General features: G+C 42.1%; 36 protein-coding genes and 1 pseudogene (1 of these 37 only partly in view). 1 reads left to right on the forward strand and 36 read right to left on the reverse strand.

Annotation, left to right across the window (positions count from 1 at the left end; translation table 11 throughout):
- The 22 genes from phnM to cdaA form a co-directional block, all read right to left on the reverse strand.
- On the reverse strand, positions 1 to 174 hold the start of the coding sequence (gene phnM, locus F9B85_RS06005) for a phosphonate metabolism protein PhnM (protein WP_151619475.1). Its footprint begins 1,017 nt before the window's first position; the window shows 174 of its 1,191 coding nt (coding positions 1–174); its start codon is at positions 172 to 174; its stop codon lies beyond the left edge, outside the window.
- Positions 175 to 195: 21 nt separating this feature from the next.
- The gene (locus F9B85_RS06010; RefSeq protein WP_151619476.1) at positions 196 to 1,041 is read right to left on the reverse strand and encodes an ATP-binding cassette domain-containing protein; all 846 of its coding nucleotides are present in this window, start codon (positions 1,039 to 1,041) and stop codon (positions 196 to 198) included.
- A 15-nt stretch (positions 1,042 to 1,056) separates the two neighbouring features.
- Positions 1,057 to 1,896 carry an alpha-D-ribose 1-methylphosphonate 5-phosphate C-P-lyase PhnJ gene (locus tag F9B85_RS06015; RefSeq protein WP_151619477.1) on the reverse strand — a complete coding sequence of 280 codons (840 nt, stop codon included), beginning with the start codon at positions 1,894 to 1,896 and terminating at the stop codon, positions 1,057 to 1,059.
- The gene (locus F9B85_RS06020) at positions 1,883 to 3,037 is read right to left on the reverse strand and encodes a carbon-phosphorus lyase complex subunit PhnI (RefSeq protein ID WP_151619478.1); all 1,155 of its coding nucleotides are present in this window, start codon (positions 3,035 to 3,037) and stop codon (positions 1,883 to 1,885) included. Before F9B85_RS06020 ends, F9B85_RS06015 begins: the two co-directional genes overlap by 14 nt.
- 26 nt (positions 3,038 to 3,063) lie before the next feature.
- Positions 3,064 to 3,654 carry a phosphonate C-P lyase system protein PhnH gene (phnH, locus tag F9B85_RS06025; protein WP_151619479.1) on the reverse strand — a complete coding sequence of 197 codons (591 nt, stop codon included), beginning with the start codon at positions 3,652 to 3,654 and terminating at the stop codon, positions 3,064 to 3,066.
- Positions 3,655 to 3,668: 14 nt separating this feature from the next.
- Positions 3,669 to 4,091: a phosphonate C-P lyase system protein PhnG gene (gene phnG, locus F9B85_RS06030; protein ID WP_151619480.1), complete on the reverse strand. Its 423-nt coding sequence runs from the start codon at positions 4,089 to 4,091 to the stop codon at positions 3,669 to 3,671.
- Positions 4,092 to 4,107: 16 nt separating this feature from the next.
- Positions 4,108 to 4,314, reverse strand: a complete 207-nt coding sequence (locus tag F9B85_RS14570) for a hypothetical protein (protein WP_207707051.1) — start codon at positions 4,312 to 4,314, stop codon at positions 4,108 to 4,110.
- A gap of 23 nt (positions 4,315 to 4,337) precedes the next feature.
- A complete protein-coding gene (locus F9B85_RS06035; protein ID WP_207707052.1) occupies positions 4,338 to 4,904 on the reverse strand; it encodes a PhnE/PtxC family ABC transporter permease in 567 nt (188 codons plus the stop codon).
- The gene (gene phnC / locus F9B85_RS06040) at positions 4,894 to 5,679 is read right to left on the reverse strand and encodes a phosphonate ABC transporter ATP-binding protein (protein ID WP_151619481.1); all 786 of its coding nucleotides are present in this window, start codon (positions 5,677 to 5,679) and stop codon (positions 4,894 to 4,896) included. The genes F9B85_RS06035 and phnC overlap by 11 nt, the downstream gene beginning before the upstream one ends.
- Before the next feature lie 23 nt (positions 5,680 to 5,702).
- Positions 5,703 to 6,740 carry a PhnD/SsuA/transferrin family substrate-binding protein gene (locus tag F9B85_RS06045; protein WP_151619482.1) on the reverse strand — a complete coding sequence of 346 codons (1,038 nt, stop codon included), beginning with the start codon at positions 6,738 to 6,740 and terminating at the stop codon, positions 5,703 to 5,705.
- A gap of 434 nt (positions 6,741 to 7,174) precedes the next feature.
- Positions 7,175 to 8,845, reverse strand: coding sequence for a DUF262 domain-containing protein (locus F9B85_RS06050; RefSeq protein WP_151619483.1), 1,671 nt, complete (start codon positions 8,843 to 8,845; stop codon positions 7,175 to 7,177).
- A 104-nt stretch (positions 8,846 to 8,949) separates the two neighbouring features.
- On the reverse strand, positions 8,950 to 9,255 hold the full coding sequence (locus F9B85_RS06055) for a nucleotidyltransferase domain-containing protein (protein WP_151619484.1): 306 nt from the start codon (positions 9,253 to 9,255) through the stop codon (positions 8,950 to 8,952).
- A gap of 135 nt (positions 9,256 to 9,390) precedes the next feature.
- Positions 9,391 to 12,456 carry a restriction endonuclease gene (locus tag F9B85_RS06060; protein WP_151619485.1) on the reverse strand — a complete coding sequence of 1,022 codons (3,066 nt, stop codon included), beginning with the start codon at positions 12,454 to 12,456 and terminating at the stop codon, positions 9,391 to 9,393.
- An 11-nt stretch (positions 12,457 to 12,467) separates the two neighbouring features.
- Positions 12,468 to 14,453, reverse strand: a complete 1,986-nt coding sequence (locus F9B85_RS06065) for a site-specific DNA-methyltransferase (protein WP_151619486.1) — start codon at positions 14,451 to 14,453, stop codon at positions 12,468 to 12,470.
- A gap of 439 nt (positions 14,454 to 14,892) precedes the next feature.
- The gene (locus F9B85_RS06070) at positions 14,893 to 15,513 is read right to left on the reverse strand and encodes a class I SAM-dependent methyltransferase (RefSeq protein ID WP_207707053.1); all 621 of its coding nucleotides are present in this window, start codon (positions 15,511 to 15,513) and stop codon (positions 14,893 to 14,895) included.
- Positions 15,514 to 15,748: 235 nt separating this feature from the next.
- Positions 15,749 to 16,594 (reverse strand): methyl-accepting chemotaxis protein, encoded by an 846-nt coding sequence (locus F9B85_RS06075; RefSeq protein ID WP_151619487.1) that lies wholly within the window; start codon positions 16,592 to 16,594, stop codon positions 15,749 to 15,751.
- A 266-nt stretch (positions 16,595 to 16,860) separates the two neighbouring features.
- Positions 16,861 to 19,095 (reverse strand): hybrid sensor histidine kinase/response regulator, encoded by a 2,235-nt coding sequence (locus tag F9B85_RS06080; protein ID WP_151619488.1) that lies wholly within the window; start codon positions 19,093 to 19,095, stop codon positions 16,861 to 16,863.
- A gap of 379 nt (positions 19,096 to 19,474) precedes the next feature.
- Complete coding sequence (glmS, locus tag F9B85_RS06085; protein WP_151619489.1) at positions 19,475 to 21,298, reverse strand: glutamine--fructose-6-phosphate transaminase (isomerizing); 1,824 nt, start codon at positions 21,296 to 21,298, stop codon at positions 19,475 to 19,477.
- 657 nt (positions 21,299 to 21,955) lie between these two features.
- Entirely contained in the window at positions 21,956 to 23,284 is a 1,329-nt protein-coding gene (glmM, locus tag F9B85_RS06090; RefSeq protein WP_151619490.1) for a phosphoglucosamine mutase, read from the reverse strand.
- Between the two features lie 20 nt (positions 23,285 to 23,304).
- Positions 23,305 to 24,960 (reverse strand): NAD(P)/FAD-dependent oxidoreductase, encoded by a 1,656-nt coding sequence (locus tag F9B85_RS06095; RefSeq protein WP_151619491.1) that lies wholly within the window; start codon positions 24,958 to 24,960, stop codon positions 23,305 to 23,307.
- 66 nt (positions 24,961 to 25,026) lie between these two features.
- On the reverse strand, positions 25,027 to 26,085 hold the full coding sequence (locus F9B85_RS06100) for a CdaR family protein (RefSeq protein ID WP_151619492.1): 1,059 nt from the start codon (positions 26,083 to 26,085) through the stop codon (positions 25,027 to 25,029).
- Entirely contained in the window at positions 26,086 to 26,898 is an 813-nt protein-coding gene (gene cdaA, locus F9B85_RS06105) for a diadenylate cyclase CdaA (protein ID WP_151619493.1), read from the reverse strand.
- 146 nt (positions 26,899 to 27,044) lie between these two features.
- Between cdaA and F9B85_RS06110 the strand changes: the two genes are divergently transcribed.
- The gene (locus F9B85_RS06110) at positions 27,045 to 27,404 is read left to right on the forward strand and encodes a small basic family protein (RefSeq protein WP_151619494.1); all 360 of its coding nucleotides are present in this window, start codon (positions 27,045 to 27,047) and stop codon (positions 27,402 to 27,404) included.
- Between the two features lie 110 nt (positions 27,405 to 27,514).
- Here the strand turns inward: F9B85_RS06110 and cimA are convergent, their stop codons facing one another.
- The 14 genes and pseudogenes from cimA to F9B85_RS06175 all read right to left on the reverse strand — a co-directional run.
- Positions 27,515 to 29,134, reverse strand: coding sequence for a citramalate synthase (gene cimA, locus F9B85_RS06115; RefSeq protein WP_151619495.1), 1,620 nt, complete (start codon positions 29,132 to 29,134; stop codon positions 27,515 to 27,517).
- 52 nt (positions 29,135 to 29,186) lie between these two features.
- On the reverse strand, positions 29,187 to 30,257 hold the full coding sequence (gene leuB / locus F9B85_RS06120; RefSeq protein ID WP_151619496.1) for a 3-isopropylmalate dehydrogenase: 1,071 nt from the start codon (positions 30,255 to 30,257) through the stop codon (positions 29,187 to 29,189).
- A gap of 24 nt (positions 30,258 to 30,281) precedes the next feature.
- The gene (leuD, locus tag F9B85_RS06125) at positions 30,282 to 30,782 is read right to left on the reverse strand and encodes a 3-isopropylmalate dehydratase small subunit (protein ID WP_151619497.1); all 501 of its coding nucleotides are present in this window, start codon (positions 30,780 to 30,782) and stop codon (positions 30,282 to 30,284) included.
- 1 nt (position 30,783) lies between these two features.
- Positions 30,784 to 32,046: a 3-isopropylmalate dehydratase large subunit gene (gene leuC / locus F9B85_RS06130; protein WP_151619498.1), complete on the reverse strand. Its 1,263-nt coding sequence runs from the start codon at positions 32,044 to 32,046 to the stop codon at positions 30,784 to 30,786.
- Positions 32,047 to 32,105: 59 nt separating this feature from the next.
- Positions 32,106 to 33,656, reverse strand: coding sequence for a 2-isopropylmalate synthase (locus F9B85_RS06135; RefSeq protein WP_151619499.1), 1,551 nt, complete (start codon positions 33,654 to 33,656; stop codon positions 32,106 to 32,108).
- 15 nt (positions 33,657 to 33,671) lie between these two features.
- The gene (ilvB, locus tag F9B85_RS06140) at positions 33,672 to 35,339 is read right to left on the reverse strand and encodes a biosynthetic-type acetolactate synthase large subunit (protein ID WP_151619500.1); all 1,668 of its coding nucleotides are present in this window, start codon (positions 35,337 to 35,339) and stop codon (positions 33,672 to 33,674) included.
- Positions 35,340 to 35,421: 82 nt separating this feature from the next.
- Positions 35,422 to 36,417, reverse strand: a complete 996-nt coding sequence (ilvC, locus tag F9B85_RS06145; RefSeq protein ID WP_151619501.1) for a ketol-acid reductoisomerase — start codon at positions 36,415 to 36,417, stop codon at positions 35,422 to 35,424.
- 60 nt (positions 36,418 to 36,477) lie between these two features.
- Positions 36,478 to 36,957, reverse strand: coding sequence for an acetolactate synthase small subunit (ilvN, locus tag F9B85_RS06150; RefSeq protein WP_151619502.1), 480 nt, complete (start codon positions 36,955 to 36,957; stop codon positions 36,478 to 36,480).
- 23 nt (positions 36,958 to 36,980) lie between these two features.
- Complete coding sequence (gene ilvD / locus F9B85_RS06155; protein ID WP_151619503.1) at positions 36,981 to 38,654, reverse strand: dihydroxy-acid dehydratase; 1,674 nt, start codon at positions 38,652 to 38,654, stop codon at positions 36,981 to 36,983.
- Between the two features lie 103 nt (positions 38,655 to 38,757).
- On the reverse strand, positions 38,758 to 39,639 hold the full coding sequence (ilvE, locus tag F9B85_RS06160; RefSeq protein WP_151619504.1) for a branched-chain-amino-acid transaminase: 882 nt from the start codon (positions 39,637 to 39,639) through the stop codon (positions 38,758 to 38,760).
- Between the two features lie 457 nt (positions 39,640 to 40,096).
- Complete coding sequence (locus F9B85_RS06165) at positions 40,097 to 40,912, reverse strand: flagellar motor protein MotB (RefSeq protein WP_151619505.1); 816 nt, start codon at positions 40,910 to 40,912, stop codon at positions 40,097 to 40,099.
- Positions 40,912 to 41,694 carry a flagellar motor stator protein MotA gene (motA, locus tag F9B85_RS06170; RefSeq protein WP_151619506.1) on the reverse strand — a complete coding sequence of 261 codons (783 nt, stop codon included), beginning with the start codon at positions 41,692 to 41,694 and terminating at the stop codon, positions 40,912 to 40,914. The genes F9B85_RS06165 and motA overlap by 1 nt, the downstream gene beginning before the upstream one ends.
- Before the next feature lie 214 nt (positions 41,695 to 41,908).
- Entirely contained in the window at positions 41,909 to 42,040 is a 132-nt protein-coding gene (locus tag F9B85_RS14880; RefSeq protein ID WP_279237731.1) for a hypothetical protein, read from the reverse strand.
- Positions 42,041 to 42,106: 66 nt separating this feature from the next.
- A pseudogene (locus F9B85_RS06175) lies at positions 42,107 to 42,325 on the reverse strand (acetyl-CoA hydrolase/transferase C-terminal domain-containing protein); the annotation flags it as partial.
- Positions 42,326 to 42,399: the final 74 nt, after the last annotated feature.

Consider the following 42,399-nt stretch of genomic DNA (forward strand, 5'->3'; position numbering starts at 1 on the left):
ATCTATAAAGCCTGGAGCAATGTATCCACCTTTTACGTCAATGATTTCTAAACCTTCCCTTGCTATTTTCCCGGTTTCTTCAATTCTAGCAATTCTATCACTTTCGATGAGAAGTTCCTGATTATCTAAAACCTTATCTTCAAGGATAATCTTTCCGTTAGTAAGTAGATACATGACTTTCGCCTTCCTTTTGGATCATAGTAAAGAGTGAACCAACTGTTGGGTATAAGGATGTTGTGGATCTTCTAAGATCTGATCGGTCAGTCCTTGCTCAATTATTTTTCCATTAAGCATTACAATAGTTCTGTCAGCTAGCATGCGAATGACTGCTAGATCGTGAGAAACTATAATCATACTGATTTTTAACTCTCGTTGTATTCTCTTTATTAAGTCAAGGACATTGGCTTGAACAGATAAGTCAAGCCCTGTTGTAACTTCGTCAAGCAATAAGATAGGTGGATTATTGGACAAAGCTTTGGCGATTTGCACTCTTTGTTGCATACCGCCTGAAAAATTTTGTGGTGCTTCTCTGATTCGGTAAGAGGGTATTTTTACTTTATTGAGTAATTCTGAAGCTCTTGAAGTCATATATGATACTTCTCTGTTGCCTGAGGCTATAAGCTTCTCCGCTACATTGCCAATGGAAGAAAAGTTCATTCGTAAGCCCAAGTAGGGGTTTTGATATACCATAGCCATTATCTGATTTCTAATATATCTTTTCTGTTGAGAATTCTGTTCAAATATGTTGGCTTGCCCTTTTTTATAAGCTCGAATATAGGCTGAACCTTTAGTCACTTCTTGATCAAAGTAAAGACAGCGCATGAAAGTTGATTTGCCAGAGCCTGATTCACCAACAATACCTAAGATTTCACCTTCATAAAGTTCTAAAGATAGGCCTTGACAAGCGTAGACGGTTTGACAGCAGGGGCAATAGTTTTTCTCTAGCCTTTCTTCTTCTAAATTGAAGCAATTAGAACACCCCGTTCCAAATTGCTTTACCATGTTATTAACTTTTAAGATGGGTTCTTCTGTACAGTACATTTGTTACACCTCTAGCTATAGAAGCTCTTGATTTAATCTTTGCAAACAGTAACTGCTGTCATTACATTGGTAATATTTGTGTCCACTCTCTTCATCAATCAATTCATCAAAATAGACAGCTGATGCTCCACAAAGATGACATGTTCGTCCTGAAAAATCTTCTGTCTGGAAGGGATAATCATTAAAAGCCAAAGATTGAACTGTCGTGTAAGGCGGTATGGCATATATTTTCTTTTCTCTACCTGCACCTAGTAAGATAAGCGCTTTAGAGTTATGTAGTTTGCAGTTGTCATAGCGTGGAATGGGACTTGGTGACATAACATAACGCTGGTGTACAAGCACAGGATGATCTGCTCCTGTAGTCATCTTGTTATGTTTCATAATTTGTTCAAAAAGCATGAGCCATATGGCACTGTACTCCTGATCGGCATGAAGTCTTTGCGTTATGTATTCGCTTGGTTCTACTTCTCGTAATGGTTCTGGTATGGGTACTTGCAATACCAAGATTTGATCGGCTCTTAATTCTACTTCCGGAATTCTGTGTCTGCTTTGAATAATTGTCGCTGTTGCTGTTTGTTCTGTTTCTCTAATTCCGGTCATTTTATTAATAAATTTCTTTATATTTACAGCATTTACTGACTCATCACAACCTTGATCGATTACTTTGACTATATCATCTTGGCCTAGGAGCGATAAAGTCAGTTGCAATCCACCTGTTCCCCAACCTCTAGCGATAGGCATTTCTCGTGAGGCAAAGGGGACTTGATAGCCTGGTATAGAAATTGCTTTTACAGTTGCTCTTCTTATTTCTCTTTTGGAACCTTCGTCAAAGAAGGCAAAGTTATATGCTTTCATGGTTCTCTTCCTTTTTCTTCGTCTTCCTGAGGCTGTCTAGTTCTGATTGGAAGGTGACGTAGTGAGGAAGCTTCAAGTGTGAGATAAAACCGCTTGCTTCTACGGCATCAATGTGTAGTAAGACGAATTCTTCATCATGGACTGCTGTGGGAGATAGGAGATCTTTCTTTGCTAGACAACTATCTAGGATACTCATGGCAATAGCTTTGGTTTCGTTTTGACCGTAACAGAGGCCATAACCAACTGTAAACTCAATTTCCTTTCTTCCTTTTTCTTTTTCTATAACTTGTGGTATTAAGGATTCTACTTCTGTTACTTCTATTTCACCAATGTAGACAGCGTCTTCCTCATTTCCTTCTTGAAGTGGATAATCAATATGAATAGGCAGATAACCAACTCTCAACTCACCGACTGTAGGATGAACCATTCCGTATCCTCGAATAGCGGCGTAACCTAGTGCAGTTACCGCACCTGCTTCTCCTCTTGTTAAAGTCTGTAGTCTGGCACTGCGTCTTGTCGGAAATTCAATGCTTTTTCTGGTTATATCATCAGGTTCACTGTCGTCAATTTTTACGGGAGGAAGAAGTCCTTCTGCTCGTAAAAAGGAGATAACTTTGGGAACTTTTGTGTAACTATGCTCTGAGGTCTTTTGCTTAGCACCAGATGCTTCTTCTTCAGAATTTGACCATCCTTCTGCTTCAAATTCTTGCAGAAGTTTTTCTAGATCTTCTATCTTTTCCTCATAGAGTTCAAAGTCTAACAGGCGATGCCTATAATCATAACTTGCGCCTAAGATCTGTCCGCCTGGAATGTCTTTCAGAGCGGCTGATATTCTTCTCTCTATTCTCATGTCTTCTGTATCAACGACTTGGGAGTAATATTTTCTTGGCAAGGTAGAGCGATAGGCTCTTAATATAAAGGTAGCTTCTTCTGGATTGCCTTCTGCTTGTTTGATAGCCAAAGCGGCTAATTCTCTGGCATATAAACTGCTTTCTGACATGATTTTATCGATAAGACCACGAAGAGTTCCTTGTATAACTTCTACATCAATCTTTTTTTTGGCTTTAATGCGCTGATATTGTAACCTTTTGATGGATTCTTCTATGGCAGATGAACCGCCTTTTACTGCTACATAACCCATGTTGTGTACCTCTTTATTTAGGATTGCTAAGTAAGACCATCTATTATTGTTGTTCTTGGAAGAGCCAGTAGTCTTGCTTCAGGATCTAGAAAATAGATGTCAATTCCTATAGGATAGTTGATGTTTTTTTGTGCTCTTGCTTCTATCCAATTGTCCTTTTCATAAATGTTCATGAATTGAACTGTTTCGATACCAGGTCCTTTTAATTGATACTTTTCTTCCTTAGAGATTTTTTCTACTTCCACGATCAATGTTGCTGATTGGTGGGGATTAATCAGCTCTCCTGACTTGCATTGCTCAATGGCATTTACTAGTTGCCCTGCTTCTCGATTTTGTAATAAGAAAATGAAATCAGCCTCATGAAGAGGTGCTGACTTAGCATAAGTAATTTGACTAACATACTTGCTGATGGTTTCACTATTTTGGCCGAGAATGTGAAAAGTAACTTCTGTATCTAAGAGCATTTGCATGAATAAATATGTGGAATCGTTACAAGGTATCTTTATGTCCTTAGAATCTCTAAACTCATCTAGTATATTGATCGTTCCTGGTTTTGAGAGGCTATCTATTAGCTTACGATATGCTTTTTGTACAGCATGAGGATCATAAATAGTCATTTTTCGCTACGCTCCTATAGACTCATGGTGGTAAAGTCTACTTTTGTTTTCAAGATTTGTAATCTTTCTTGCTCTTCTAGCTCTTGATTTTTCTTTTCTTCTCTTATAAGTAGTTCTTCCCATGCTTTTGTTTCGAAAAGATTGGCATTATAAGCTGAATCTATAATCGCCAAATAGTAGGCTTTCTGAGGATTTTGTTCTTGTATTATGCCTAGGCCGATTGTGTCTTCAATTTGCACTTTACATTCCGTTATTAGCACTTCACCTATGTAAAATAGTGTATGCTGGCTTTGATCACGCATTTTTACCATAACTAATCCTTGTTGAGGTTCTTGAATTATCTGTACTTGATAGCGTTCTAAGATCTCTTCTGCTAAAGTTCTCGCTAGCTCCATAGAACCTTTTACAAGTATGGTCGTTCGTCTTTTCCTTTGCACAAACTTTCCTCCCCAACTATGCGTTGCTTTGTAGTCTTCTTTTAAAGCGCGTTGAGATGGCTTCAAGTATGATAGCTACGGCCAAAACTAGGTAGGTAATGACACCTACTTCACGTAAATCGTAATAATGACCGCTGGCCATATAAAGTTCAAAGCCAATTCCACCAGCACCGGCGGCGGCTCCCATGGCTACGGCGACTGCAAAGTTAATTTCAAACCGCATAAAAGTCCACGATAAAAGATAAGTCATAGAGGAAGGTAAGCGTGCGCTATGATATGTGTATAGCTAGCTCCAGTAGCTCGCAGTGCTTCTACTGAAGAATCACCTACTTCATCGATAGTTTCGATGAATGTACGAGTTAAAAAGCCAAAGGTAGCAAAAAACAAGGCAAAATAGCCGGTCAAGGCACTTTGACCAAAAGAAAAAAGTAAAATCAAAGCCCAAACTGCATCAGGAATATTTCTGGAGAAGGAAGCAACGCCTCGACTTAAAGTGCTCAGTATAGAATTTACTTTTGTTGTTTTTGAACCAAAGATGGAAAAGAAAAAGGCACATAAGGCCGCTACTGTTGTTGCTGCAATCGATATGAGCACTGTTTCTTGTAGCTTAATCATAATATCGGGAAGTCTCGTCATGGCATTGGCATCAGGATAGAAGTTGCTCAAAGACCAGGTAATTGCTTTGTATATACTTGTAAAGCCTTTAGCAATGTCATATTCTGTCACGATAATAGAGCTAACGGTGATGGCTGTTAAAGCTAAAAAAAAGAATATTCGGTTATTTCTTCGTACCGTAAATATATCAGGCCCCACGATTTCCTCCTATATCGAGAATCAGTTCACCTGATTCTGTGCCATATATATCTTGAATGATTTCTTTTGTTACATATTGCGGTAAACCGTCATAGACGATTTTGCCTTGCTTTACACCGATAATGCGGTCTGAATAGGTGAGAGCAACGTTAACCTGGTGCAAATTCACCAGACAAGTGATACCCATCTCATTTGTTACTTTACGCAAATAGTCCATAATAATTTTAGATGCGTTAGGATCTAAAGAAGCGATAGGCTCGTCGCATAAAAGCATTTTCGGTTTTTGGATAAGAGCTCTAGCAATGCCAACACGTTGTTTTTGTCCTCCACTTAATTGGTCACAGCGCTTGTAGATTTGCTCTTCTAGGCCCAGAAGCTCAATAATTTCCAAAGCTCCTTTTTTCTCTTCTTCACTATAAATCCCCAATAGGCCCTTCATGGTAGACTTGTAACCTAATCGACCGTGAAGTACATTTTCTATGACGCTCAAAGGATTCACTAAATTATAATGTTGAAAAATCATTCCAATCTTAGAACGAAGATTCCTGAGTTCTTTTTTGTTCAGTTGTAATACTTTCATACCATCAAATGTTATCTCACCGCTACTTGCCTCAATCATGCGATTTAGACAGCGGAGGAGAGTTGATTTCCCCGCTCCAGATGGACCGATGATAGAAATAAACTCTCCTTCTTTTACTGAGAAGTTAACATTTGATAACGCTACTGTTCCTGTTCCGTACTGTTTGTTGAGATTTTTTACATCTAATAACGTCATTTTTGTTAACTCCTTTCTGAATATTAATTGGACAATTCTCTTACAGGATTAAACCATTCGTCTTTTACATCTAAGAAACGCTCATTCCCTGAAGATTTCTGGAAAAGTCCCTTAAAGCTTGAGTCCTTAGGAACGAAAATTCTTTCGTTATTTTTTACTTCATCACTCGTAAAAGCGGCTATTAGCGCTTTTTGCGTTTCTTCATCGAGAACATCTGTATTTGTAACAAAGGGTGGGTTAAGAACTGGAGTTACAGAGATTAATACAAACTCTTCGCCTTTTAAGTTAGTAAAGGGGGCGTCTGCGTCTTGACGTATACGATAGACAGCGCCTGGTCGATTCGGGGTGCCAGAAGCATGTTCAATGTAGTTGGCTACACAGGTATCACAGAAGGAAGCTATATCAGCTTTATCTGTAAGAAGGTTCACAGTTGTGCCCTGGTGAGAGCCACCATAGAGTACTTCGCTAAGTAATTTATTGCGTCCACCTTCTAACAAATCTTCGGCTTGCAAGTTCTTCCATTTATCTTTTTGGGAAAAATGATTGACTATGCCTGCTGAAGGTACTCTGAAGCCTGAAGTGGAGTTATTAGATACGAAAGAGAATCTTTTTCCTTCTATGTTATCAATGGAAAAAGCAGAGCCATTTCGGTATTGATCTTCATTGCCTTTCTTAACTGCTAGCCAGCTATAGTAGACAGCGTCATCTAAAGTTCCAGAAGAGCCGCTATTGACAAACAGTGGTAGGACTTTGTTGTTCTTTTTGTTAGCTTCAATATAACCTTGTGCTCCCATGTAGGCTATGTGAGCGTTTCCATTTGCTATAGTTTCAATTGCAATAACATAATCTGTTGTAAGTCTATGTTCTACTTTTCTCCCTGTAGCCTCTTCAATGATGCGGCTGTATTCGTCACGAGCACTTTTGAGATCTTCACCTGATTCGTTAGGATACCAGACCATGACAATAGGTCCACTGTCTTTCTTACTGGCTTCTGAAGAACAGCCTGTAAGAATAGAAAGTGATAAAAACATAGCCGCCACTACTAAAAGTAACTTTTTCACCTTTTTCCCTCTCTTTGTTTCTCAATAATTTACATAGCATTCTTTTTGTGTATTATTTGAAATGCTATGTCTTCTAGATAGTACCATATCAGGTTGCTACTTACGGTTAAGTTAACTTTAATTGAAGGTAAAGGATGTTAAGGATTAGTAAGCATTGTTAATATGTATGTAAATGTGACGACAAAGCACTTGGTTCTTTCTTTTTGTACCTTTCGTCCATGTAGGGTGTAGAAAGATGGAGTAAATCCGGCCATTTCTATAGCTCCATTTGATTGGGTCACAGTTTTGTACGCCTATGGGGATCGTTTTAGATTTTTTAAAAAAATAAAAGCCTTGGAGTTTTTGAACGCCAAGACCTTGCAAGAGTAAAAAGCAATTTAACAATTTTCATTCTGGCTTTCTGAATTCAGGGGTCGCATCATGGAGTCACTAAATTATAGCCTCCAAAGTCCCTTCAACTTTTTGAGCAGTTTTTCCTGTCGATTCTCTAAGACCTGCGGTTTCCATTCGTCTTCTTGTAAGACCTGCGTTGTTAATACAAAAGGACTGACACCTTTGCGAGCAAAATATTCTATCTTTTTGCGCTCAAATTCAAAGTTCTGCGCCTGGCTATTTTTCTTTTGAGTTAACAACACCAAGTTACTTAAACGATGAACAGCCTTTTCTCTCTCTGCCTGATCAGGAAACCACTTGCACCATTGTCCATTGGGATCAGGATTCTGCGGCAAAACGTGCTCGATTGTTATTTTCGGATAATTATAGGTTGCTCCTCCTGATGAAAGCACTGCATCTAAGCGTAACAACAAGGGCATACGTATCTTGGTAATGTTGTAAACGGGGCCATTTAAGGTTTCCACGATCCTATTGCATTCGTCCATCGTCAATTGCAGTGGAGAAGAAGGAGCATACATGTCCTCCCCTTTTTGCATGGCCGTCAACAAGCGAGCGTATCGCTCTATACGTTCATTAATATTGAAACGTAAAATAAACAAGCCCATTGCCAAACGTTCTAAATCGCGGAAGTAGGCTAGTAGCTTAGGGGAATCATTACGATTGTGGGCTAAGTACCAAATAGCAGGAGGTAGCCAGTCATTGTTATCGATTCTGTTTAACCAGCCAAATAGCTCATTGATTGCATCGGCGTTAGAAGCATTTTCATAAGTAGCTGTCCGAATGTCGTTCATAGCTTGAGCAAAAGGTATCAGCACTTCATCAATAAATGCCTTGGCGTTGTTAGTAGGCTTTACATGTTCCCGCACTTCTTGTAGCACTGTTTTTTCAAGTTTCCGCTTTCTATAGATCATGCGGATATGGGCAAATAATTCCTTAAATCCATCTCGACCAAGATTATCTTCTTCCGTCTCCCACTTTTTAGTATAGCTATCTTGTATCGACACTGGTAAACGACCAATAATATCTGCTTTTAGAATGTCTGAATGAGTCAGATCCAGGCCACGGTCGTTTAATACAGAGAAGATGCGATAGGCCGAATCAAAATCAGGTGTCCGAACTACCACGAGATAACAGCGGTTGATAACATATTGAGCCAAGCGAACACGTTCTTCTTTTGTCATTTTTTCTAAGCGGTTCAAGTAGTAAATAGCATTTTTTTGAATCTTGGACTGGCTATCGCTAGTGGGAGTACTCAAGTCTCTTAAGCTAGCCAGGCCACCTTCTTTTTGTATGTATTGTTGAAAAAAAGCGGCATCTCTTTCGCGGAGAGTCAGCCGATATCGATCGCTTGTCCCAAGTATGGGGCTTCCTTCTTCGTACAGAAATTTCGTGAAATGTTGAGCCATATCGGGCACGGAAGCTCGTATTGTGGCAAGTAAAATGGTTAGAGTAGTTAACCGTTGTTGGCCGTCAACAACTTCCGCCGATGGTCCATCGCCTTTGATTAAAACAATACTTCCCAAAAAATAAGGGTCAAGATTCTCGATAGGAAGTGTTGTATCTTCAAGATAGGGTAAAAAATCTTCCAACAATTCTCCGGCTTCTTCGGTTGTCCAAGAATAGGGACGTTGATAACGTGGAATGGTGAACACGTAATCATTGCTAAATATTTTTGCAAGTGGTTCTTCTGCCGCTCGTATTGTGACTGGCATGTCGGGAACCTCCTAATTCTTTATCATCTCTAAGAGTAATTGCTTAAAACTTATTTATAGCTAGGGGTAATAATACCTTTTTGATACCTTTGGTAGGGCTTCCTTCAGCGACTGTAAAATTCCTCTCCAAATCGATCGATTTGTTCTTTTAGCCCTGCATGTTCTAATGTGTCGTAATGAATTACGTCAAAAAAGTAAGGTAGTGGTAGTCGCTCATTTAACTCTGCATGAATCTCCTGCACTATTTCTTCTGTAACATGCTCACCGTAGAGAGCGATGTCCACATCCGATCCTTGCTTGAAATTGCCCATACTCCGACTCCCAAAGATTACTGCACGCTCGATAGATTGCTTACGCTTTAAGGCATCAAGTATGAGTGCCATACTTCTAGGTGTAATGCCAAAGTTCATGTTGTTAGATCCTCTCTCTTATACAGAGCTGGTAATGCTTATAAGTTGTAGAAATCTGATAAAAGGACTGGGATAGTCAAACAGCCCAGTCCTTTTATCTACTTTATAATTTCTCTCGTCCATCTATCAGCTCGATTAACTTCCTATCTTCTGCAAAAAATCATCATAATTCTTAGCTTGCTTAAACTCTACATCATAGGCAACTGCTTTGAAGTGTAGCTTACCGCATTTTATCTTGGTCTTTTCAACGCTTGTTAAATCTTTTTCGGCTTTGTCAATTTTGGTTTCCACGATGAAAAAAAGCCTTGCTTTGTCATTCTCACCTTTTCGAATCACGGCCCAGTCTGGAGAGTACTCGCCGTAAGGTGTGTCAATGACAAAGCTACCTTTCTTGATTTTCGTATATAGGAGTACCTTTTCATCAACGTCTAGCCTTTTGGCAAATTGGAGTTCGCCCTGGCTGTCGAATTTGTAATACTTATGGACAGCTCTGCGCAGTTCGGCGTTAGTTTGAAACACAAGGGATTTGGCATCATCGAGCATACTTATGTCTATCTGATCTGTTTCAAATATAGTAGATTCGTCAAAAACATAGCCATCAATAGCTTCATACTTAACGACACCTTTGGCCATATAATCGGTAAGCTTTTCTCTGATGCTTTGCGTTACAAAATCAAGAGTATCTTGGCTCTTTAGCATATTTACTTTTTCTAGCTTCGATATAATCTTGTAAATGGCTAACCGAGGTAGCATGGTATGATACATGATATAGTTTATGATCTCGAATTGACTTTTTTGGCTATCCATTCCTTCTAACTCATCGACGAAAATCTGTTGTGAAGGATCGGAGAGACGGAATTTCTTTTGCTCGTCAAAATCTGCCTTGCCTGTCTCTATGTTGAATTCTAGTCTTACACTTTTAAAACGCAAAAGCTCGTTTAATTCCGTAGCTGTTTCTTCTATGAAAGCTTCACTGTTGATTTTCACTTGATACATGGTACGCTGTGACATACGTTTGCTCAATTCGTTCAGTAGTCTCTTAAAAAACTCTTCTGATATAAAGCTGTGTGCACCATTTTCAACAGGTTCTTCATCGCCATTTTTAATGACAATCTTCTTACTACCTTTGGCTTGCATCGCTTCAATAAACTTTTCCTTAATCAGAATGCTGTGTTCCTGAAGTTTAGGGTTGACGAAGGTTATATTTTCAATATTATTGGCCTTTCGCGTGAGTAAACCTTCCTTGTTAATAATATTTTCTTCAATCAGTTCACTTCTGAAAGATTCGGCAAGCTCCATAATTTTGTCTTCCGCTATGCCCGCATTCTTTAAGGTATTATAAATCACATCGTAAGTGACTTCATCTTTGTTAAAGCCAGAGTTGTCATTAAAGTCTTGCTGAAGAGCGGCGGCAAAATGATCGTAATAATCATTGGCGATGACTGTTAGTTCATTAATCTTTTCATCGGTGCAACGATTACCGTTAATATCAACAGAAAGTCGCAGGCCCCTGCCGATTTCTTGCTTTTTGGCAATGTCGGAGCCACCTTTTTTTAAGGTACACAGGGTGAAGACATTGGGGTTGTCCCAACCTTCTCGTAAGGCGGAATGAGAAAATATAAAGGCTAAAGGCTCTTCAAAAGATATAAGCTCGTCTTTCTTTTCTAGTATCAGCTCAATGCCTCGATCTACATCTTCTTGTGATTTGGCCTTGAGCTTTCCTTCATCCATTAAACTTTCCCAGTTGTCTACTTCTACAGCATTTTTGTTTTTATCAACAGCAAAATATCCTTCCCTGACTTTCTGGATATTCTTATACTCCTTAAATAGTTGCGGATATTCCTCGAATAGCTTTTGGCAATTCTTATCGGCAATAATTTTGCTATATTCTTCGTCAAAGATTCGCAAGTATTCACCACGACCATCAACAGCGTTACTATCTCTAAATTTGTTGACCGCATCGATGAAGAAAAGACTAAGTACTTTGATTTGCTTTCCTTCTTGTAGAATTCTATATTGTTTCTCAAAATGGCTCTTCAAGGCAAGTCGGATCTGTATTCTTATTGTTTCTTCTTCGCCAATATCTGCATTGTTTTCTCCGACAGCTAGCTCTATAATATCGTCCCATTTTCCGATTCGAAGTTTCTTTTGTTTATGGGGATCTTCCAGAACAATCATGTTTTTATATTGCTGTAATTTACCTGAAGAGATATATAAGGAATCATTGCCTCGAACTTTGACTTGTCTTTTGCGGATTGTCCCACCTTGTTCTACATGGAAGATCTCAATCTTGGCATATAGATCTTTGGTGAACTCTACGTAACGAATATAGGGAAAATCTTTCGGTATCGTTCCGTGAACAGTCTTTACTTCTATTTTCTTGACCAGATCTTTTTGGAATGCATCATACGAATCAAGCTTGTAGACCTGGTTAAACAATTTTTTATGAGTCGCTGAATAACGCAGTATAAACAAGGGATTGATCAATTCGATTGCTTCTAAGGAAGCACTCTTTTTCTTGTTAGTCCCCTCGATTTTCTGTGGCTCATCGATAATTACAATTGGATTGATGTACTTGATATCTTCCCAGAGAATCTGACCGTATTCATCGGATTGACGGATCTTGTTCGAATCTTTGTTAAAAGCTTGTATGTTCATGATGACGATGCTTAGATCTCTCGACTCAACAAAGTTACTACTTATTTTTTTAAGGTTTTTAGAGTCATAGACGAAAGCATGATTATGCATATCTAAACCATGATATATACTTTTGAAATGTTCTCTCAACATTTCAATGCTTTTTTCTACCCCTTTACGGATGGCTATGGTCGGTACTACGATCATGAATTTGGTGAAGCCGTAAGTTCTATATAGTTCTAGAATAGTCCGTAAATATACATAGGTCTTCCCTGTACCAGTTTCCATTTCTATGGTAAAATTGTGCCCCTTTAGTTCATAGTCCATTAATAGCCTATTTTTAAGTTGTACTTCACGCAGATTCTGTAAGAGCCTTGATGGTTTTACAATCTGAGGGTTACGAACTGGGTCGCTTTCTGTAAGTTTCTTGGCTCTACTAATATTATGGTAAATAGTACCCTCAGCTTGACGACTAACGCCATTGAGAAGATTGACGACTGACAATATGGCATCTTGCTGAAAGGGCAGTCCATCTTCAAAATGAAAAGCAATGCGGCTGGTCATAGGCATCCCCCTTAAATAAACTCAACGCGGTATGCTTTTTTCTTCGTACCACTGTTCTTTTTCATTTGTGCTTCTAGTCGTAGCATACTGTTGGTTTTTAAGGTAATATCGGCATCAAAGGCACTATCACGGAAAATGATTTTGCTAGGCATGGGTTCTAAGACCGCTATGTTGTCGATAATGGTCTCTGTTACGTCTTCTTCAAGGCAAACTAAGACTGTATCGGCAAATATATACGTTCTCTCTCCGATAGACGATACTTTTTCTACTTTCGTAGACAGCGGTATGTCTCTGTGACGAAGCATGATTTCATAGACTACATCAATGTCTTTAGTACCTAGATTAAAGTCTAGCTTATCCTTGTCGGCCATGGTGCTTTCATCAATGGTCATTTGTTCTGAATTTATGGCATCGCTGAACCAGCGAATGTTCGTGTCAGCGACTTTGAATACTTTGAAGCCTATGTCAAGATTTTCAATGCCTTCTTTGTCTTTGTTTTCTTCTAAGATTTTATCTCCTGCTCTGCGGATGCGTTCTTTGCCGATTTCACTTATGTACTTGAATCCAGCTTTGTATGCTTTGCTTTTTTTATCGCATGATTCTGGCAGTTGTATCATTATAAATTTTCGATTACTACCTTTTTCTGCATTTATTTTCATTACTGAGTGGGCTGTGGTGGAACTGCCAGAAAAGAAGTCTATAATTATGCTATAATCGTCAGTACTCATCTCAATTATTTGACTTATCATATCTATTGGTTTCGGATTATCGAAAACTATATCTCCAAATAAATCTTTTATATAACGTGTATCAACTGAGTTATCGAAATACCAAAAATTATCAGGAACTGAAACATCATCATCTTTTAGATAATCCTTTAAACCAGGAGGAGTTTTTGGATCTCCGTACCATATTAGATCTTCTTTTTGAAGTCTTAACAATTCACTATGAGATTTTCCCCACCCTCTATTAGGAACAATGCAAGGCTGTCCTGTATTCGGATTTATAATTGTATAATCTGTAGGGCCACCTTCTCTGGATAAATCAGCATCTTTAAAAACTCCGTTTTCGTCAACTTTATTCCATCTGCTTAAATGAGCATATTTTGGTCTTTTATATAATTGTTTTATTTCATCCTCAATTTCGTCGAGTGAAAGTCCTTTTTCTTTTAAAGTTAAAAAAGTTTTGTGAATATCACCTGCTCCTTTTTTGGCAATGCGCCATTCGCTTTCTTTTAGATTTTCCAAGGATTTAGCATAGCATAGTACGTATTCAGTTGTAACACCAATAAGCTTCGCTTGGTTTTTATTTGAGTTATTTTTATGAATTAGCCTTGCAATAAAATTCTCTTCACCATAAATCTCGTTACACATTTTTTTCAAATTATCCGCTTCATTATCATCGATACTAATAAAGATAACTCCATCATCTGTTAGTAAATCTTTTGCTAACTTAATTCTCGGATACATCATAGATAGCCAGTTTGAATGATATCTACCACCACTTTTTTGATTTACAACAAGTCTTTTTCCTGTATAATCCAATTCACCTTCTAATAATGAATTTTCTACTTCACTTACTGAATATTTATCTCTATAAATAAAATCTTTTCCCGTATTATAAGGTGGGTCGATATAGATCATTTTCACCTTGTTGTAATAACTATTCCTAAGAAGCTTCAGAACCTCTAAATTATCCCCTTCAATATACAAGTTTTCTGTCGTTTCAGGATCTTTACTATCCTCTGGTATGTACTTCAAGGTCCTCCCAACAACATCTTGATTGGCCAGTTTCTTGGCTTCTTCTTTGCCGGCCCAACCAAGTTCATATCGTTCCGATAATTTATCGCTGGCACTTTCAAACTGTCCCAGTTCTGCTTTTAATGCTTCTATATCAACTTGTCCATCCTTCACAACGGAAGGAAAGAGTTCGGCTAACTTTTTTACGTTTTCGTTGATCGGATTGAAGATTTCTTTTGATACTTTAGGAAATTCCATTGTTTCAACCCCTTATGAATTTTTTTATACTTCGCTAGTAAATCACTCTCAACTTTTTGGGTTTTAGAACAGCCTGTTCAATCATTTTTACTTCTTTTAGGCCCTTTTCAATTTTTTTTAGAAGGAGTGAATATAACAGGGCTTTTAAATGTTTCTACTGTACTCATATTTTCCTCCTCCTTATATGTTGACTTGTCTTTAGCCATATCATACCACCTTATCTCTATTCGTTTAATAAAACATAGTATCCACAAGATTGTATATTTGTTGAATCTTTGACCCATACGCAAAGACTCTTCATAGAGTTTGCGCCTGAATCTCTTCGGCGTCTACAGAAAAGCTTTTTACTGGACTCTTCAACTCTTGCTTATCCCTCTTTTTGAGACCCTTATCTCCCACTTTTCAGGTGTGAGAAATTCTGGTTTAACAGGTCTTCAAGCTATTTATTGGCTATTACGGTAAGTCTTTTTACAATATCGCCGAACAACTTGTCACAGTGCAATATTTTCATGCCTGATCGTTGAATATTCTCTTCTGTTCTACGGTTAATATTGCTTCCCATATGTCTTAGGACAATTGGATTCAGGTAGTCCATAACTGGGCCCAAAAGAACGTTCTCACTGCGGACATGCTCGAGGAAGTACAGTTTGCCATCTGGTTTGATAACTCTGCGAAGTTCTCGAAAACCTTGAAACGGATCGGGTACAGTACAAAAAACACAAGCCGCTATAACCGTATCAAAAGTATTGTCAGAAAAGGGTAACGCCTGTATATCAGCCACTTTCAATTCTACTTCTGCTTTAGTCTGTGGAAGTTTTTTTACTGCTAATTCTAGCATTCTGGAGCTAAAATCAACGGCAATTACTTTTACACCTGCCGGATAATAAGGAAGGTTAGCACCTGTCCCGACCCCGGCTTCTAGAACCAGACCCTGTACATTTCGTAACAATTGGGTCCGCCATTTTGCCATCATCATCTTTTCCATTGGAGCCATCAAGCGATCATATTTGTCCGCTTTTTGATTATATTTCTCCTTAATTACAGATGAATGCTCACTCACTTTAGCGCCACCTCTTTTGTCTTTGAGTACCTCGCCTCCACTAGTTTCGTTTTTTTTACCCAATGATAAACTTGTTGGTAGGAGACTTCATAAATCTCTGCTGTCTTCTGATAATCTTTATCCAGAACATGCTCTTTTAGACAAAAAAAGCCCCCCTCAGTAGCAGATTTTAATCATTTAATCTGTCTACCTCAAGGGGAGCATATCTCCAACGTAGTGTTGGAGGCTTTTATTATCATACACTTTGCTTGGTCAAATGCTTTAGTTTACCAGAAATCTCCACAATACCCTGAATGTTTTCGTTTATTTCTTGAGCTGAGGAAGCTTGTTTGTTCGTTGAATCTAGAGCATTAGTCGATTTTTCAGTAATTTTACTTAGAACTATGTTCGTTTTTTCTGTTATATCTTTGATTGTATTGGCTGTACGCAAAGACTCTTCAGAGAGTTTGCGGATCTCTTCGGCGACTACAGAAAAGCCTTTGCCAGCTTCTCCAACTCTTGCCGCTTCAATGGATGCATTGATGCCGAGCATTTTGGTCTGGGACGATATTTTATTAATGAACTGCAGTGTCTTGGTTATCTCTTTTAAGTTTTTCTCGATATCTTGTACAGCATTGGTGAATTCAAGCTCTGTCTGCAATACCTCTTCTGACGTACTTGTCAACTCTTTCATTGAGCTGGAGATGTTCATAATATTTTCATTTAAGTTTTCCGATAGCTTCAATATTTCTTTCCTAACTGCATACCATTGTTCTGTATTTATACCTGTGCCAAGGCAACCAATCACATTCCCGTGCTCATCTTTCAATGGAACATTCATGGCTTTGAACGCGACTCCATAGACTTCTTCTGGTACTTCAGCAGATTGTTTTTCGCCAGTCTGAATCGTCTTATTAAGCAAAGACTTTTCTGGTATGTCTTGTCCTACCTTCACCTTGACGTCAACTTTATCGCCAGGAAGATAGTACAAAAACTTCTCTTTGTCTGTTACAGTTAACATAATATCCAAGCCAAGAGCTTCTCTAAGGTAAGGAGCCACTTCATTAAAAGAATTTACAAAGCTTTTTAGATCTACCGCCACCTGAAAAACCACCTTTATTGTACAAATCCGGTTCAAAAAAATGCAGACTTTATTATGAATAGCTTACTCTAGGTTGCACCTTTTTTAAATGGTTTTCTAATAAAGATGAACTAACTTTTTATGATGATTCTGTTTAGCCTGCTTATGTCTCACCTCTTTTTAATTATATAAGAATCAAATCAGGCTCTGTGATAGCTCCCCTGACGAAGTCTTGCTTCGCCTTTTGCCGCACTGAGCGTCGTGACACACGAGCGTCCCCTTGCCACCTATGTTGAAGACTCACCATTTGGAGAAAGCCATTGTTTCAAAATAGTGCTGACTTGCTCCGTCTTAATCGGCTTGCTGATATATTCATCCATTCCTGAATCAATACACCTCTGCCGATCTCCCTGCATAGCCATAGCTGTCATGGCAATAATGGGAATCCGCCGCTCACTGTTAGCTTCCCACTCACGAATGAGCCGGGTTGCTTCAAAACCATCTAGCTCAGGCATTTGACAGTCCATTAAAATCAATTCAAACTCCCTTTCTTGGATCGCTTCGAAGGCTTCCCGGCCATTATGAGCAATAACGACCGCCAAACCCAATTTGTTGAGCAAAGATACGGCCAACTTCTGGTTCACACGGTTATCTTCAGCCAGAAGAACAGGGCGCTCAATCTTCCACAGCGGAGGTTCGGAAGTTGCCGTCAAAGATGTACTTGCTGACCCAATGCTTTCAATAGGCAAGGACTCCGCTAAATCAAAGGGAATTGTGAAGAAAAAGGTTGAACCTTCCCCCTTCTTACTGGTGGCTCCAATTGCCCCTCCCATCAATTCAACAAGCTGTTTTGAGATGGCCAACCCAAGGCCTGTACCGCCATAGCTCCGGCTCATTGAGGTATCGGCTTGAACAAAGGGAGAAAAGAGTTTCTTCAGGTGCACTTCATCGATCCCAATGCCTGTATCGGTAATTGCGAAATGAATATTCATAGATTTTTCATCTTTCGATTGAACCGTTATTCTACAACGAATCTGGCCGGAATGGGTAAATTTTATGGCATTACTTAATAGATTGAATAAAACCTGTCGCAACCGCGTGGGATCTCCTAATATAGCACTATCAATTTGGGATGTAACATCGACGAAAAGGGTCAGATTTTTTTCATTGGCTTGTTTCGCAAAAAAATTAATCACACTCTGAACAGTGCTATTTAAATCGAAAGCGATATTTTCCAGAACAAGTTTGTTAGCTTCAACTTTTGAATAATCCAAAATATCGTTAACTACGATTAGAAGCACTTCGGTCGATTCTTGGATGGATAGGGCATAATCTTTTTGTTCTGTATTTAAAGAGGTCTTTAACAACAGATCATTCATCCCTAAGATTCCATTCATCGGTGTACGGATTTCATGGCTCATGATAGCCAAAAAACTACTTTTTGCACGATTGGCCTCCTCGGCCATTTCCTTCGCTTTCCTCAGTTCGGCTTCCGTTTTCTTTTTTTCGGTCATATTGCTAAGCAAAATGACTTTTCCAACATACTTGTTATTATTAAAAATTAGTGACAGACGGGAGTAAAAAAACAACCGCTCTTTACCATCGAAGACTTCAATATCGACTTCTTCAATGTTCCCAATAATTTGCTCCCTCAACCCAGGATAGTCTCTCAGCAGATCAGTAACCTTTTGCGTCAGGGCTGCAGCATTCAAGATGGGAAAGAAGGATGCGGCGGTCGAATTGAATTCGATCAGTTTATCTGCAGGATCAAGAATAATGACACCATCTTGAATACTGTCAAAAACTTTATCATAGGCAATGGGAATCAGATCAAAAAAACGTAAGTTCAAGACGGCAACTGCCATAAAAAACACCATAAAAGAAGTAAAAATGGGGGCTAAATCGAAGGGGCTGATTTTCGTAATATATAGCACATGTCCAAACACCGGAGAGAGTAAGCCCATGATCATATAGTTAATGTTTCTACGATAAATGGGGGCCGCCTGGTTACGTAATCTAACCATAATCAAGATTCCAAGGAGTAAACATAAATATATATATCCAACGAAGATCCAATACCAGAAGCCATGCCCAATCACAGCTGTGATAAAAGGTCCCGTTCTGTCAAATGAATAGCCAGCATGAAACCAATGGTTGAATTGGTTGGTATAGATTATGAAGTATGTAATCACTGGTATGGTTAGTATGGCCGTAAGACTCCATTTGTTAATATAGCGATCCATCTGGCTATAATACAAGCTCATGAGCAACCAAAATACCGGTATCAATGGTATGACCAAATACTGGAACTTCAACCAAAACAAGTACTCCGGAACCGATTGACTAGTTAGGAAAAAAGAGTATCCCAAAGCATAGATACTAGTTACAAAGGATAATCCAACAAAGGCGTTGACTCCTGCTTTATTGCGGGATGATATATAGGCGTAAATTCCAAGTAGTAAAGTACCAATACTAGATAGTAGTGCCATAAATTTAAAAAAGTAAAATACATCAATATTCACTTTTGCTCCCACCTCAGCTAAGATAACCACAAGAAGCCAGTAGCGTCGCCACCTTTAAAGGTAATATTCTCCATTGGATGGCAATGTCCTGCTATTGAAACAACAAGTACTATCTAATCAATAGTCATAGTTGTTGCCATTTTTGTAGCGCTTCTTTTACTTGTGCTCCTGACTCGTTATTAAGTCACATAACGCAAAAATCCCCTGCACTGAATTATTAACCCATGCAGGGGACTGATTGTTTTTAACTCTTCCGAGCCTAGTATACAACTTTTTAAGCCAGTATACGACTTTATTTCGGAGTATAAAACTTTATTTTCAAACTACAACAGGAGCGGCCCCTTGCCAACACACAGTGGCAAGCGAAGCGGCCCCATGGCTACTCTACTGTTACGCTTTTGGCTAGGTTACGTGGCTTATCGACGTCACAACCACGCACGCAAGCTGTATAGTAAGCCAATAACTGCAATGGCACTACAGCAAGTAGAGGTGTCAATACAGGATGAGTTCTTGGCACTGTTAAGACTACTTCAGCGTAGTTACCAATCTCTTCGTTGCCTTCTTGGGCTACAGCGATGATGTAGGCTCCGCGGGCACGGACTTCCTGGATATTAGAGATGGTCTTGTCGAGGACTTGTTCTTGTGTCGCTAGAGAGATAACTGGAATGCCTTCCGTAATCAGGGCTAGTGTACCATGCTTTAGCTCGCCAGCGGCGTAAGCTTCGGCGTGGATGTAGGAGATTTCTTTTAACTTGAGTGAGCCTTCCATAGCTACAGCGTAGTCCACACTGCGTCCGATGAAGAAGAGGTTTTCCCATTCTTTGATAGCTTCACTAACTGCTTTTACTTGTTCTGCCTGTTCTAAGACTTTCTCAATCTGAGCAGGCAAAGCTTGCATGGCTTCAGCTATTTCTTGAATCTTCTCTTTCTCTAGAGTGCCTCTAGCTTCTGCTAAGGCTAGAGCTAGGAAGTTCATAGCCGCTAGCTGAGTTGTGTAGGCTTTGGTTGATGCTACGGCAATCTCTGGTCCTGCTAAGGTGTAGAGCACTGAGTCGGCTTCTCGAGCAATGGAAGAACCGACAACGTTAGTGATAGCAAATACTTTAGCACCTTTGGACTTAGCTTCTCTTAGAGCGGCTAACGTATCGGCTGTTTCTCCTGATTGGCTTACTACAACCATGAGAGTTTTCTCATCTACCAGTGGGTTTCTATAGCGGAACTCAGAGGCGATATCGACTTCTACGGGAATGCGAGCTAAGTTTTCAATGGTGTATTTGCCTACTAAGCCGGAATGGTAAGCTGTGCCGCAAGCAACGATAGTTACGTTCCGCGCTTCTTTCAGAAGCTGACGATCAATAAGTACTTCATCTAAGTTAACGCCGCCGTTGATACGACCAGCTAAAGTATCGCGAATCGCTTTGGGCTGTTCATAAATCTCTTTGAGCATAAAGTGATCGTAACCGTTTTTCTCTGCCGCTACAGCATCCCACTTTACTTCAAAGATTTCTTTATCGATGATTTCGCCGTTACATGCTTTTTTGACTGTTACTTTATCTTTCGTAAGGACTACCATTTCCCCATCGTTTAAGACGTAAGTTAGACGAGTATGAGCTAATATGGCTGGAATGTCGGACGCGAGGAAGTATTCGCCTTCACCAAGACCTACAACGAGAGGGCTATCTTTGCGAACTGCTACGATTTTGCCTGGTTCTTTGCGAGTAATGAAAGCACAAGCAAAAGAGCCTTCTAAGTCTTTAGCTACTTTACGCACTGCTTCTTCTAGATCGCCTTCGTAGTAGCTTTCTACTAGGTGAGCTAACACTTCTGTATCTGTTTGAGAGCAAAAATGATGACCGCTCTTGCTTAATCTATCTTTCAGGGCTAGGTAATTTTCTATAATACCGTTATGGACAACGGCAAATTCACCAGCGCAGTCCTGATGGGGATGAGAGTTCTCATCAGAAGGCTTACCATGAGTAGCCCAACGTGTATGGCCAATGCCAATACAACCACAGGGAGCTGAGCCGTTTAATTTGTTTTCTAAGTTAGTCAATTTACCGACAGCTTTTTGTACTTGAATTACTTCATCTTCTAAGACGGCAATACCAGCGGAATCGTAACCACGATATTCGAGCTTTTTCAGCCCTTCCAGTAAGATAGGTGCTGCTTTTTTCGTCCCGATATAACCAACAATACCACACATAATTTATAAATCCCCCTTTTTAATTATGCCTGACTCAAAAAGGGCATAAAAAAAACGCCTCTGTTACCTCTCTGGCAACAAACTTTTAGGCGACTAAAAAGGGCATAGTAATCCTGACACTCACTACAAGACTTTTTGTCCTTGCAATTACTTGCAAGCTTTGTAGTCTTGTTATCGACTATGAGTAGCCGAGGGGCATCCGCCGAAAACTTCGATAAACCCCTTCCTCGTCAACCGCTTATGACATATAAAAAGCCCCGTAATGGTGGAGCAGATCTGCCTGCGGTTCTGGCGCTATCTCTTCACTTGTCAGTTCTATAACTTTCTAGCCTTTTATGCCTTTTTTAAGTCATGATCATTTTATCAGTGAGACAGGCAGTATGCAACCCTCGTTAGGCCATTATTTTTTATGATTTTCTAATTTCTCTATTTTTTACTAATTATGTATGAGTGAAGTAGTCTACATTTGAAGTAGTGAGCTTCTGGTTGATGCCAAGCTTATAAGTTTCCATTCTTATAAGCTTGTAGGGGTGATTCTTCTACAACCACCCCTACAAGCTTTTCATCATTAGGCATTAGGATTGTAGCTTAGAGCTTCTGCTTAGTGCTTTAGACTAGTGTTTTGGCTTTTTACTTTAGCGTTAAGTCATGCGCTCCCTAACAATACTGCCGAAAGACATTAGCTATACCTTCTACAATTGTTGTGAGTTCTTCTTTGTCAGGACCTTCACCCATGACACGAATTAAGGGCTCTGTACCAGAAGGTCTAACGAGTATGCGTCCTCTGCCTTCAAGCTTCTTCTTACCTTCGTCAATTGCTTTTTGAACTGCTGGTTCTTCCATACAACACTTGTCTTTGACTCGCACATTGACGAGTAGTTGTGGTAATTTATCCATTTGTCCAGCTAAAGCTGATAAAGGTAAGTTGCGCTCTTGTATAACTGAGAGCAGTTGCAGTCCCGTTAATAAGCCATCGCCTGTTGTGTTATGTTGCAAGAATAGAATATGACCTGATTGTTCGCCACCAAAGATTGCGCCTTCTTGTTGAAGAGCTTCTAAGACGTAGCGATCTCCTACTTTAGTTTCTACTATTTGAATACCTGCTTTTTTTAGGGCTAAGTGGAGTCCTAAGTTACTCATGACGGTAACTACAACGATGTTTTTGACGAGCTCTTTTTTCTCTTGCATATGTAAAGCGCAAGCAACCATGATCTGATCGCCATCGACGATTTGACCTTTTTCATCTACTGCAATCAAGCGATCAGCATCGCCATCAAAGGCTAGTCCTACATGAGCTTGATGGTCAATGACAGCTTGCCTTAAGTCTTCAGGATGGGTTGAGCCACAAGCTTTGTTAATGTTCGTTCCGTCAGGCTGACAGTGCAGTTCTACTACTTCTGCTCCTAACTTAACAAAAAGCTTCGGGGCAATTTGTGAGGCGGCACCGTTAGCGCCGTCTAGCACAACTTTTAAGCCTGTTAAGTTGCCTTGAATTGTTCCTAAGAGAAAGTTAAGATAGCGATTTTCGGCATCTCCTATCTCGTAGACACGACCAATGTCTGTCCCTATAGGAGAAGGAATTGAATTGCCTTGGCAATGCTTTTCGATTTCTTCTTCTAAGGCATCAGAAAGTTTATAGCCATTGCTTCCCACAAATTTAATTCCGTTATCTTCTACAGGGTTATGAGAAGCCGAGATAACGACACCTGCTGTTGCTTCTAGTTCCTTAGTTAAAAAAGCAATCCCCGGCGTGGGCAAGATTCCTACTTTTAATACATCTGCGCCCACAGAAGTAATCCCTGCAATCAGCGCTGCTTCTAACATATCACCAGATATGCGTGTGTCTTTACCAATTAGAATCTTAGGTTTCTCTACATGCTTACCAAGCACATAAGCGCCTGCGCGGCCAAGTCGAAAAGCCAACTCCGGCGTCAGCTCTCGATTGGCCACACCTCTCACACCATCTGTTCCAAAGAGTTTACTCACGAAACGAATCTCCTTCTTTTTTACTCTCTAACTAATCGATAAGTCCCAATAATTGCTTCTGCTACTCTTAGGCCGTCTACGGCGGCACTAATTATACCTCCAGCGTAACCTGCGCCTTCTCCAGCGGGGTAGAGTCCTTCTACGCCTATAGATTGGTTGGACTCATCTCTGGTGATGCGCCAGGGCGCTGAAGTTCTTGTCTCTACGCCTGTTAAGACGGCATCGTGGCTGTCAAAGCCACTAATCTTACGACCAAAATCTTTCAACCCGGCAACGAGTCCTTCACCGATTTCTTTAGGTAGGCACTCTCGTAGGTTGGCCGCTACGACTCCTGGTCGATAGGTAGGCTCTATAGATAAGTCTGTTAAGTCACCTTTTTGATCTGCTAGAAAATCAGTCACCTTCTGGGCTGGTGCTTGATAATTTTCCCCACCAACTTGATAAGCTTTACGCTCCCAGATACGTTGAAGCTCCATGCCGCCTAGTGGGCCTGGGACAGGAAAGTCTTCTGGTTTTACGGAGACAACAAGTGCTGAGTTGGCTATACTGCTAGATCTGTCATATTCACTCATGCCATTAGTGACGACGCCTCCTTTTTCTGAAGCGGCGGCAACGACGTGACCACCAGGACACATACAAAAAGAAAAGACAGTCCGATCTTGTTCTGTTAACTTGGCATGAAGTTGATAGTCAGCTACACCTAGACGAGGATGGCCTGCTCCTGGGCCGTATTGGGCTTTGTCAATAAGCTCTTGACGATGTTCTATACGCAGTCCTATAGCAAAAGCTTTTTCTGCTATGGGAACTTCTTGCTCATATAAGTTTCGTACTGTATCTCTTGCACTGTGTCCTATAGCCAGAATTATAACTTCTGATTTTAGTTCTCCTCCTGGCGCAAGACCATCTAGTTCTATACCTTTAGCTAAGCGTAGTCCGACTACTTTTTGCTTTAGAGCACCTTTTTCTAATAGTAAGCTCTCAACCCTAGCGCCAAAGTAGACGGTACCACCAAGAGCTTCTAGACGGCGTCGCATAGTGGCTACTACTTGTCTTAGTCGGTCTGTTCCTATATGAGGTTTGGCTTTTACTTTGATTTCCTCAGGTGCTCCAGCTTGGACTAACCATTCAAAAACCTCACCAATCCTACGATCGTGCGTTCTTGTCGTTAGCTTACCGTCAGAAAAAGTGCCTGCGCCGCCTTCACCGTACTGGACATTAGAGTCAAGATTAAGTTGACCTGTCTGCCAGAACTGTTCTACATCGAGAGTTCTTTGCTCTACTGCTTGCCCTCTCTCTAGCAAAATAGGTCTATAGCCTGCTTCTGCTAACTTTAAGGCGGCAAAGTAGCCACAAGGTCCTGCACCGACTACTACGGGACGGTACTTTAAAGGCTCGCTTCCTCGCAAAAGGGGCGTTGTTACTTCTTCTTTAACTTGCACTATCTGATTATCTTTAGCTAGCAGAGAAGTCGAGACTTTTACGCCTGCTTGTAATTGTACTTCTACTGTGTAGACAAGGCGAAGTTCTTGCTTTTTGCGGGCATCAATTGCTTCTTTGACTACTTCAAGTGAAGCGATCTGGCCAGGGCGCAGAGCTAATCTTTTGGCCGCTTTTTTTAGGAGAACTTCTTTCTCCTCGTCGAGGCTTGTGCGTAGGTTAGAAATTCTATATTTCAACTGGTCTTCTGTCTCCTTCGTAGCTGTTGATCATTCTTTCGTCTGTAGTTACTACTTAGTTAGCAACTAGAACTCTTCATCATAGACATCGGTAGTCTCGTCCTTGTTCTCCTCAGGTGGTGTAGCCGGTTCCGGTTGTTGTGGAGTTGCTGGTGTACTAGGTGTTCCTGCAGGTGGTGCAGGTCTGGTCTCTTCAGGTTGGCCTTCTACAAGTACTGTAACGCGAACTCTCGTGAGGCCACCTTGTGTTTGTACGGCTGATGGAATGATGAGGTTAACTTCGCGAGTTACTTCTCCTCTAATCTCATTGATATCAATTGGTGCTGTACGTAATGATTCAATCTCTTTGATTCTTTCTGATCCTGTTGTGATAATAACGTTTTCTGGCTCTACCTTTGTACCTGTGACGCGAACTCCTCTAGCTGGTGTACCTGTTAGCTGTGGCTCAATTGGAACACCTTTGCTAGCCATTTCTTCTACAATAGGTACTGTTACTTCGATAACTTGTGGTGAGATACGAATATCGCCTTCTCTTGCCCCAACAGCACCTGAATCAATAAGTTGTACAGGTAGTCGTTGAGTAAAAGTTTCTCTCGCTCCTAGTGGTATCTGCACTCTTGCTCTTTGGATTGCCCGTACCCGCTCACGAGGTCCACTGATCATCACTTCTGCTGGTTGTAGAACGGGATCTCTCATCAGATATCCGGCAGGCATAGTGCCTTGAAAGTCATACTGAATAGGTAGAGAGCGGTTTTCCAAGACGTCAATATTAAGATTTAGCTGTGACGGTGTATAGCTGATCACTTGAATTTGTGGTGGTGATTCAATTTGGATTTCCCGTTGGAAGTTTCCTGGTTCGGCATCTTCCATGGCCACACGAGCTGTAAAATCTTTCGTTGATATGTTTTGCAGGTTAGCTCTAGGACCACGGACGCGCAGTTCTATAACTTTCGGCAATTCTGGTTCTACTACTAGTCCACTTGGTAGACCTTCCACTTCTAAGGGAATAGTGAGCACTTGTGTGCCCTGGTGTTCAGCTTGTACATAAATCCAGAGCAAGATGGCGAGACTGATGGCGGCAATTTTATATAGCCAGTTTTTGCGTGCTTCAGCGGCAATATCCATTTATCGACCACCCCTCCATTGCCAAAAAGGTCGGATGTTGTTGTTTTTCGGTTGCAGGAGTTCTTCGAGTCGGGCCGACAGGGATGTTTCATCAAGGAAGCGGTTAATTTCTCCATCAACGGCAATTGATATCGTACCTGTTTCTTCTGAGACAATTACAGAAACAGCATCGCTTTGTTCTGTTATGCCGATACCAGCACGATGCCGTGTGCCTAATTCTTTAGACAAGTCTGTGTTATCCGTTAAGGGAAGATAACAGCCTGCGGCTGCTACACGATCGCCTTGAATTACTACAGCTCCATCGTGCAAAGGTGTATTAGGAATAAAGATATTAACCATAAATTCTGCCGATACTTTGCCGTCGATCTTCGTTCCTGTTTCTATAACATCGTTAACTCCTGTTTGTCGTTCAAAAATAATTAGAGCGCCAATTTTATTCTTTGTTAATATGCCGACAGCTCGTACAATTTCTCCGATCAGTTGACTACGGTCTTCTTCACCCATAATAGGGACTGAAGAACGAAAAAGTTTGCCTCGACCAAGCTGTTCAAGAGTTCGTCGTAATTCTGGTTGAAAAACAATCGGCAAGGCTACGATCAATGCTGTCCAGGCTTGTTTTAAGATCCAACTTAAGGTAGTAAGATTTAAAGCTTCACTGAGGTAGGAAGCGATGATAAGCACACCAAATCCTTTGAGCAGTTGTACCGCTCTTGTTCCTTTGATGAACATGGTCAAACGGTAAATGATATAAGCTACCAACATAATGTCAATGATAGAAAGAATGTCAAACTGTTCAAAGGCTGGAGGAAACATTATATCACCCCTCTAGAGTGGCTTTTTCTCTTTTATTTATAGAAAGACCTTGTGGGAAATAAAGGTTTGTGTCTATAATAACTCTATATTATAAAGGACAAGCAGATTTTTGGAAAAGATTCTATACTAAGGTGGTGACGTGCGTCATGTGGCTCCCCTTGATAGGTTTGATTGCAGGGATCTTAATTGGTGCAGTATTGTCGATTACCATTCCCACGGAGTATGCTAAGTATATGTCCGTAGCCGTATTAGCGGCACTTGATTCCGTCTTCGGATCTCTACGGGGTTACTTGGAAGATCGATTTGATGCTTTAATTCTACTAACAGGTTTCTTTTTTAATGCTATTTTGGCTGCCCTTCTGGCCTATCTAGGAGATCGCCTTGGTGTAGATCTTTTCTTAGCGGCTGTCTTTGCTTTCGGTGTTAGAATTTTTCAGAACATTGCTGTCATTCGTCGTTATATTATTGACCGTATTGTCGGTCGTTCTAAAGATCCTGCACAATAATACATCAGAAAATATTATAAGAAAAATATTATGGAAAAGACATAACTTAGCCTGCCCCATTCAAAGAGGGGCAGGCTTTTTAATTTGGCTAATTTTTACTATAACACAGCTTAGGCTTTCTGAGAAGATTCTTCTCTACTTTCTGCTACTTTAAGTATTTCTTTTGCTTTTTCTTGCTTTAATAAACCATAGCGGAAAGAATCGATAAGTGCTTGCCAGGAAGCTTCTATGATGTTAGTTGACACTCCTACAGTACTCCAAGCGTCTTGGCTGTCTCTTGTCTCGATGAGTACGCGTACCTTAGCGGCTGTGGCGTCTTTTTCATCGAGTACACGCACTTTGTAGTCTGAAAGATGGCAGTCTTGCAAGAAGCCATAGTGACTACCTAAGGCTTTACGCAAAGCGTTGTCGACAGCGTTAACTGGTCCGTTGCCTTCTGCGGCTGTGTGAATAACTTGATCGTCTACTCGCACTTTGATCATGGCTTCGGAAGTGAAGTCGCCGTCAGAACGTTTTTCAATGATTAGTCTAATAGAGTCAAGGACGAAAGGTATCTTCTCTTCACCAAAAGCACGGCGCAAGAGTAGTTCAAAAGAAGCTTCAGCGCCTTCAAATTGATAGCCTTGATGCTCTAGCTTTTTCAAAGAGTCGATGATCTCTTTGGTCTCTTTGTTCTGCTTGTTAATATCAAGGCCAAGCTCTTTGGCTTTATAGATCAGGTTACTTGCACCAGATAGCTCTGAGACGAGTACGCGCCGCTGATTGCCGATTACTTCTGGTTGCATATGTTCATAAGTGCTGGGATCTTTTAAGAGTGCTGAGACGTGCATACCGCCTTTGTGGGCAAAAGCAGAATGACCTACAAAAGGCATATCGTTGCGCAAGCTTACGTTAGCAATCTCAGCAACATAATGAGCACTTTCTGTAAGTTGCTTTAGGTTATCAGCAGGTAGGCACTCTAGATTCATTTTTACTTGCAGGTTCGGGATAATGGAGCAGAGGTTAGCATTGCCAGAACGTTCACCGTAACCATTAATCGTACCTTGTACTTGTCTAGCTCCACCGAGCACTGAGATAATTGAGTTAGCTACAGCAAGATCGCTGTCGTTATGTGCATGAATGCCTAGTGGTGCTCTCAAGATGAAGCCCATTTCCTGAGTGATCGATAAGATCTCTTGCGGTAAAGTGCCACCATTGGTGTCACAAAGAACAATCCAGTCTGCACCAGCTTGTTCTGCTTTCAATACTGCTTCTTTGGCATAGTTTGGGTTAGCTTTATAGCCATCAAAAAAGTGTTCTGCGTCAAAGACTACTTCTAGGCCCTGTTCTTTTAAGAAGTGGACGGAGTCATAAATGATACGCAGGTTCTCTTCTAAGGTTGTTCGTAGTGCCGCCGTGACATGGTAATCCCAGGTCTTACCGAAGATTGTTGCTACAGGGGCACCAGATTGTACTAGTCCCTGTAGATTACTATCCTCGCTTGCCACTGTTCCAGGGCGGCAAGTTGAACCAAAGGCAGAGATTTTGGCTTTTTGCCACTTCATCTCTTTGGCTCTAAGAAAAAAATCCATATCTTTTGGATTCGAGGCCGGCCATCCACCCTCAATGTATGCTACGCCTAGTTGGTCAAGTCGGACTGCGATTTTTACTTTGTCTTCTACACTGAGGGAAATGCCTTCGCCTTGCGTCCCATCACGCAACGTGGTGTCATAGATAAAAACGCGCTCCATATTATTGAAGGCACCTCTTTCCACAGTCGATTAGACAAGGGAAGAGCCGGGTTTAAGCCAGCTCTTCAAGAACACGATCAGTCATTTCTTCTGTGTTCACTAGGGTTTTTTCTGCTTCCATGATGTCGCCTGTGCGATAGCCTTTATTGAGTACTGTGTCAACGGCTTTTTCGATTTCTCGGGCCGCTTCTACTTGATTAAAGGAGTATTCTAACATCATAGCGGCAGACAAGATGGTAGCAAGAGGGTTAGCTTTCTTCTGTCCGGCAATGTCAGGTGCTGAACCATGAGCTGGTTCATAGAGCGCAACCTGTCCTCCAATAGAAGCCGAAGGAAGCATGCCTAGTGAGCCTGAAAGCATAGAAGCTTGATCTGTTAAGATATCGCCAAACATATTCTCTGTTACAATAACGTCAAATTGTTTGGGGTAACGCACTAGTTGCATAGCACAGTTATCTACATACATATGTGTGAGCGTTACATCAGGATAGTCCGCGGCAATGCGATTCGTTGTTTCTCTCCAAAGTCTTGAGGATTCTAAGACGTTGGCTTTGTCAACGGAGCATACTTCTCCACGACGTTTCCGGGCTGCTTCAAAAGCAAGGCGCACAATGCGCTCTACTTCTTCTGTTGTGTAGACTAGTGTATCGATTGCTCGTTCGCCATTTTCCATAGTTTCGCGTTTCTTCTCACCAAAGTAGAGACCACCTGTTAGTTCACGCATAACCAACAGTTCTGTTCCTTCGATTACTTCTCTTTTTAAGGTTGAAGCATCGATTAAGGCGGAGAATGTGCGACAAGGACGAATGTTGGCGTATAGTCCTAGATGCTTGCGCAGTGGCAAGAGGGCCGCGCCTTCTGGACGTAGATGAACAGGTAGGCTATCCCACTTAGGTCCACCAATAGCACCTAAGAAGACGGCATCGCTGTTCTGGCAGAGTGCTAAGGTCTCTGCAGGCAGTGGATGACCTGTTGCATCAATAGCCGCTCCACCAATGAGAGCTTCGGTAAATTCAAAGGAAAAACCATACTTTTGGCCGATCTTTTCTAAGACCCGCAAAGCTTGTGGCACCACTTCTACCCCGATGCCATCACCTGGTAATACAGCGATACGATAGGTCATGGTATTTAAACGCCACCTTATAGCTTATTTCTGTTCTTCGAGACGGTTTTTCACGTAGGCCATGAGACCACCGTCGCGAATAAGTTTTTGCATTGATTCTGGTAGAGGTGTTACGTTGTAGCTTTGTCCTGTTGTCTGGTTGAAGATAACACCTTGGTCAGCGTCAACAGAAATGACGTCACCTTCACGAATTCCTTCAACGGCTTCTGGACACTCAAAGATAGGTAAGCCAATGTTAATAGAGTTGCGGAAGAAGATACGAGCAAAAGATTTGGCTACAACACAAGGAACGCCGGAAGCTTTGATGGCAATCGGAGCATGTTCCCGTGAAGATCCGCAACCAAAGTTTTTATCTGCTACGATGATGTCGCCTTTTTGCACTTTTTGTGGGAAGGTGGGATCAGCATCTTCCATGCAATGTTTGGCTAATTCTTCTGGTGATGTTGTGTTGAGATAACGTGCGGGAATGATGGCGTCAGTGTCGATATCTTTCCCGAACTTCCATACCTTACCGGTAAATTCCATCTTACTCCACCTCCCGAGGATGTACAATCCGTCCCGCTACTGCGGAAGCGGCGGCTACATGGGGAGCACAGAGGTAGACTTCACTCTCAGGGTGGCCCATGCGTCCAACAAAGTTACGGTTCGTTGTAGCTAAGGAGCGTTCTCCTTTAGCGAGGATACCCATATGACCACCTAAGCAAGGGCCACAAGTTGGTGTGGATACGGCACAACCGGAATCAATAAATGTTTCAATGATGCCTTCACGAATAGCTTGCTTGTAAATGGCTTGTGTGCCAGGGAAGATGATACAACGAACATTTTTGTGTACTTTCTTGCCTTGCATCACTTTAGCGGCTAGACGTAAGTCTTCAATACGACCGTTAGTACAAGAACCGATAACAACCTGATCGATTTCTACGTTACCTGCTTCACTCACTGGTCTTGTGTTTTCGGGCAGGTGGGGGAAGGCTACGACCGGCTCTAGATCTTCTACGTTGTACTTAATGTGGCGGTTGTATTTGGCATCTTCATCAGACTTATAAACTTTATAAGGACGCTGTGCTCTTTCATCTACGTAAGCAAGGGTTGTTTTGTCAGGAGCTATGATACCGTTTTTGGCACCTGCTTCAATAGCCATGTTAGCCATAGTCATTCTTCCATCCATGGATAGGGCGTCGATCGCAGAGCCTGTGAATTCCATGGATTGATAAAGAGCTCCGTCAACACCGATGTCACCAATGGTATGTAGAATAAGATCTTTGCCTGTTACGTCTTCTGGTAGTTCGCCATCGTACTCAAACTTAATAGATTCTGGTACTTTAAACCAGGCTTCGCCTAGTGCAATACCAGCGGCTAAGTCTGTAGAACCTACACCAGTAGCGAAAGCACCTAGTGCACCATAAGTACAAGTGTGAGAATCGGCACCAATGACAGTGTCGCCAGGTACGACGAGACCTTTTTCAGGAAGCAGGCAGTGTTCAATACCCATTTCACCAACATCATAGTGGTGGGTAATGTCGTGCTTACGAGCAAAGTCGCGTACGATTTTACCTTGTTCTGCTGATTTGATATCTTTGGCAGGTACAAAATGATCTTGTACGAGAACTACTTTTTCTTTGTCAAAGACTTTCTCGAGATTGATTTTCTCTAGCTCTTTGATCGATACGGGCGCTGTTACGTCATTGGCCAAGACGATATCGAGCTTGGCATGAATCAGTTCACCTGGCTCGACTTGGTCTTTGCCTGCGTGGGCCGCCAGGATCTTTTCTGTGATAGTCATACCCATGGCTTTGCGATTCTCCTCTCCCAGTAGACATTTCTTTAGTTATATTGCAAAAAAAGCTTTTAGAGGGCTCTTTCCTCAGCAGGAACTTTCTCCGCTAGATGATTGCTATCGAAAATGATTTTGTTGATGGCGTTGATATAAGCTTTTACGGAAGCGATTAGAATGTCCGTATCAACACCACGACCAGTGTGATAACGTCCATTTTTTTCTAGCTTTACGCTGACTTCGCCTTGGGAATCTTGCCCCGCTGTAGTAGCGTTTATGTTATAAGAAGCCAAGCGAACTTCGATATTCGTGAGCTTATCGATAGTTCTATAGGCGGCGTCAATAGGTCCGTCACCACAAGATGCTTCTTCAAGCATTTCTTCGTTCTTTTTCAAACGAATAGTGGCTGTGGGAAGTATTGTTGTACCACTGTTAATATGGAGATATTCGAGGCTGTATACTTCAGGGATGGAGCGCATTTCATCTTCTACGATAACGGCTAGATCTTCATCGGAAATCTCTCGTTTTCGGTCTGCCAATGCTTTGAAGCGTTCAAAAGCTTTCTGGAAGTTTTCATCGGTCAATTCGTAACCGAGCTCTTTCAGTCGTTCTTTTAAAGCGTGTCGTCCTGAGTGTTTGCCTAGTACTATATTGTTTTGGAAAATGCCGATCATCTGGGGGTTCATGATCTCGTAGGTGGTCCGCTCTTTTAAGACGCCATCTTGGTGAATTCCTGATTCGTGGGCAAAAGCATTTTTGCCTACGATGGCTTTGTTCGGTTGAATGACCATGCCGGTGAGGTTAGAAACAAGACGGGAGGTGCGGTAGATTTCGCTTTTGTTAATCTTTGTTTCTAAATCATAGAAAGCTTGTCGCGTATAAAGAGCCATGACTAGCTCTTCCATAGAGGCGTTACCAGCTCGTTCACCAATACCGTTGATGGTACATTCTACTTGACGAGCACCGTTTTCTAAGGCCGCTAAGGAGTTAGCTACCCCTAAGCCCAGGTCGTTGTGACAGTGCACGGAGACTACAGCTTCGTTGATGTTCGGTGTTCCTTCAATGATAGCTTTGATAAAACGACCGAATTCCTGAGGCGTGGCGTAACCGACTGTGTCGGGAATGTTAATTGTCTTAGCACCTGCTGAAATAACGGCTGTGAAGATGCTACATAGGAAGTCGACTTCACTACGAAAAGCGTCTTCTGCTGAGAACTCAACATCAGAGGTAAAGTTTTTGGACAGTTTCACTGCTTCTACAGCCGCTTCTAGAACTTGTTCTCTGTTCATGCGCAGTTTGTGTTGCATGTGAATGTCGGAGGTAGCAATAAAGGTGTGAATACGCCCTTGCTCAGCTCCACGGAGAGCTTCAGCGGCTCTTTCTATATCTTTACGATTGGCACGAGCCAGTCCGCAGATGGTTGCCCCTTTGACGTTGTCGGCTACAGCTTTTACTGCTTCAAAGTCTCCTGGGGAGGCGATTGGAAATCCGGCTTCAATCACGTCCACGCCCAGGCGAGCCAACTGATGGGCAATTTCCAGCTTTTCCTGGATGTTTAAGCTTACGCCCGGTGACTGTTCTCCGTCCCGTAGCGTTGTATCGAATATGACGACTCGCTTGGACATGGAAATCCCCCTTTTTTACTCGTAAATAATTGTTTCGTCTAACCCTTTATTCCCTAGTACGGAGGGATAGACCAGATCGTTTTCATCTATCAATACTTCTACCATGACCATGCCTGGAGCATTGAGTGCTTCTGCTAGCGTAGCCTGGGATTTTTCTTTTTCTGTGATTTGGTAGTAGGAGATACCGTAAGCTTTGGCTAGGTCTTCAAAGAGGGGGTTAAAGGTTATTTTTACGCCCGAGTAACGTTTGCCGCAATAGAAGTGTTGTAGTTGTCGCACCATGCCTAGAGCGTGGTTGTTAAAGAGAATAATTTTGAGCGGTAAGTTCTCTTGACGTGCTGTGCCCATTTCTTGCATCATCATCTGGATCGATCCATCGCCTGTAAACAAGATGACTAGATCGTCTGGATTACCTACTTGCACGCCGTTAGCTGCTGGAAGTCCGTAACCCATGCAACCAAGGCCGGCAGAGGTGATGAATCTGCCTGGTTTTTGGAACTTGTAGAAGAGAGCTGACCACATCTGATGTTGGCCTACATCGGTAGTAACCCAAGCGCGATCACGAGTTAGATCTCCTACTTGTTCGATTACATATTGGGCTGTTAGAACATCTTCTCTGTAACGCAGTGCTCTATCTTCTTTCCATTTGGCAATCTGGTCCAGCCAAGGTGAACGGCTTTGCTCGGAAACTTTTTTGTTAAGCTCTTCGAGGACCATTTTGGCATCACCAACGATAGGTAGGTTGATGGCTGCGTTTTTTCCTATCTCGGCTGGATCTATATCGATGTGTATGATTTTAGCGTCAACAGCAAACTTTTCAGGATTGCCGGTGGCACGATCGCCAAAGCGAACGCCGATACCGATGACTAAGTCTGCGTTACTAACAGCTAAATTGGCATAGGCTGTGCCGTGCATACCCATCAAGCCAAGGGAAAGAGGGTTAAGTTCTGGAAAAGCGCTGACTGCCATTAAGGTGGTAGCTACTGGAATGTTGGCTTTCGTTGCTAGTTCGAAAATCTCATCAGTAGCTTTAGCGTGGATGATACCGCCACCGACCATAATGACAGGTCGTTCTGCTTGATCAATCAGTTTGGCCGCGTTTTTGATTTGTGATTTGTGACCTTTTAGGGTTGGTCGATAACCGGGTAGTTCGATCTCTTCTATGTCAATTTCTGCTGTGCATTTTGCTTGTAGTACATCTTTGGGGATGTCTATCAACACAGGACCAGGTCTGCCTGTGGAGGCTATATGATAAGCTTCCCTGACGATCCTGGGAATGTCGTTCACGTCTTTGACCAGAAAGTTGTGCTTGGTAATTGGCATGGTAATGCCTGTGATGTCCACTTCCTGAAACGCATCAGTTCCAATCATGGAGGATTGTACCTGACCTGTAATTGCCACTAGGGGTATGGAATCCATGTAGGCATTGGCGATGCCTGTTACCAAGTTGGTAGCACCGGGGCCTGATGTGGCAAGACATAAGCCAGGTGTACCTGTCGCTCTGGCATAGCCGTTGGCGGCATGGGCCGCGCCCTGTTCGTTTCGTACAAGGATATGCTTGATAGATGAGTCTAACAAGGCGTCATAGATAGGTAAAACAGCGCCACCAGGGTATCCAAAAATCACTTTGGCACCTTTTGCCTCCAGACTTTTTAATAAAGCCTGTGCTCCATTCAGTTCCATTTCCAATCCCCCCAATTTCTTCCCACAATCGTGATACAGGGAAGGCCCCTTAAAGTGGGGCCTTTTTGTTGGTGGCTCTAATTTATTTTACTTCTTTTAACCAAGGCATCATGGCACGAAGTTTTCTACCTACTACTTCAATTTCATGGTTCTCATCAGCTTTAGCAAGTGCGTTGAAGCGAGGACGGTTTACTTCGTTTTCTACGAGCCATTCTTTGGCGAATGTGCCGTCTTGAATTTCTTTGAGTGCTTTGGCCATTTCTTTTTTCGTTTCTTCTGTGACGATGCGTGGTCCAATGATCATGTCACCCCACTGAGCTGTATCAGAGATGGAGTAACGCATCATGGAAATGCCGCCTTCATACATTAAGTCTACGATCAGTTTGAGCTCATGGAGACACTCAAAGTAAGCCATTTCTGGGGAGTAACCAGCTTCAACGAGTGTTTCAAAACCTGCTTTTACGAGGGCAGAAGCACCACCGCAAAGAACTACTTGTTCGCCGAAGAGATCTGTTTCAGTTTCTTCTTTGAAAGTTGTCTCGATAACGCCAGCGCGAGTGCCGCCTGTTCCTTTAGCATAGGCTAAAGCGAAGTCACGAGCGCGACCGCTAGCGTCTTGATGAATAGCGATGAGTGTTGGTACGCCAGCACCATTAGCGTACATACGGCGAACCATATGTCCTGGGCTCTTAGGAGCAACCATAATAACATCTACGTTAGCAGGTGGTTGAATTTGTCCAAAGTGAATGTTGAAACCGTGAGAGAAGCAAAGGACATTACCTTCTTGTAAGTTTGGAAGAATCTCTTCACGGTATACTTTACCTTGACGCTCGTCAGGGATGAGGATCTGAATAAAGTCTGCTTTGGCTGCCGCTGTGGCAACATCATATACTTCAAAGCCATAGTCACGAGCTTGTTGCTCTCTAGCTGAGCCAGGACGTAGGCCAATAATTACATTAAGACCGGAATCTTTCAGGTTCTGAGCTTGAGCATGACCTTGGCTACCGTAGCCAATTACAGCAATCGTTTTGCCATCTAGTAAGGATAGATCTGCATCACCATCATAGAAAACTTTCATCTTTGAATACGCCTCCGATAATTCTTTCTTAATCTGCCTTGTCTTGGAATTAGGTACTATTTATTTACTTCCTCGCATCATAGAGATACGGCCTGTTCTAGCCAGTTCTCGGACGCCGAAAGGTCTAAGGGAAGTACAGATGGCTTCAATTTTGTTCTGATCACCTGTAATTTCGATGATCAGCGAGTTGCGACCTAAGTCGACGATATGAGCTCGAAAAATTTCTACGATCTGCATGATTTCACTGCGCGTAGTAGCATCAGCATTGACTTTGATTAGAACTAGTTCTCTGTCAACTGAGGGCTCGTCAGTGATGTCTTGAATTTTGAGTACATCGATAAGTTTGTGCAGTTGTTTTGTTACTTGTTCTATTATTTTTCCGTCTCCGTCGACGACAATGGTCATGCGGGATATGGAGGGGTTGTCTGTTTCACCAACAGCGAGACTCTCGATGTTATAGCCCCGACGGGCAAATAGACCTGCGACGCGTGTAAGTATCCCCGGTTTGTTTTCTACCAGGACCGATAAGGTGTGTCGCATTGTTGCTACCTCCTCCCTTTCCTTTAGCTCATCCGAGCGCCTGTTGATGCGGAAAGTACTTTCTGGGCATATCGTGACATGTAGCCCTTAGTTATTTTGCTTTCCGGTTTTTGCCACTTAGCTTGTCGCTTGGCTAGTTCTTCTTCGGAAACTTCTAGCTGAAGTTTGCCTGCAGGAATATCTATAGTAATTAGATCTCCTTCTTGAACAAGGCTGATAGGGCCGCCTTCTGCCGCTTCAGGTGATACGTGACCAATGGAAGCACCGCGAGTAGCGCCTGAGAAACGTCCATCGGTGATTAAGGTCACTTCTTTATCTAATCCCATACCAGCAATAGCCGCTGTTGGTGTGAGCATTTCACGCATGCCGGGGCTTCCTTTGGGTCCTTCATAACGGATTACTACTACATCGCCTGATTTTATTTGACCACCTAAGACTGCTTCTACAGCTTCTTCTTCTCCATTGAATACGCGGGCTGGTCCTTGATGATTCATCATTTCTGGTGCAACAGCACCTTTTTTGACAACAGCGCCTTGAGGAGCTAAGTTACCACGCAGTACGGCTAAGCCGCCTGTTCTGCTGTAGGCTTTTTCGTTAGGACGAATTACTTCAGGGTCAAGATTAACGCCCTTCGTGATAGTCTCTGCGACTGTTCCTCCTGTTACGGTAGGTAAGTCACCATTGATCAGCCCTTGCTGATAGAGGACGTTCATCACAGCAGGAATACCACCAGCACTGTCTAGGTCTTCAATATGCTGTTCACCTGCTGGTGCTAGTTTGCAGAGGTGTGGTGTTCTACTGCTAACTTCGTTGACAATCTCCAGGTCGAGCTCTATGCCTGCTTCGTAGGCAATAGCCGGTAGGTGAAGCAGTGTGTTAGTGGAACAGCCTAAGGCCATGTCCACGGTTATAGCATTTTCAAAAGCTGATTCTGTCATGATGTCTAAAGGTTTGATGTCCTTTTCAAGCAGTTCCATAATCTTCATACCACTTTGCTTGGCTAAGCGAAGTCTAGAAGAGTACACGGCTGGAATAGTACCGTTTCCTGGTAAGGCCAAGCCGAGTGCTTCAGTTAGGCAGTTCATAGAGTTAGCTGTAAACATGCCGGAGCAAGAACCACAGGTAGGACAAGCTTTTTCTTCTAATTCAAATAGTTCATCGTCTGTCATTTTGCCAGCTTTGTGAGCGCCTACTCCTTCAAAGACTGTGGAAAGGGATACTTTTTTGCCTTGGAAGCGACCGGCTAACATAGGTCCACCACTGATAAAGATAGATGGAATGTTAAGTCGAGCGGCGGCCATGAGCATGCCTGGTACTACTTTGTCACAGCTTGGAATGAAGACGAGAGCATCAAAGCCATGGGCCATAGTCATGATTTCCACAGAATCAGCAATAATCTCTCTCGATGCGAGGGAGTATTTCATGCCGATATGGTTCATTGCAATGCCGTCACAGACAGCGATAACAGGGAAAGCTAAGGGCGTACCACCGGCCATGCGGACGCCTGCTTTGACAGCGTCAGCAATCATGTTAAGGTGCATATGTCCCGGGACCACGTCGTTTTGGGCATTTACAATGCCGATGATAGGACGGTCCAGTTCTTCTGCTGTGAGGCCAAGTGCTCTAAATAAAGAGCGGTGAGGCGCTTTTTCAACACCATGCTTAACAGCATGGCTTCGTCCTTTTTGCTTAGTCAACGCGATCCCCTCGCTTTTGTTAATTATTGTTAATTAAGGATTGAGAAAACCACAGCGACACAGAGGGCTCTGTGAAATTATTTTATATGGGAAAATATAGGGCTTAATAAATTTCTGCACCGGCCGCTGATGATTGTGTCAGTTTGTGGAAGTCTTCAATTAGCCTTTTGGTCATAGTGCCAGGTTCGCCTGAGCCGATGTTGCGACCGTCTACAGATACAACAGGAATTACTTCGGCCGCTGTTCCTGTGAGGAATACTTCGTCTGCTACATAGACGTCATAGCGTGCAAATACTTGCTCTGCAACTTCAATGCCTCTCTCACGAGCTAGTTCCATAACGCAGTTGCGTGTAATGCCTTCCAAAATGCCTACGTGAGGTGGTGGTGTAATCAGGCGACCATTTTTCACAATAAAAATATTGTCTCCCGTACACTCGGCTACGTATCCTTCTTGGTTCAACATAATTGCCTCAAGGACGCCGGCGCGGGTTGCTTCTATCTTCGCCAAAATATTGTTCAGGTAATTTAGAGACTTGATTTTGGGATTTAGTGCTTCAGGAATGTTTCTTCTAGTCGCAACGGTGATAACGTCGAGACCTTTTTCGTAACATTCTTTGGGGTATAGCGTAATGGCTGCTGCAATACAGAGAACGGAGGCTTTAGGACATTTGCGTGGGTCTAAGCCGAGATCTCCCTTGCCTCTAGATACGACAAGTCGGATATAGGCGTCACGCAAGTTGTTCCGTCGAAGCGTCTCTAGAACGACCTCGGTCATCTCTTCTGCATTAATGGGGATGGTGAGATTGATTGCTTTCGCCGAATCATAAAGGCGATCGATATGTTCTTTTAGTTTAAATACTCGACCATTGTAGGCGCGTATTCCTTCGAAGATACCATCACCATAGAGATAGCCATGATCAAAGACTGATACTTTCGCTTGATCTTCATGCACAAATTCACCATCAAGGTAAATGACGAGGCTCATCGTATTATTCTCTCTCCTTCTTCTATCTCTGTATATACAAAAACCTCTCGCCCGGACAGGTAAAAAAGCCTGTCAGGGACGAGAGGATTTTCCCGCGGTACCACCCTGTTTGTTGTCTCTTAAAAAGACAACCCCTTGTGCGGTGAAGTCTTGAATCTAGCTTTACTCCACCGAATCAGCATGATAACGGACGCTTGTACCTGCATTGGTACTCCATCCGACTCCACCTACTAAGTCCCGTTAATGGGAGCTATTGGGCGAGCGACTCAAGGGAGAGACAACATCGACGTGTTAGTACCGGTTTACAGCTACCCCGGCTCTCTGTGACTAAGGGACTTCGATGTTCTGGCACCCGTCATAGTCGTTAGAACGAAATATACTTTGACCCTTAGTATAGTCAAATTGGACCGTTGGTGTCAATAACCTTGCTCAGTCTCTATAAAACCTTTTTTTATTCTTATCTTGCATCAATAAAACGTGGAACTTCTGCAGAGGTACTTCCTGGGCTTATATTGGTATTGGTATTCGTACCTGGCACTGCTTCAGGGAATTGACGAATGATCATAATCTCTACTCTTCTGTTTTGCGCTCGACCTTCTATAGTATCGTTAGTTGCAATAGGTCTGTATTCGCTATAACCGACTGCTGTAAATCGAGCAGGGTTAAGTTGGATGTTATTATTTAATATGTATTTCATGACGTTCAGTGATCTTTTGGCGCTTAAGTCCCAGTTCGAAGGAAACTCTGGTGTATTAATGGGTAAGTTATCAGTGTGACCTGCTACACGAATTTCGTTTTCGATATTATCTAGAAGTATAGATAGCTCGTTAAGAACTGGTAAGGCTTCAGGGCGTAAATTTGCACGACCTGAATCAAAGAGAGCCGCGTCACGGAAAGAAACTTGTAATCCTTCTTGAACAATGCCTGTGTAGATCTGATTCGTTAAGCCCTGTTCGTCAATAAGTTGGTCAATTTTTTCTTTCAGATCATCAAGGTACCTTGCTTCCATGATTGAATCGGTGATGGTTAGATCTGGTGCTTCATCACTTGCACCTTCTGTTTCTACGGTACTGGGATTAAGCATGATCCCAGTACCGCCTTTGAATACTGATTCTAGAGCTTTCTTCAACATTTCAAATCGCTGTGTGTCTACCTGGCTTGTTGCGAACATGACGATAAAAAGGGCCAGAAGAAGTGTAAGCATATCGGCATAAGGAATGAGCCAAGTCTCATCAATATGTTCTTCATGATGATGCTTTTTTTTCTTCGACATTAACCTTTTCCTTCTTTCTCCAGAGACTCACGTTCTGCTTGGGTCAAGTAAATCAACATTTTCTCACGGATCTGTACAGGACTGCTACCAACTTGAATAGAGAGAATGCCTTCGAGCATCATCGTTTTCAGCTTGACTTCTTCTTGAGATTTCCGCTTCAGTTTCGTTGCAAAGGGGTGCCAGAGTACGTAACCGGAGAAGATACCATAGAGCGTGGCTACGAAAGCGGCGGCAATCATGTTACCTAGGGCATTTACATCATCGAGGTTACCAAGAGCACCGATTAGGCCAATAACAGCGCCTAAAACACCAAGAGTGGGGGCATATGTACCAGCGGCTGTAAATACTTGTGCACCAGTGCGATGTCTTTCTTCCATCGCTTCAATATCTGCTTCTAAGAGCTCGCGGACGAATTCTTCGCCTTGACCGTCTACAATTAGGCGAATACCTGTCTTGAGAAAAGCTTCGTCTAGTTTTTCAATTGTTGCTTCTAGTGAGAGCAACCCTTCTCTACGAGCTTGTTGAGCCATTTCTGTCATTTGTTCAATAATGACTTTGGGATCGGCTAATTTCTGTTCTTTGAAAAGAACACCAAAGAGAGTCGGAATTCTCTTGATCTCCTTCATGGAGAAAGAGTTCATCAGCGCCGCTATTGTTCCTACGAAAATGATAATGATCGCGGCGGGGTTAACGAGAACACTAATATTAGCTCCCTTAGCCAACATACCACCAACAACAGAGAAAACTCCTAAAAACAAGCCTATGAGTAGTGCAATATCCACTTTCTTAGCACCTCTGATCTTCTAGTTTATCTTAATGAAGATTTTACCACAGCTATTCCTATTCTGTAACCCGCCCTTTCAATCCAACTATGGTTCTTTTTGGACAAAAAAGAAAGAGCAACCTCTTGGTTACTCTTTCTTTTTGTGACTTCTGAAGCTTTTATGATCGTACTTTAGTTTTGTCTTTGTTGTTAGGTATTTTGTAGTGTAGAGGTTACTTTTCTTTAGGCATGTCAGCACATTGAAGATCACCTGGAACGGGAGTTAGCTCATTGCCAGCTTCCACGTCGCCAGACATTTTTGCTTTGTACTGATTTTTGAGGGCCTTTTTCTGGGCTTTATCCACCAGATATCACCTCCCAAGTCTATGTTTCGACTTTTTAGGAGGTTTTATGCATGGTAAATAATATTTTTATCTTTTGTTGCTTTTTTTCCAGATCTTCATGCTTTCAGCTTGCTTGATCAGATCTTCTCTGAAATCAGGGTGAGCAATGTTGATTAGCCCTTCGGCTCTCTGCCAAGTCGACATGCCTTTGCAGTTAAACATGCCGTATTCTGTTACCACGTACATGGTTGTTGCTCTAGGATCGGTTATGATTCCACCTGGTGTGATAGTCGGTACGATTCTAGTCGAGTAGACCAAGGGAATTTCACCCTCAGACCCTCACAGAACCGTACGTGACACTCTCATGTCATACGGCTCTT

The organism is Heliorestis acidaminivorans (assembly GCF_008933955.1).
Classification (GTDB): domain Bacteria; phylum Bacillota; class Desulfitobacteriia; order Heliobacteriales; family Heliobacteriaceae; genus Heliorestis; species Heliorestis acidaminivorans.

What these genes read in the sequence shown, in the direction of transcription:
- F9B85_RS06010 (WP_151619476.1), bottom strand. Translation starts at nt 1,041, where the DNA reads ATGTACTGTACAGAAGAACCCATCTTAAAAGTTAATAACATGGTAAAG.
- F9B85_RS06015 (WP_151619477.1), bottom strand. Translation starts at nt 1,896, where the DNA reads ATGAAAGCATATAACTTTGCCTTCTTTGACGAAGGTTCCAAAAGAGAA.
- F9B85_RS06020 (WP_151619478.1), bottom strand. Translation starts at nt 3,037, where the DNA reads ATGGGTTATGTAGCAGTAAAAGGCGGTTCATCTGCCATAGAAGAATCC.
- phnH (WP_151619479.1), bottom strand. Translation starts at nt 3,654, where the DNA reads ATGACTATTTATGATCCTCATGCTGTACAAAAAGCATATCGTAAGCTA.
- F9B85_RS14570 (WP_207707051.1), bottom strand. Translation starts at nt 4,314, where the DNA reads ATGCGGTTTGAAATTAACTTTGCAGTCGCCGTAGCCATGGGAGCCGCC.
- phnC (WP_151619481.1), bottom strand. Translation starts at nt 5,679, where the DNA reads ATGACGTTATTAGATGTAAAAAATCTCAACAAACAGTACGGAACAGGA.
- F9B85_RS06050 (WP_151619483.1), bottom strand. Translation starts at nt 8,845, where the DNA reads ATGCCAGTCACAATACGAGCGGCAGAAGAACCACTTGCAAAAATATTT.
- F9B85_RS06055 (WP_151619484.1), bottom strand. Translation starts at nt 9,255, where the DNA reads ATGAACTTTGGCATTACACCTAGAAGTATGGCACTCATACTTGATGCC.
- F9B85_RS06060 (WP_151619485.1), bottom strand. Translation starts at nt 12,456, where the DNA reads ATGACCAGCCGCATTGCTTTTCATTTTGAAGATGGACTGCCCTTTCAG.
- F9B85_RS06065 (WP_151619486.1), bottom strand. Translation starts at nt 14,453, where the DNA reads ATGGAATTTCCTAAAGTATCAAAAGAAATCTTCAATCCGATCAACGAA.
- glmS (WP_151619489.1), bottom strand. Translation starts at nt 21,298, where the DNA reads ATGTGTGGTATTGTTGGTTATATCGGGACGAAAAAAGCAGCACCTATC.
- F9B85_RS06100 (WP_151619492.1), bottom strand. Translation starts at nt 26,085, where the DNA reads ATGGATATTGCCGCTGAAGCACGCAAAAACTGGCTATATAAAATTGCC.
- cdaA (WP_151619493.1), bottom strand. Translation starts at nt 26,898, where the DNA reads ATGTTTCCTCCAGCCTTTGAACAGTTTGACATTCTTTCTATCATTGAC.
- F9B85_RS06110 (WP_151619494.1), top strand. Translation starts at nt 27,045, where the DNA reads ATGTGGCTCCCCTTGATAGGTTTGATTGCAGGGATCTTAATTGGTGCA.
- cimA (WP_151619495.1), bottom strand. Translation starts at nt 29,134, where the DNA reads ATGGAGCGCGTTTTTATCTATGACACCACGTTGCGTGATGGGACGCAA.
- leuB (WP_151619496.1), bottom strand. Translation starts at nt 30,257, where the DNA reads ATGACCTATCGTATCGCTGTATTACCAGGTGATGGCATCGGGGTAGAA.
- leuD (WP_151619497.1), bottom strand. Translation starts at nt 30,782, where the DNA reads ATGGAATTTACCGGTAAGGTATGGAAGTTCGGGAAAGATATCGACACT.
- leuC (WP_151619498.1), bottom strand. Translation starts at nt 32,046, where the DNA reads ATGGGTATGACTATCACAGAAAAGATCCTGGCGGCCCACGCAGGCAAA.
- F9B85_RS06135 (WP_151619499.1), bottom strand. Translation starts at nt 33,656, where the DNA reads ATGTCCAAGCGAGTCGTCATATTCGATACAACGCTACGGGACGGAGAA.
- ilvB (WP_151619500.1), bottom strand. Translation starts at nt 35,339, where the DNA reads ATGGAACTGAATGGAGCACAGGCTTTATTAAAAAGTCTGGAGGCAAAA.
- ilvC (WP_151619501.1), bottom strand. Translation starts at nt 36,417, where the DNA reads ATGAAAGTTTTCTATGATGGTGATGCAGATCTATCCTTACTAGATGGC.
- ilvN (WP_151619502.1), bottom strand. Translation starts at nt 36,957, where the DNA reads ATGCGACACACCTTATCGGTCCTGGTAGAAAACAAACCGGGGATACTT.
- ilvE (WP_151619504.1), bottom strand. Translation starts at nt 39,639, where the DNA reads ATGAGCCTCGTCATTTACCTTGATGGTGAATTTGTGCATGAAGATCAA.
- F9B85_RS06165 (WP_151619505.1), bottom strand. Translation starts at nt 40,912, where the DNA reads ATGTCGAAGAAAAAAAAGCATCATCATGAAGAACATATTGATGAGACT.